The sequence below is a fragment of the Marinospirillum celere genome, assembly GCF_900112235.1.
In the GTDB taxonomy this organism is placed as follows: Bacteria; Pseudomonadota; Gammaproteobacteria; order Pseudomonadales; family Halomonadaceae; genus Marinospirillum; species Marinospirillum celere.
The window spans coordinates 628,963-686,633 of sequence record NZ_FOLH01000001.1 but is presented as its reverse complement, the minus strand read 5'-3'; the positions used below and the strand labels follow the sequence as shown (position 1 = coordinate 686,633).

General features: G+C 51.3%; 43 protein-coding genes (2 of these 43 only partly in view). 14 read left to right on the top strand and 29 right to left on the bottom strand.

Features of this window, described 5'->3' with window-relative positions; all coding sequences use genetic code 11:
• A protein-coding gene (locus tag BM185_RS03210; protein WP_143089472.1) for a tetratricopeptide repeat protein crosses the window boundary here: on the top strand, window positions 1-2,999 show its 3' portion. The gene continues 502 nt to the left of window position 1, outside the view; only the last 2,999 of its 3,501 coding nucleotides appear in the window; its start codon lies off the left edge, out of view; the stop codon is at window positions 2,997-2,999.
• On the opposite strand, the gene BM185_RS03205 is transcribed toward BM185_RS03210, so the two are convergent.
• From BM185_RS03205 to yccX, 9 genes are all read right to left on the bottom strand, one after another.
• Window positions 2,952-3,401 (bottom strand): hypothetical protein, encoded by a 450-nt coding sequence (locus BM185_RS03205; protein WP_091959162.1) that lies wholly within the window; start codon window positions 3,399-3,401, stop codon window positions 2,952-2,954. The genes BM185_RS03210 and BM185_RS03205 overlap by 48 nt on opposite strands.
• Window positions 3,398-3,913, bottom strand: a complete 516-nt coding sequence (locus BM185_RS03200) for a chemotaxis protein CheW (RefSeq protein WP_177203454.1) — start codon at window positions 3,911-3,913, stop codon at window positions 3,398-3,400. The genes BM185_RS03205 and BM185_RS03200 overlap by 4 nt, the downstream gene beginning before the upstream one ends.
• Window positions 3,906-5,603, bottom strand: coding sequence for a diguanylate cyclase (locus BM185_RS03195; protein WP_091959154.1), 1,698 nt, complete (start codon window positions 5,601-5,603; stop codon window positions 3,906-3,908). Before BM185_RS03195 ends, BM185_RS03200 begins: the two co-directional genes overlap by 8 nt.
• Before the next feature lie 26 nt (window positions 5,604-5,629).
• The gene (locus tag BM185_RS03190) at window positions 5,630-5,989 is read right to left on the bottom strand and encodes a response regulator (RefSeq protein ID WP_091959150.1); all 360 of its coding nucleotides are present in this window, start codon (window positions 5,987-5,989) and stop codon (window positions 5,630-5,632) included.
• A gap of 31 nt (window positions 5,990-6,020) precedes the next feature.
• Window positions 6,021-8,138 carry a hybrid sensor histidine kinase/response regulator gene (locus tag BM185_RS03185; RefSeq protein WP_091959147.1) on the bottom strand — a complete coding sequence of 706 codons (2,118 nt, stop codon included), beginning with the start codon at window positions 8,136-8,138 and terminating at the stop codon, window positions 6,021-6,023.
• Between the two features lie 3 nt (window positions 8,139-8,141).
• On the bottom strand, window positions 8,142-9,626 hold the full coding sequence (locus tag BM185_RS03180) for a CheR family methyltransferase (RefSeq protein ID WP_091959144.1): 1,485 nt from the start codon (window positions 9,624-9,626) through the stop codon (window positions 8,142-8,144).
• A complete protein-coding gene (cheB, locus tag BM185_RS03175; protein WP_091959141.1) occupies window positions 9,623-10,711 on the bottom strand; it encodes a chemotaxis-specific protein-glutamate methyltransferase CheB in 1,089 nt (362 codons plus the stop codon). The genes BM185_RS03180 and cheB overlap by 4 nt, the downstream gene beginning before the upstream one ends.
• A 64-nt stretch (window positions 10,712-10,775) precedes the next feature.
• Window positions 10,776-12,767, bottom strand: a complete 1,992-nt coding sequence (locus tag BM185_RS03170) for a methyl-accepting chemotaxis protein (RefSeq protein ID WP_091959138.1) — start codon at window positions 12,765-12,767, stop codon at window positions 10,776-10,778.
• 98 nt (window positions 12,768-12,865) lie between these two features.
• Window positions 12,866-13,141: an acylphosphatase gene (gene yccX / locus BM185_RS03165; RefSeq protein ID WP_091959134.1), complete on the bottom strand. Its 276-nt coding sequence runs from the start codon at window positions 13,139-13,141 to the stop codon at window positions 12,866-12,868.
• Between the two features lie 62 nt (window positions 13,142-13,203).
• On the opposite strand from yccX, the gene BM185_RS03160 reads away from it, so the two are divergent.
• On the top strand, window positions 13,204-13,950 hold the full coding sequence (locus BM185_RS03160) for an EAL domain-containing protein (protein ID WP_091959131.1): 747 nt from the start codon (window positions 13,204-13,206) through the stop codon (window positions 13,948-13,950).
• Here the strand turns inward: BM185_RS03160 and BM185_RS03155 are convergent.
• On the bottom strand, window positions 13,947-14,654 hold the full coding sequence (locus BM185_RS03155; protein ID WP_091959128.1) for an NAD-dependent deacylase: 708 nt from the start codon (window positions 14,652-14,654) through the stop codon (window positions 13,947-13,949). The genes BM185_RS03160 and BM185_RS03155 overlap by 4 nt on opposite strands.
• An 80-nt stretch (window positions 14,655-14,734) precedes the next feature.
• Between BM185_RS03155 and recC the strand changes: the two genes are divergently transcribed.
• The 5 genes from recC to BM185_RS03130 are packed head-to-tail and all read left to right on the top strand — an operon-like array spanning window position 14,735 to window position 25,718.
• Window positions 14,735-18,196, top strand: a complete 3,462-nt coding sequence (recC, locus tag BM185_RS03150) for an exodeoxyribonuclease V subunit gamma (RefSeq protein WP_091959125.1) — start codon at window positions 14,735-14,737, stop codon at window positions 18,194-18,196.
• Window positions 18,193-21,975: an exodeoxyribonuclease V subunit beta gene (gene recB / locus BM185_RS03145; RefSeq protein ID WP_091959122.1), complete on the top strand. Its 3,783-nt coding sequence runs from the start codon at window positions 18,193-18,195 to the stop codon at window positions 21,973-21,975. The genes recC and recB overlap by 4 nt, the downstream gene beginning before the upstream one ends.
• Complete coding sequence (gene recD / locus BM185_RS03140; RefSeq protein WP_091959120.1) at window positions 21,972-24,020, top strand: exodeoxyribonuclease V subunit alpha; 2,049 nt, start codon at window positions 21,972-21,974, stop codon at window positions 24,018-24,020. Before recB ends, recD begins: the two co-directional genes overlap by 4 nt.
• Window positions 24,017-24,385: a gamma-glutamylcyclotransferase family protein gene (locus BM185_RS03135; RefSeq protein WP_091959117.1), complete on the top strand. Its 369-nt coding sequence runs from the start codon at window positions 24,017-24,019 to the stop codon at window positions 24,383-24,385. The genes recD and BM185_RS03135 overlap by 4 nt, the downstream gene beginning before the upstream one ends.
• Window positions 24,386-24,392: 7 nt before the next feature.
• The gene (locus tag BM185_RS03130) at window positions 24,393-25,718 is read left to right on the top strand and encodes an MFS transporter (protein WP_091959115.1); all 1,326 of its coding nucleotides are present in this window, start codon (window positions 24,393-24,395) and stop codon (window positions 25,716-25,718) included.
• A gap of 13 nt (window positions 25,719-25,731) precedes the next feature.
• Here the strand turns inward: BM185_RS03130 and acuI are convergent, their stop codons facing one another.
• The 7 genes from acuI to BM185_RS03095 form a co-directional block, all read right to left on the bottom strand.
• A complete protein-coding gene (gene acuI, locus BM185_RS03125) occupies window positions 25,732-26,721 on the bottom strand; it encodes an acrylyl-CoA reductase (NADPH) (protein WP_091959112.1) in 990 nt (329 codons plus the stop codon).
• A gap of 38 nt (window positions 26,722-26,759) precedes the next feature.
• Window positions 26,760-27,395 (bottom strand): acrylate utilization transcriptional regulator AcuR, encoded by a 636-nt coding sequence (gene acuR / locus BM185_RS03120; RefSeq protein ID WP_245751661.1) that lies wholly within the window; start codon window positions 27,393-27,395, stop codon window positions 26,760-26,762.
• 89 nt (window positions 27,396-27,484) lie between these two features.
• Window positions 27,485-27,886: a hypothetical protein gene (locus BM185_RS03115; RefSeq protein ID WP_091959106.1), complete on the bottom strand. Its 402-nt coding sequence runs from the start codon at window positions 27,884-27,886 to the stop codon at window positions 27,485-27,487.
• Window positions 27,887-27,972: 86 nt separating this feature from the next.
• Window positions 27,973-30,207 (bottom strand): bifunctional diguanylate cyclase/phosphodiesterase, encoded by a 2,235-nt coding sequence (locus BM185_RS03110; protein ID WP_091959103.1) that lies wholly within the window; start codon window positions 30,205-30,207, stop codon window positions 27,973-27,975.
• On the bottom strand, window positions 30,204-31,700 hold the full coding sequence (locus BM185_RS03105) for a sensor histidine kinase (RefSeq protein WP_177203453.1): 1,497 nt from the start codon (window positions 31,698-31,700) through the stop codon (window positions 30,204-30,206). The genes BM185_RS03110 and BM185_RS03105 overlap by 4 nt, the downstream gene beginning before the upstream one ends.
• A 47-nt stretch (window positions 31,701-31,747) precedes the next feature.
• Window positions 31,748-32,566, bottom strand: coding sequence for a substrate-binding periplasmic protein (locus BM185_RS03100; protein WP_091959096.1), 819 nt, complete (start codon window positions 32,564-32,566; stop codon window positions 31,748-31,750).
• Between the two features lie 166 nt (window positions 32,567-32,732).
• Complete coding sequence (locus BM185_RS03095) at window positions 32,733-33,398, bottom strand: NADPH-dependent FMN reductase (protein WP_091959093.1); 666 nt, start codon at window positions 33,396-33,398, stop codon at window positions 32,733-32,735.
• Window positions 33,399-33,658: 260 nt separating this feature from the next.
• Between BM185_RS03095 and BM185_RS03090 the strand changes: the two genes are divergently transcribed.
• The 4 genes from BM185_RS03090 to BM185_RS03075 all read left to right on the top strand — a co-directional run bounded on the left by BM185_RS03090 (window position 33,659) and on the right by BM185_RS03075 (window position 41,428).
• The gene (locus BM185_RS03090; RefSeq protein WP_091959090.1) at window positions 33,659-34,927 is read left to right on the top strand and encodes a RidA family protein; all 1,269 of its coding nucleotides are present in this window, start codon (window positions 33,659-33,661) and stop codon (window positions 34,925-34,927) included.
• A gap of 851 nt (window positions 34,928-35,778) precedes the next feature.
• The gene (locus BM185_RS03085; RefSeq protein WP_091959087.1) at window positions 35,779-36,708 is read left to right on the top strand and encodes a hypothetical protein; all 930 of its coding nucleotides are present in this window, start codon (window positions 35,779-35,781) and stop codon (window positions 36,706-36,708) included.
• Window positions 36,705-38,858, top strand: coding sequence for a hypothetical protein (locus BM185_RS03080; protein WP_143089471.1), 2,154 nt, complete (start codon window positions 36,705-36,707; stop codon window positions 38,856-38,858). Before BM185_RS03085 ends, BM185_RS03080 begins: the two co-directional genes overlap by 4 nt.
• Window positions 38,855-41,428, top strand: a complete 2,574-nt coding sequence (locus tag BM185_RS03075) for a site-specific integrase (protein ID WP_091959081.1) — start codon at window positions 38,855-38,857, stop codon at window positions 41,426-41,428. The genes BM185_RS03080 and BM185_RS03075 overlap by 4 nt, the downstream gene beginning before the upstream one ends.
• Before the next feature lie 4 nt (window positions 41,429-41,432).
• On the opposite strand, the gene BM185_RS03070 is transcribed toward BM185_RS03075, so the two are convergent.
• Genes BM185_RS03070 through BM185_RS03060 form a run of 3 tightly spaced genes read right to left on the bottom strand, consistent with a single transcriptional unit; the run spans window position 41,433 to window position 43,795 of the window.
• Entirely contained in the window at window positions 41,433-42,392 is a 960-nt protein-coding gene (locus BM185_RS03070) for an HD domain-containing protein (protein WP_091959078.1), read from the bottom strand.
• Window positions 42,379-43,569, bottom strand: coding sequence for an Arm DNA-binding domain-containing protein (locus BM185_RS03065; RefSeq protein ID WP_091959075.1), 1,191 nt, complete (start codon window positions 43,567-43,569; stop codon window positions 42,379-42,381). Before BM185_RS03065 ends, BM185_RS03070 begins: the two co-directional genes overlap by 14 nt.
• A complete protein-coding gene (locus BM185_RS03060) occupies window positions 43,562-43,795 on the bottom strand; it encodes a hypothetical protein (protein ID WP_091959072.1) in 234 nt (77 codons plus the stop codon). The genes BM185_RS03065 and BM185_RS03060 overlap by 8 nt, the downstream gene beginning before the upstream one ends.
• A gap of 141 nt (window positions 43,796-43,936) precedes the next feature.
• On the opposite strand from BM185_RS03060, the gene BM185_RS03055 reads away from it, so the two are divergent.
• Window positions 43,937-44,176 (top strand): helix-turn-helix domain-containing protein, encoded by a 240-nt coding sequence (locus BM185_RS03055; RefSeq protein ID WP_091959069.1) that lies wholly within the window; start codon window positions 43,937-43,939, stop codon window positions 44,174-44,176.
• A 130-nt stretch (window positions 44,177-44,306) separates the two neighbouring features.
• Entirely contained in the window at window positions 44,307-45,260 is a 954-nt protein-coding gene (locus tag BM185_RS03050; protein ID WP_091959066.1) for a ParB/RepB/Spo0J family partition protein, read from the top strand.
• Between the two features lie 43 nt (window positions 45,261-45,303).
• Here the strand turns inward: BM185_RS03050 and BM185_RS03045 are convergent, their stop codons facing one another.
• Genes BM185_RS03045 through BM185_RS03005 form a run of 9 tightly spaced genes read right to left on the bottom strand, consistent with a single transcriptional unit; the run spans window position 45,304 to window position 56,124 of the window.
• On the bottom strand, window positions 45,304-45,648 hold the full coding sequence (locus tag BM185_RS03045) for a hypothetical protein (protein WP_091959062.1): 345 nt from the start codon (window positions 45,646-45,648) through the stop codon (window positions 45,304-45,306).
• Window positions 45,649-45,696: 48 nt separating this feature from the next.
• On the bottom strand, window positions 45,697-47,886 hold the full coding sequence (locus tag BM185_RS03040; RefSeq protein WP_177203452.1) for an ATP-binding protein: 2,190 nt from the start codon (window positions 47,884-47,886) through the stop codon (window positions 45,697-45,699).
• A 1-nt stretch (window position 47,887) separates the two neighbouring features.
• Window positions 47,888-49,117 carry a vWA domain-containing protein gene (locus tag BM185_RS03035; RefSeq protein WP_091959055.1) on the bottom strand — a complete coding sequence of 410 codons (1,230 nt, stop codon included), beginning with the start codon at window positions 49,115-49,117 and terminating at the stop codon, window positions 47,888-47,890.
• Window positions 49,117-50,304 (bottom strand): MoxR family ATPase, encoded by a 1,188-nt coding sequence (locus BM185_RS03030; RefSeq protein WP_177203451.1) that lies wholly within the window; start codon window positions 50,302-50,304, stop codon window positions 49,117-49,119. The genes BM185_RS03035 and BM185_RS03030 overlap by 1 nt, the downstream gene beginning before the upstream one ends.
• A 47-nt stretch (window positions 50,305-50,351) precedes the next feature.
• The gene (locus BM185_RS03025; protein ID WP_091959052.1) at window positions 50,352-52,193 is read right to left on the bottom strand and encodes a hypothetical protein; all 1,842 of its coding nucleotides are present in this window, start codon (window positions 52,191-52,193) and stop codon (window positions 50,352-50,354) included.
• Window positions 52,194-52,243: 50 nt separating this feature from the next.
• On the bottom strand, window positions 52,244-53,284 hold the full coding sequence (locus BM185_RS03020) for a WYL domain-containing protein (RefSeq protein ID WP_091959049.1): 1,041 nt from the start codon (window positions 53,282-53,284) through the stop codon (window positions 52,244-52,246).
• Window positions 53,285-53,292: 8 nt separating this feature from the next.
• Entirely contained in the window at window positions 53,293-54,255 is a 963-nt protein-coding gene (locus tag BM185_RS03015; protein WP_091959045.1) for an ADP-ribosylglycohydrolase family protein, read from the bottom strand.
• Window positions 54,221-55,228, bottom strand: a complete 1,008-nt coding sequence (locus BM185_RS03010; protein ID WP_091959042.1) for an ADP-ribosylglycohydrolase family protein — start codon at window positions 55,226-55,228, stop codon at window positions 54,221-54,223. The genes BM185_RS03015 and BM185_RS03010 overlap by 35 nt, the downstream gene beginning before the upstream one ends.
• The gene (locus tag BM185_RS03005) at window positions 55,225-56,124 is read right to left on the bottom strand and encodes a metallophosphoesterase (RefSeq protein ID WP_091959039.1); all 900 of its coding nucleotides are present in this window, start codon (window positions 56,122-56,124) and stop codon (window positions 55,225-55,227) included. Before BM185_RS03005 ends, BM185_RS03010 begins: the two co-directional genes overlap by 4 nt.
• A 144-nt stretch (window positions 56,125-56,268) precedes the next feature.
• Here BM185_RS03005 and BM185_RS03000 point away from each other — a divergent pair, with 144 nt between their 5' ends.
• A protein-coding gene (locus tag BM185_RS03000; RefSeq protein ID WP_177203450.1) for a nuclease-related domain-containing DEAD/DEAH box helicase crosses the window boundary here: on the top strand, window positions 56,269-57,671 show its 5' portion. Its footprint extends 259 nt past the window's final position; the window shows 1,403 of its 1,662 coding nt (coding positions 1-1,403); it begins with the start codon at window positions 56,269-56,271; the stop codon falls past the right edge of the window.

Sequence of the window (57,671 nt, the reverse complement as noted above, 5' to 3'; positions counted from 1 at the left end):
GTGTACAAGTCAAAGCCCGTGGACGTCTCTCAGCCCCTTCGGTGAGTGCTGATGGCCGCTACCTGGTTTACCAGCGCCATGAAGAAGCCAGCCAGGGCATGTATTTAGTGGATTTACAAACCGATGAATCCTGGGGGCCTCTACCTCTGGATTTACCGGGAATCAGTAGCTATGCAGTGATCAACCCGGATGATGGCTATTTGTATTTCAGCCACTACCTCAGTGATACCAGTGGTGACCAGCAAATTGATGCCGAAGACCATAGTGTTATTTTTCGCATTCGCCTGGACCGACTGCTAGCCAGTGACCAGGCTTTATTACCCGAACAACTGACTTCAGTGACCTACAACTGTAACTTCCCTTCTCTGGGCGGTGATCAGCTGTATGTCACCTGTGCCTATGAAGGCTCACTGGACACCTATCGCCTGCCGTTAACAGGCCAGTTGCCTGAACACTGGGGTGAAAAAGAAATCTGGCAGGCCCATGCTGTTGCCAGTCGTCCTGCTGAACGCCTGCTGCTCTTAAACCAATTGCGTTTTCGTGAAGGCAACAGCCGTCATTTTTTGGAACGCCTGCTTGCCAACCACCTGCAAATGGATGAATTGACTGCAGCCAGCTATTTTGCCGGACAATTACAAGACAAAGCCGCCAAAAAGCCGGAAGAAGCTGCCTTTTACGCCAATTTACAAACTCTTTTGCAGCTCAAAGGACAACGTCAGCTTCAGCCCAGAGGGCAACTCAGCCCGGCTTATCGCCGCAGCTTCAGAGAAGCTGCCCAGAATCTGGATTCCGGCCCTGATACCCCCTTATTCGCGGCCTGGATTGCCTTCTTGGGCCAGCAACCTGGTCAAGCCCGACAAGAGTTACAGGCATTCCAATCCAGCAGCCTGCCTCTGGCTGAATACCTGCGCATTGAGCTGTCTTTAGCCCTGGCAAGCTCCAACACCGAACACCTGGAAGCCTTGTTGGCCGCTGCCGGTAACTCTCTGGTCGCTCCCGATGCCCGCCTCTTTTATGCCTTCCAGCATTTACAGTTATTGAGTCGCACTCAGAGCGATGTTGAAACCCACCTGCAAGCCCTGGCGGCTGCCAGTGAACGTTTGGATGATGAGCGCCTCCTGGCCCTCTATGCCAATGAAAAAGACCTGCTACGCCTGGGTGCAGCCACTGAGCGTAGTGAAGAGCGCAGTCTCTATCAAACTATCAGCGGGCGGCTCAGGGAATATCGTGATGAACCCAAAATGCATAGGGCCAGCCATATTCGTGCCGTGCAATTGATGGGGCTTGCCGAAAAATATGATTTTATGGAGCTGATGTCACGGCATTGGCTGACTACCACAGATATCCGACATGTCGGCTTTGCTGCTTCTGCTGAGCAATATGCCACCATTAACCTCAATCGGGGTTATGGTTCCTGGGCACAAGGCCAGGAAATGACTGCTCTAAACACTTTTTACAGCGTTCTTCGCCAAACCAGTGATTTGGAAGCCCTGCACAATCTACTTGCCCTGGGTTTGAATCCTGAGGCCGACTCAGGCTTACAAGACAGAATGCAGCGCCTCTATGACCAGCTGATTGCTGAAGAACTGCTTGGCAACAATGCTCTCTATGCCGAAGCCCTTCGTCCTCTGCTGTACCGGGATTCACCATCTAAATCCCGGCTGGAAGCCGCTGCCGAAAAACTTCAGCAACTGGAAGTCAGTGGCCTGGATTCAGGCGTCCGCGACCTGCTTTTGGGCAGTATCTATCATCGCCTACTCCTTGCCACTCAGGATGGCTATAGCCAGGATCAGGACCTGGCCCAGAGAGCGCATTATCACTATATGCTCGGGTTGGATTTGGCTTATCGTAACCCCAGGGTTGAAGCGGCTTTGCTGGAAAACCTGGGCCAACTGCATTTCCAAAGAAACAATCCTGGACTGGCAGTTGAATTCTTCTCACAGCGCCTGCAATTACCCTGGCTGGATGCAGAACAGGAAATTTGGCTGCATTGGCGTTTGGCCAGAGCCTATTACTATAGCAACCGCTATCCAGCGGCTGCCCGACATGCTCAACGAGCCTGGGAGCTGGGTCAGGTACAGGAATCGGCACATCTTGTTCCCCTTCAGGAAAGAGCAGCCTTCTATGCGCTGCAAGCCAGGGAATATCGCCAGGCAGAAAAGCTTTATACCCAGCTATTGGAAGAGGAAAAGCTATCCGGCAACAATGCGATTAGGGCCATGTCAGGCCGCGCCTATGCGCTTTTCCAGCTACAGGAAACAACTGCCGCCCGCCAGGCCTACCAGGAGCTTTTGGATCACTTGCCTCAGGCAACCCCGGTTGCAGCACGCAATGACCGCCTGGCCCGCTTTGAACCCCGCCGTTTACAAGTCAAAGCCTATGGTTTTAAGGCACAACTGGCAGCAACCCCGGAAGAAGCCCTGGAGTGGTTAGACAGGCGTCTGGCTTTACTGGAACGTATGGGTAGCAAGGATAGACGCTATTCACTGGATGAACCGGGGCGCTTTACTTTGATCATACAAAGCCATCTACAGCAGGCTGCTTTGCAGGAAGAGCGCCAAGAGCCGGAAGCAGCCGCAGCGGCCATGCGGAGGGCTCTAAGCGCCAGTAGAAGCTATCAGGAGGCCGGTGGCCCTCTGGGCAGTCAGCCCGTTCTGCAAAGCCTCTACAACTACCTGACTCTGGGTGCCTGGTATCCTGAAGCCTTTGCCCAGGAGCCCCGTAATTTGGAACGTCTCTATGAAGCTACTCTGGATGAACTTCACTTAGAAATCTTCATGCCCCCGGTCAACCATGCCCAGCGCCTGAAATTACAGCTATTGAAGGCTTTTTATCAGTGGCGTAGAGCCGGTGATCTGCCTACCAGTCAACTGGAAAGCCAACTGGCTGAGCTAGAGGAATCTGAAGCCTGGCAAGGGCTGGCGTTGACACGTCCGGATTTGCAGGAAGAATTAAACCAACTGGCTGCGGGAATTCGCTTGCGAATAGCCCGCCTCTAGGGCCTGCTGCTGTAAAGTAGGCACATCCAGCAGTACCCGCAAGCAGCCCTGATGGGAAATCAGGGCTTTGACCGCAGGCCAGGTTTTACGGCGCTGCATCAAAGCCGGTAACGGATGCAGATCCTGGGCAGGTAACTGAATAAACTCCAGTTGACCATAAAAAGCCAGCTGCCAGCTACCACCCTCAGGAGTTTTCAGGGTTAAAAGACGCAGGCTCTCTCGGCTCTGCTCTCCAATAGGCCAAAGGGCCGCTGCAGGAACGGCTGTAGCTGGCAGATCCGAAGCTTGTTTCAAGGTTTGGCAACCAGCGACCCAGGTGGCATCCAGAACCAGGCTTAGATGGGCTAGATGCACCACCACCAGCGACAACTGAAGCCTGTCGAGTTCCGCTGGCGATTTCATCCCAGCCCTTCCTGGTAATCCTGGAAGACTTTTTCAATGTCCAGCAAGGCCACAGCCTTGCCTTTAAAGTCCAGCAAAGCGGCCACATAGGGCTTTAGTGATTCGGGCAGGCTGTCAGGCACAGGTTTTAACGAACTCATGGGTAAATCCATCACGTCCAGTAACTCATCAACCCGAATCCCGGTATGCATTCCGCTGGCATGACCCAGAAGAATAGGGCCCTGTTGGTTATCTCGGCTTGCCTGTAGTTGCAAAAGCTCCTGCAGGAGAATAACCGAGGCGATATCACCGCGAACATTGATGACACCCTGAATGGAAGCCGGCATTCCCGGAACATAAAACAGGGTTTCACTACCCGGTAGGATTTCCTGGATAAATTTTCCACGGAAGGCAAAGTAGCGCTCGCCCAATGCAAAAACCACCAGCTTGACGCCGGGTTCATCGACATCAACAATTTCATTGGCAGCTTCACGCTTTAGAGCCAGCAATTCATCAACGGGGCTATTACTCATTACCATCATCCAGTTTCACTTGATTGCGCCCTTCCTTTTTAGCCCGATAGAGGACCTTATCAGCAGCAATACGCAGCTCTTCAGCACGCAGATAGAAAGGAAAGCTACTAATTCCCGCACTGAAGGTACAATAGAATTCCTGCTGGCCCGAGCTAAATCGTATTTTTGAAAAGTCTTCACGCAGCTGGTCAACCAGCTCAAAAGCCACCTGAGGAGTGACATCCTTAAGCAGAATAGCAAACTCCTCTCCCCCATAGCGCCCAACGATGTCATTGGTACGCAGTCGGTGGCGAAGAATTCTGGATAGGGCCAAGAGCACCTGGTCACCAGCAACATGGCCATAGTTGTCATTCACCTCTTTAAAGCTGTCCAAATCCAGCATCACCATGGCCAGGCTTTCCTGTTTGCGCTTGGCCTGGGCCAGCGCTCCCTCGATTAGCTCGGTGGTGGTGGTATGGTTGTAGAGACCTGTCAGGCTATCTCTGACCATCAGCGCGCGCAGGGAGCGCATACGTTCAGCACGCAGGGCCACAGCGGCAACCAGCTCTTCAGGAATGACGGGCTTGGTAATAAACCCTTCCACCCCAACCTGCATGGCAGAAAACTGCTTTTGGCGATCAGTTTCACTGGATAGGTAAACAATCGGCAGGCTTAGGTATTCAGGAAACTGGCGAATCAGCGCGGAAAGCTCCTGCCCGGTGCAGTCGGGCATATAGACATCCAGCAAGACCAGATCAGGACGAAACTCCTGAAGGGTTGCCAGCAGATTAGCCGGTTGCGAGAGCTCATGAACCAACATGCCTGCTTCTTCCAGGATTAAGCTGTGATATTGCGCTACTTCCGGCTCATCATCGACAATCAGGATGCGATAGGGCTCAAAAACTTCTTCTTCCATGACTTCATCCAGGGCCGTTGCCAGCTCCAGCGGGCGGGCAGGCTTGGTGAAATAAGACTGACAACCCGCTCTGACTGCACTTAAACGGGCCTCAAAATCATCTCGACCAGACAAAACAATCGCTGGCAGCTGCTGGCCGGTCACCTTTTGGATATTAGCCAGGGCATCGGTACCCGCTGTGCCACCATGAGGGAAACGGACATCCATCACCACCGCATCAGGCCGCTTTTTCATGACTGCCCGATCAAACTCCTGAGTTTCGGTAAAGTGTTCGACCTGATAACCAAAGCAGCGCAGCTGATAGCTTAGATGGGTGACCTGATCAATTTCATCATCACAGATATATACCAAACGATTGCATGCACCGGGTTTACTATCCTTGTCCGAGGAAGAGTCATTCATTTCAAAAAATGGGGTTTCCAGCGGCTGATCCTTGCGCATGTCAGTATAGACCAGGATCTGCGCCTGAGATGCCAGCTCCTGGAGCAAACCAATCAAACGGTCAGGCCATTGCGGCGGCGTTCGCTCATCAGGCAGGTCGAGCAGTTGCTGGGTGTAGTCTTCAGCATCTCCGGCAATACCGGCCAGTTCGTGAAAACCAAAGGAGTAGCCTGTACCCTTCAGGCTGTGAAAGGTGCGATGCAGCTCAACGGCAGCGACCCGATTCATACAGGGATCAGCTTTTAGCAGGATGAGTTGATGTTGAGCCTCTTCCAGTCGCTTGGGAAGCTGGGAAATAAAACTGGCTCTCAGCCTGGCTATCTTTTCCTGTAGAGTGGGTTTGTTTGAGTTCATGGACTACTCCGTTCAGCCTGCATCGATTAACGTTTATTCAGAACTTCACTGACTAGGCCTGGCAGACTGGTATCCAGGTTGAAGTCTTTCAAGATACAAGCATCCAGACCCGCTTCTTGCTGCTGGGCCTGTTTCGGGTCATCTCCAGTTAAGAGTATAAAGGGCAGTTGATTGCCCTGCTCTCTCAACTCCCTAAAAAACTCAATTCCATTGATCAGGGGCATGTTCATATCACTAATCACCAGGCCAACATCCGGGTTGGCATTCAATTGCTCCATGCCTTCAATGGCGCTCTCTGCCAGAAGAGGCTGGTAACCTTCTGATTCCAAAACAGCACCGATCATTTCAGCGGCCAGGGCATCATCATCAACAACGAGGATCTGCATTTTATATTTCTCCTGCTTTTTTATTCAGTGTTTAGCCCAGCAGTGCTCTTAGGGTTTCCACCAGACTATTTTGATCAAAGCTACCCTTGACGATATAGGCATCAGCACCCACCTCAATACCTCGACGGCGATCACTTTCTTTTTCCCGCGAGGTAATAATGATGATGGGTTTATCCCGGTAGCTTTCCAATTCTCTTAAACGAGCGGTAAGAGTAAAACCATCCATAACCGGCATTTCCACATCGGTTAGAATGGCATCAAAGTCTTCTAATAAGGCTTTTTCCAGGCCTTCTTGACCATTTTCAGCCAAGGTGACCTGATAACCATAGGCTTCCAGCACATCCTTTTCGATTTCCCTGGTGTTCAGGGAGTCATCAACCACCAGAACCCGCTTCCCGGCTTGCTTGTCCTGCAAGCGCGAGGAAGAAACCAGGCGTGTTTTCCGCGACATTTCCAATAACTGGGGCACATGCAACAGGCTTACCAATTCATTGTGGCCGGTTGTCACCATTCCAGAAATCATTGGCTGATGGCGCAGGTGTTCCGGTAGTTGTTTGATAACCAGATCACGCTCATCCAAGAGCTCATCAACCACCAAAGCCAGTTTTTCATGCTGTACCTGGGTGATCAGCAGCAAGAGTTCCTTGCCCGCGGCCTTGGGGTCACCGGGTTTTTTGGGCAGATTGATCAACTCATGCAAATAAAGAACCGGCACAAATTCATTGCGCAGGATAATGGCATTGCGTTCTGCCACTTCCAGCAAAGCCTCTTTGGGCACCCTGACCAGCTCACTGACATACTGGGCTGTAAAACCCAGGGGCTGACCAGCAGCTTCTACCAAAAGCACACGCATCACTGCCAGAGACAAGGGCAAACGCAAGCTAAAACGGCTACCCTGCCCCGGCTTACTGTGTACCGCCAGAGTACCCTGAAGGTTGTCAACGACCGAGCTTTTAACGACATCCATACCCACGCCACGACCGGAAATTTCGGTAATCATCTGGCTGGTTGAAAAGCCGGGCAGAAAAATCAGATCCATGATCTCCTGATCGCTCATGGCATCCAATTGCTCCTCGGTCATCAACTCCTTACGCAAGGCCTTATCACGAATTGCTGCCAGTGAAATCCCCTGACCATCATCCCTGACTTCAATAACCACCCAACTGCCGTCCTGCCAGGCACTAAGGGTCACCTTGCCCTGAGTGGGCTTGCCCTTTTGCTCACGCTCTTGGGGGGGTTCTATACCATGATCCAGGGCATTTCTGAGTAGATGAATTACTGGGTCGGCGAGTTGGTCAATCATCTGGCGATCCAGCTCTATTTCCGAACCCATCACCCGGCATTCCACCTCTTTGCCCAGAGAACGCGCCATCTCCCGAACCAGGCGACCTGCTGAATCAAACAGGGTGCTCAAGGGCAGCATCCGCAGCTGAAGTGCCTTGTCATGCAGTTCCTGCATCAGTAACTCTTGTGATTGCACCCCATCGCGCAGTTCACGATTAAAAAGATCCAAATCAGCAACCGGAGCTTCTTTATACTGGGCCAGCTGACCGCGAATTTTTTGGGAATCCCGAACCAGTTCGCGCATATGGGCATGACTGGAAACCACCTCACCCATTAACTTGATCAGTTCATCCAGGCGATTTAATTTAATTCGGACAGTGTCACTGGTTTTTAGCTTGGCTTCAGGTGCGTTATCCAGCTCTTCGGCAAAGTCTTGAGCTGCTTCGGCAGCTAGAGGTGGATCAACTTTTTGCCCGGCTGCAGCCTGGGTCAGGGCTTCACAAAGCCAAGTATTTTTTTCAGGAAGACTGGCCCCTTCCTTGTGCTCAGCCAGGTGGTCAACCAATCCGGTCAAGCTATCCACGCCCTGGTAAAGCAGGTCCGCATGGTGACTTTCAAAAGTGATTTGGCCTTCCCTTAAAGCACTTAACAAGTCTTCCATGGCATGCGCCGTTTCGGTGATGCTGGTCAATTTCAGCATCCTTGAGGAACCCTTGAGCGTATGTGCCGCCCGAAACAGCTGGTTAACCTGTTCTTCACCGGCGTTCTGCTGCTCCAGAGTCGCAATACCTTCATTGAGCTGTTGGAGGTGCTCTTGGGCTTCATCGATAAAACGCAAAATAAACTTGGTGATGTCCAGTGCCATTTTTTATTCCCTTCCCTGATGACTGGTCGTTAAACCCTGCCGAAGACGCAACAACTGGTGTTCAGTCAAAAACAACAAGTCAGACCTGGGCACTTCCAGAGGTAGCAGTTTAAGCCCTGTCGCTACTTCAGAGGCTGAAGACAACAGGCGTTGAACACTCTTGTAGGCTCTGAAGGCCGAATCTTTTTGCTGATCATAGCGACAGGCTTCGGCCAGATAAAAATGTGCTGGCCAGGAATCGGGTTGGATATAAACCACTTTTCTAAAGGCGCTAATCGCCTCTTTCCATTTGTTTTGCCATTTAAATAGTAAACCTTTGAGGAAATTTGCATCCGCTGACCAGGGTTCTGCTTGTAGGTATTCCTCAACCAAGGCTTCAGCTTTAACAAATTCGCGCTTATTACCAAGAATCCAGGCTTTCAGCAGCAGCGCTTCCTGCTGCTTGGTATTTTTGGACAAAAGCAGATCCAACTGGCGGCTGGCCAAATCGGTTTCCTGCTGAATGATGAGTTGGCGAATTTCTTCCAGTTTAGGTGCCGGGTTAGCTGCCTGCTCAGAGCTTGCTGGCTGACTGCGAGGCACAACCTGGGGGGGCTTTTTGGATTCAGCTGGAATGGACGCCTGAATGGGCTTTACCCGTGTTTGCCGGGAAAGTTTTACGCTATCAGGGGGTAAAAGAGCTTCACCCTTCACAAAATAATAATAGCCTTTTTCTTCAACCAGCTTGAAGACACCCAGGTCATTGGCCAGGGTTTCAGAGCTACCCACCACCACAATGCCTTCAGGACGCAGCAGTGAATAGAGTTTTTGCAAAATTGTCTGGCGGGTTTCCATATCAAAATAAATCGAAACGTTCCTGAAAAAGATCACATCATAATCTTTTAAATGAGCCGGAAACTCGGGAGCCAAAAGATTGAGTTCATGAAAGCTGACACGACTGCGAATTGCTGGATTCAGTTGAAAATGTGAGCCTTCCGGCTGAAAATAAGCCTTGCGCAAGCTTTCAGGAACTCCTCGAAAAGAAAAAGGCGAATAGATTCCCCTTTGTGCTTTTTGCAGGATCCTACGATCCAGGTCCCCACCTTCTACCTGAAAAAGCCGTGAAGAGGCTTGCCCCCAGGTTTCCTGAAGAGCAATCACAAGGCTGTAGGGTTCTTCTCCTGAAGAACAGCCTGCGCTTAAAATCCTTAATGGACGCTTTTGACCATAGAGCCGGAAGAGGCGGGGCAACAGCTGTTCAACTAATAGCTCTATCTGACCATTTTCACGAAAAAAATAGGTTTCATTCACGGTTAAATGCGTAATCAGCTCTTTAACCAGGTCATCATCTTTTCGCAGTAAATTCAGAAAATCTTTGAGATGCTTCACTCCTGCCGTCGTTGCCGCTGCCAGCAAAGCTTTACGCAAGCGATCTTCAGCCAGGCCTTCCAGTTGCAAACCACAGTGCTCCTTGATGAGTTGCTTAAAGGAACCCAGATCTTCACTCATGCACTGCTCCGGGTAATTGCTGACAAATAAGCATCCGGGCCTAACTCAAGTATCTTATGCATTTCTGCAGCCAAATCTTGTACCGGCAGCTCACGATGAACCCCACCCAGCTTAACGGCTTCCTGATTCATACCATAAATCACGGAGCTGGCTTCATTTTGCGCCAAACCAATGCCACCCAGTTGACGTATTTTCAGCATTCCTTCAGCACCATCCCGCCCCATACCGGTGAGGATAAGACCTATAGCATCCTTGCCATAAACCTCAGCCAAGGAACTCAAGAGGTGATCACAGCTGGGACGGTAGATTTCGCCACTCACTCGTTCCTGAAGCGCAATACGATGGCTTTTGGTCACTGTCAGGTGCGTTTCTGAAGGTGAAACATAAATACATCCAGGCTTGATCAACTCACCCGCTTCAGCCACCTTGACCTTGAGCGGACACAGGGTTCTTAACCATTGAGCCATCCCTTCCACAAAACCATCGCACATGTGCTGGGCAATCAAAATCGGTGCAGGGAAAGCTGCATCCAACTGAGGCAGAATACGCGCCAGGGCTTGGGGGCCGCCCGTTGAAGAGGCAATCGCAAAAACCTGCTGATAGTTACGCGCCTTAAAGTCTCCAGATTCTTTCCAAGGGTAGTCAGAAGAAACACTGGCCGGTGCAACCACTTTACGGCGACGCAAACGAGTAATCACCGGAACACCCGCCAGCATGCGTACTTTACTGACAAAATCCTTGGCTTCCTGGGGGGTGTAATCCGGTTTTGGAATAACTTCCAAAGCACCCAGATCCAAAGCCTGACAAGCTTTTTCGGCATCGGATTGACTGGAAACCACCAGAATGGGAACTGCTTTTTCATGCATGATGGCTTCAATAGCTTCCATGCCATCCATCACTGGCATGACCAAATCCATAGTCACCAAATCGGGCCGGTATTGACGGACCAGTTCTACGGCTTCTTTGCCATTGCGAGCTTCTGCAACCACCTCCATGCCCGCATCTTCCAAAAAGGCTCTAAGCAGAGCACGTGCCATGGCGCTATCATCAGCAATCAAAACCCGCTGTGTAGTGGATTTATTCATGGTTTTTGTTCTCCACTACCACGGATCTTGAGGGCTTCATGCGCCTGACTTCCTCTAAAGCAAATTATTTAAAGGCCTTAACCAATTCATGCAAATGGTCAGACATGGCTATCATTTCTTCACTAATTTCAGTGATCTGGCGAACGGAGTGCGCATTATGACTACTGGCTGAAGCAATATCCCTTAATGCGACCACCACCTGACTGCTGGCTGTTTTCTGCTGGCGTGTCGACAGGGAGATCTGCTCCGCTGCGCTGCTGGTCTGACTGGCTGCTTGCAACAAGGCATTGAGATCCTCAGCAGTGGTTGCACTGACTTCAAGACCCGATTGGATAGAAGTTACGCCCTTCTCAGAATTAATCACCAAACGGCTGATGGAGTCCTGTATTTCCTGAATGCGCTCTTCAATTTCCCGCGTTGAATCCGTTACGCTATCAGCCAAACGACGAATTTCAGCAGCTACAACGGAAAAACGCTTGCCTGATTCACCTGCACTGGAAGCTTCCAAAGCGGCATTAAAAGCTATTAATTTGGTCTGATCGGCCAGATCATTGATCAAATCCATCACCCGACTGATCTGCTTGGATTTGGCACCCAACTCCATGATTTCGGTAAGGTTCTGTTGATTATCCTGGTGAATATCATGCATACGACCCTGCAGCTGCTGCATGGCATCCACGCCCTTACGACTGTTTTCCAGGGTCAGGTTGGCCACATCGACCACTGATTGGGAATGATCGGCAATTTGGGTTGAAGAAGCAGAAAGCTCTTCCATGGTTGAGGTGATCTCAGCAACCGATGAAGACATCTCCTCAACTGCTGCGGCCATCGACTGACTGACTTCATCTTGCAGGCTGGAATTACGACTGACCAGGCCAGCGGTATAAGCCAAGCGTTTCGCCGAATCTGACAGCTTGTCTGAATTACCAGCGACAGCCCCGATTATTTCATCCAGGCGCTGCAGCAAACCATTGGTTTGCTTGGCAAGCTTGCCTAACTCAGCGTCTTCAGGTACATGAATGCGCTTTCTGAGATCCAACGAATTGGTAATTTCTTCAAGCTCATCCTGGAATTGACGAATCGGTCTGATCAGAGTACCCGACAAAGGATAAAGCAGCAGCACACTGAGCAGTATCAACAAAGCACCAATCAACAAAGAAATCAGCAACTGCTGATTGATACCCGCCATAAACTCATCACGAGGTACTTCCATTATCAAAAAGCGCTGGAGATCATCCACCCAGATGGAACCCACAAAAAAGCGCTGTCCCTGGCGATCCTGAAGCTGCTGAACATTGACACCATCCTGGTTGAGCAAAGGGCCCAGATCACCATCACCTGCTAAAATATGGACCAGGGAATCCTCAGAACCCACTTCCAGTACACCATCTGCTGTAACCAGCGAGGCGCGCCCCTCAACTCCGAGGCGGTAGTCACTGATCATCTGGCCCATCTGCTGCATATCCAAAGCAGCACCGGCCACATTTCTTGGCCAACCTCGTTCAGCTTCCTGGGAGCTGCTGTAGTTGAAGAACATCAAAAAGTTTTCGCCGCTCAGATCGTTGACATCCAGGTTCAGCTCATAGGGAGCACCTGAGCGGATGTAATTGAAATACCAGGAATCGGAAGCCACTTCTTCGCGAATCAAGCGACTCTGCAGCACACCGTCGGCATAGTGCATATAGCGAATTTCATCACCCGTATTGCCGACGACAAAGACCGTATTGGCGCCTAACTGCTGATCGACCCTGGCCATTTCGCGCTTGACTGCCGGATACTCGTCTTCTGGCATCCCTCGCTCAATCCAATCAACAATGAAAGTATTCGAAGCCAGGGAACGTGAAAGCTGGATACTGGGCGCTAAGCGCAGGGCCACTTGATCGCCAAGTTTTTCCAATTGACTGGGTAGCTCCTCTTCAAGAAGCAATTCGACCCGGCTGGAAGTATAAAAACTCGACTGCAAGATTAATGAAAAGGCCAAAATTACAGCCAAAAGAGTACTAAAAGAAGCAAAAAGTCGCGAACGCAGGGATAACCTGTTCCATAGGGCACGCATAGGCCAGCCTTTCTCTTTAGTCGATACTGGGGACAAAATGAAGTTACAATATGTAAACCTAACCGCCAATGCCTAATCAATGCAAGAAAAAGTTAAGCTTAACCTGTAGTAAAACCCTTCACATGACAAGGATTAGGCACTTCCAACTCAATTACTTGATCAACCCTTGCTGCTTTAGGTCCTTGATGTAACCAAGCCGCCACCTTAGCAACCCCTTGAGTTGAACCACAGAGGCAGACTTCAACACCACCATCATCAAGATTGACCGCCCAGCCAGTCAAACCTTCTTGAAGGGCTTGTTGCTGGGTGGACTTACGATACCAAACACCTTGCACACGTCCCGTCACCTTGAAAAGACGACAATTTTTTTGCATAAAATCCCCCTAAAGGTCCATTTTCTTAATACACTTAATAACTTTGACTAAGGAGATAGAAGATGGCAACTGCTTTCCCCCAGGATGGCTGCAAACAGTGCGCAGAACCTTTAAACTTTGATTTTACCTTTGCATATCAGCCTATTGTTGATGTGCATGCAGAAACAATCTGGGGCTATGAAGCACTGGTTCGAGGCTTGGGTGGTGAGTCTGCCTGGTCAGTTCTGTCTCAAGTTAATGATGATAACCGCTATGCCTTTGACCAAGCTTGCCGGGTTAAAGCAATTTCCCTGGCTGCGCAACTTAAACTAGATAGCATTTTGAGTATCAATTTTCTGCCCAATGCCGTCTATGAGCCAGCTCACTGTATCCGCAGCACCTTGAAAGCAGCTGAAGAAGCCGGCTTTCCTATGGACAAAATCATGTTTGAAATCACCGAATCCGAACAAGTCCATGACCCTGCGCACCTAACCAATATTTTTCAATACTACAATCAACAGGGCTTTATCACCGCTCTGGATGATTTTGGTGCCGGTCACGCAGGTTTGAATCTTTTATCCCGTTTCATTCCTGACCTGATGAAAATCGACATGCACCTGGTTCGGGATGTGGATACCAATCGGACCAAACAAGTTATCACCCGGGGCCTGGTAGGTATTTGTAAAGAGCTGGGCATTAAGGTACTGGCTGAAGGCGTGGAAACGGCTGCTGAAGCCCATTTCTACCGAGGCCTGGGTGTTGAGCTAATGCAGGGCTACTATTTTGCCAAACCCGGCTTTGAAATACTTCCAGAAGTACGCTTTCGCTAAGCTAAAAGCTGCTTGAAAAAACGGGGCACCTCTTGTGAAGCCGGACCATAATAACCCTGCTCAAAGGTATCACTGGTTTTTTCCAGGTTGATCTCCACTGTCTGGGCTCCCACCTGCTGGGCCAGCTGCATAAAGCCTGCAGCAGGATACACCTGCCCCGAGGTGCCTATGGAAATAAACAGATCCGCCGCTTCCAAGGCCTGATAACAGGCTTCCAAGTGGTAGGGAACTTCCCCAAACCAAACAATATCCGGCCGCAAAAGCTGGGGCGGGTCACAGCATTCGCAAAGGTGCTCCTGGGTTAAATCACCCTGCCAGGGCAGCGCACGGCCAGAACGTGGGCAGAGCGCGCTCATCAATTGCCCGTGCATATTAACCAGACGCTGACTGCCCGCCCTTACATGCAGATTATCAACATTCTGGCTGATCAATAAAAACTGTCCGCCTTTCGCCAGCCATTTTTTCTCAAAGCTGGCCAGAGCCTTGTGCGCCGGGTTGGGTTTGATTTTTCTTTGCCGTAACTGAGCACGGCGCTGGTTATAGAAATTCAGCACTTTTTCTGGATCTCGGGCAAAGGCTTCAGGGGTGGCGACTTCTTCAATGGAATGCTTTTCCCAAAGGCCCTGCTGGTCACGAAAGGTACTGATTCCTGATTCCGCAGAAATCCCAGCTCCGGTTAAAACAACGAGATTACGCAAAGACATCAACTCTTCTGCCTGCAAGGTTTAAAGGCTTGATTGAAATAGCATAAGATACAGGTTGGATTTAATTTAAGGAAGCCGCCATGACCCCGCCTGTCTCTGAACCCCTGACCCCCGGCCTGATGATTCTCCAGGGCAATCAGCTGGAAGAATTACGTGACCTGATGGTTCAGTGGCTAAGCCGCAACCCCCTGAGCCCTTTGGAAGACGAATGTATTCTGGTTCAGAGTAATGGCATCGCTCAGTGGCTGAAAATGGCGATGGCTGCTGACCCAACGGACGGCGGCTGTGGCATTGCTGCCAGCATGCAGGTTCAGTTACCGGGGCGTTTTATCTGGAAAGCCTATCGCAGCCTTTTTCCCGAGCTGCCCGAAGCCTCCCCTTTCGACAAGCAGCCCTTAACCTGGCGTCTCTACCAATTATTGGCAAAACTGGATGTTATCAAGCAGCAGCTACCCAATTCAGAGCGCCTGAAACCCCTGGAAGATTTTCTTAATCAGGATAGTGACCCCAGGCGCCTACACCAGTTGGCAGCCAATCTGGCCGATCTCTTCGACCAATACCAGGTCTATCGCGCTGACTGGCTGGAAGCCTGGGAAGCAGGTCAGGATATTCTGATCAATGCCCGAGGCCAGCAACAACCCTTAGAGGCAGAAGCTGCTTGGCAACCCCTGGTCTGGCGGCTACTGCTGGACGTTATTGATAAAGATCAGCAGCTAGGCCAAGGCCAGTGGGATAAAGCCAGCCGCGCCAGCATTCATCAGGCTGTTATCACTGCCAGTAAACAATTCTCAGCGGATAAAAGGCCAGCCCAGCTGCCTCGAAGAGTGGTGGTTTTTGGTATTTCCTCGCTGCCTCGCCAAACCCTGGAACTCCTGGAAGCCCTGGCGCCTTTTACCCAGATACTGCTCTTTGTCAGCAATCCCTGCCAGCACTACTGGGGTGATTTGATTGAAGGCAAGGATCTGCTTAAACAGGAATATAGGCGAATTCAGGCGCGCAAACTACCCAGCGGTTTGCAACAAGAAGAGCTGCACCTCTATGGCCATCCACTATTGGCTTCTTGGGGCAAGCAAGGCCGGGATTACCTGCACCTACTGGACGCCAGCGATCAGCCCGAAAGCTACCAGCAGCATTTTACCAGTATTAACCTGTTTACTTCGCCCGGTCAGGACTGCCTGCTTCATCAGCTACAGGATGACCTGCTGGAATTACGCTCTCTACAAGAACGCCAGGCGTTGGAATCAACCATTGATCCCGAAAAGGATCTCAGCCTGAGTTTTCAAATTGCCCATTCACCGCAACGAGAAATTGAAATCCTTCAGGACCAGCTACTTCAGGAATTTGAACGCGCTCATCAAGCCGGTAAACCCTTACAGCCTCGTGATCTGCTGGTCATGGTTCCGGACATCAATGACTATGCCGCCGCCATTCAGGCAGTGTTTGGACGCATTTCCCGCCAGGATCCACGCTACCTGCCTTACCAAATTGCCGACCAAGGACAACGGGGCCAAAACACCCTGCTGATTGCCCTGGAAAAGCTCTTACACCTACCTGCATCACGCTTTAGCGTCAGTGAGCTGCTGGACCTCCTGGATATTCCATCACTGCGGGAAAACCTGGGCCTCAAAGAAGCTGATCTGCCACGCCTACGCCAATGGATTGAAGGGGCCAATATTCGCTGGGGTCTGGATGGGCAGCAAAGAGCCAGCCTGGATTTACCCGCTTCTGAGCATAATACCTGGATGCAGGGGCTCAAACGCATGCTTTTGGGCTATGCCAATGGCAGTAGTGGCGACTGGCAGGGCATTCAGCCCTATGCTGAAGTGGCAGGTTTGGAGGCGGAGTTAGTTGGCCCCCTGGTCTTGCTGCTGGACCAACTGGAAGCCACCCGCCAGGAACTTTCGCAACCCCAACTTCCTGAACACTGGTTGCAATTGATTCAAACTCTGCTGAATGACTTCTTTGTTGAAACCAGCCCTGCTGATACCTGGGCCTTAACCCAGGTTCAAAACCAGTTGGAAACCCTGGAAACCCACTGGCGACTGGGTGATTTAAGTCAACAGCCGTTGCCTTTGGAAGTGGTTCGAGAAGAACTTTTATCCGGTATTGATCAACCTAACCTGACCCAAAAATTTCTGGGCGGGTCGATCAACTTCGCAACGCTCATGCCCATGCGAGCCATTCCCTTTCGCCAAATCTGGCTCTTGGGTATGAATGATCAGGACTACCCCCGTTCTGTACATCCGGCTCACTATGACCTGATGGCCAAGGATTACCGCCCAGGTGACCGCTCCCGGCGTGAAGATGACCGCTACCTGTTTTTGGAAGCCCTGCTTTCGGCCCGTGAAAAGCTTGTCATCAGTTGGGTGGGCCGGGATATCCGCGATAATAGCGCCCGCCCACCTTCCGTTTTAGTCAGCCAACTACGCGACCATCTGGCTGCTGGCTGGAGTAGCTCCCAGGGTGAAGATCTGCTTTCTGGCCTGACTTGCGAGCATCCTTTGCAGGCTTTCAGTCGCAACTATTTTCTCCAAAACAGGGATCCGCGCCTGTTTACCTATGCCCATGAATGGCGCGTCATCCACCAGGAAAACTCACCTGATTCAGAGCAGCTGCCTGACTTTCAAAGTGAAGGGCGCATTAGCCTTCAGGAACTGAGTGCCTTTTTACGCTATCCAGTGCGCAGCTTCTATCAACAGCGACTGGGGGTGTACTGGCAGGAAGACGCCCAGCCCACCCTGGATGATGAACCTTTCCAGGTGCAAAGCCTGGATCGCTGGGCCTTACAAAAACAACTCCTCGATCAGGTCACCCAGGATTTGGCTGAAAAACGCTTCTTAAGCCTTCAGGAATGCCTGGAAGAACACGCCCAAGCGCTACAAAGAGCCGGTTACCTTCCATTGCCTCCTTTCCATGAAAGTGCCCGCAATCAGGTTTTGGAAGGCTTACAGGAGCCTCTGGAGACTTACCAGCAGCTCTTGGCAGAATTTAACCAGCTGCTGCCTGCCCAACATCAAAGCTGGCAGCTCAGCCCTCATCTGGAACTGGAAGCCAGTCTTCAGGATTTGCGCACCAATGGCCAGGGCCAGACGCTAAGACTCCTGCTTCAACCCAGCCGCTTACATGCCGGGGATAGCTACAAGTGGCATCACCTGATTCGCCTTTGGCCAGGACACTTGTTTGCCCAGCTTCATCAACCCGTTACCACCCGCATTCTGGGCCCGGCAACCGACTTGAGTTTGCACCCTCTGCATCCAAAGGTAGCTGAACGCCTGTTGCTGACTTTAGCTGAAAGCTGGCAACAGGGCATGCAAGAACCCCTACCCCTGCCCTGTCGAACCGGCTTTGCCTGGTTGATGGAAAAAGGCCAGCCACAAACCACCTATGAGGGCGGTTTTATGACTACTGGGGAATCTCAGGAACACCCGGCCTTTAAGCGTTTCTGGCCGGAATACTACCAGCTTGAAGCCAGGGGTCTGGCCCACTGGTGTGAAACCCTTTACCGCCCCTTGGTCGAGCATCTGGAGAAGCCAACATCATGAGTCAGCCGCTACAACTTCTTGCATTCCCTCTACGCGGTAGCCAGCTGATCGAAGCCAGTGCCGGCACAGGCAAAACCTTCACCCTGGCTTTGCTCTATACCCGCTTGATTTTGGGCCATGGTGATGAAAAGAGCGCCTTTTTACGCCCGCTCACCCCGCGTGAAATCCTGGTTGTTACCTTTACCGAAGCAGCAGCCGAAGAATTACGTGATCGTATTCGCAGCCGTCTGGTTGAAGCCGCAGCCTACTTCCGCAGCCAGAACGCTCCCCAAGCGACCAGCCAAGACCCGCTGGAACAATTGAAAAGCAGCTACCCCCCAGAGCTTTGGGCTGGCTGTGCCTGGCGCCTGCAACTGGCTGCAGAAAGCATGGATGAAGCCAGCATTTCCACCATTCATAGCTGGTGCAACCGCATGCTGGTCGAACATGCTTTTGACACCCGAGGGCTCTTTAACCGCGAGCTGGTTACCGATACCCAAGAACTTCTTACCGAAGTTGTTCAGGACTACTGGCGGGTTCATTTTTACCCGTTGAACACTGAACAAGCAGCCTTGATTCAAGACAGCTACAGCACACCAGCAGCTTTACAAAAAGACTTACGTGGCCTGCTCAAAACAGGTATTGAAGGTGTCAGCTTTCAGGGCCAGCCTTTAGAGGGTGAATCCTTGCGCTCCCTGTTAAATAAAGTCCTGCAAGAAGAACGCAAGCGTCAGGAAAAAGAAGCGCAAGCCGCCCAGTTGGAAGTTAATTTACGCCAGGCTTGGCTGACAGACTGGCCTGCCATTGAAAACTACCTGCACGAAATCAGGCCTTACTTGAAAACCCCGGCTCATGACAGCAAGACACCGGAAAGCTATCAAGCCTTACTGGATCAAATTCACAGCTGGGCTCAGGGTGAAGGCGCTACACCTGGAAAGCTGAAAAACTTTGCCTTGGGTGCTTTTCAGTTTTATGCCAAGTCACCGGTACAGGAAGCTGATCCCTGGCGTGCCTTTGAGCTTCAGGCTGAATACAATCAACTTCTGGAGGCCGCCAAGAAGCAACCTGACACTGAAAGCGAAGAGCCCCCTTTTAAAACCGCATTGCTGGCCCATGCGCACCAGTGGGTAGAAACCACTTTTAACCAACGCCTGCTGCAGCGTGCAGAAATGGGCTTTGATGACCTGCTGACTCAACTGGAAGCGGCCTTAAATCCTGAAAAAAGCACCAAATCCGCCCAACAGCTAGCAAAGTTATTGAAAAATCAGTTTCCAGTTGCCTTGATTGATGAATTTCAGGATACCGACCCGGTTCAATACCGAATCTTCAATCATATTTATCAGTTGGAAAGCGATGATCAAAGCACCGGCATTATCCTGATTGGTGACCCCAAACAGGCGATCTATAGTTTTCGCGGTGCGGATATCTATACCTACCTGCAAGCCAAACAGGCGACCCAGGGGCGGCATTTCACCCTAATGCGTAATTTTCGCTCAACTCAAGGGGTGGTTGAAGCAGCCAACTTTTTATTCGGCCATGCCGAGCAGCATCCATCCGGTGCCTTCCGCTTTCGTGAAGGTGATTACCATCCCCTGCCCTATATTCAGGTTGAAGCAGCCGGTCGTGATGAACAGCTCTATTTGGATGGACAGCCCGCCAATCCCCTTACCTTCTGGCAGTTTGCGCCTGAAGAAGGCAAGGAAGCTCTAGGAACAGGGCTTTACCTACAGGAAGCCGCCGCTTCAGCAGCCAGCCAACTGGCCTTTTGGCTGCAAGCCGCGCAAGAGGGTCGCGCGGGTTTTGGTCATCAGGGAGCCATCACCCGTAGTCTGCAACCTTCCGATATTGCCATCCTGGTCAGACGAGGCCAGGAAGCAGATGCCATTCGCAAAGAACTGGCAAACCGAGGTCTGGCTAGTGTTTATCTATCTGACCGCTCCTCCGTCTTTGCCACTGAAGAAGCCAGAGATTTGCTTCACTGGCTAGAAGCCGTGGCACAACCGGGTAAAGAGCGCCTAGTTAAAGCGGCCCTGGCCACCAATACCCTGGACCTGCCTCTTAGCCGTCTGGCGGCCTGGCAAGAGCAAGAGCTGGCCTGGGAAGCGCAAATGGAAACCTTCATGCAGCTTCACCAGACCTGGCGCTACCAGGGGGTGCTGGCCATGCTACGACAGCTGATGGATGCCTATGAACTTCCCGCTCGGCGCCTGCAACAAAATGGCGGAGAACGCAGTCTCACCAATTTACTGCATCTGGCTGAATGGCTTCAGGATGCCAGCCTGCAAGTAGACGGTGAAGAGGCCTTGATTCGCCATTTACAGGAACAACTGAATACCCCGGATGATCAGCAGCTGTTACGCCTGGAGAGTGATGCCCGCTTGATCAAGGTCATCACCATTCATAAATCCAAGGGTCTGGAATACCCTCTGGTCGTGCTGCCATTTATCTCCGGATGGCGGGAAATTGATGGCAAAACCCCTCAACTACCCTGGCGAACGGCTCAGGGTAAATATCTGGAAGTCTCTGGAAAGAACCACTTCCCGGAAGCCTGGAAAGCCGCTGCTGATGAACGTCTGAGTGAAGACATGCGGTTGCTCTATGTGGCGATTACCCGCGCGCGCCATGCTCTTTGGCTGGGTGTGGCTCCGTTGAAATCGGGAAATTCAAAAAGCCCTCAGTTGGAACGCTCTGCCTTGGGCTATCTGCTGACTGGTGGCGCCCGTTTTGCGGATGCCCAGGCACTGGATACCTGCCTAAGAGAACTGAGCAGCCAATGCCCAGCGATCAGCCTGGAACCTGCTCCGGCGATCACTTCTACCCGTTTAAATCTACAAACTTCAGAGGTCCTGGAGGCAGCACGCTCTCCAGAGCAGCTACCCCGCCTGCAACCCTGGTGGATCGGCAGCTATTCAGCGATCCGCTACCAAGGCATGGATTGGCGTTTGGATGAGCCCTTGACCGCCAGGGAAGCGACCGCCCAGGAAACCACCGATGAACCTCGAGAAATTCCAGCCAGGCCCACTCAAATCAATGCAGATAATTTAATGCAGCATTTTCCAGCAGGCAGCCGTTACGGCACCTTCCTGCACAGCCTAATGGAATGGGCTGCAGTTCATGAATATCAGGAATATCGGGGATTTGCTGCCGCTGCCGCTGACACCGCTGGACGCCTTCAGGCTGTTACCCAACGTTGTCAGCGCCTGGAGCTGGAAGTTTATGCTGAAGCTCTGAGTGCCTGGCTGGGGGATTTTCTTAAGCAGCCCTGGTCCCTTGAGGAACCGCTGGTACTGGCTGAGCTATCTCCAGAAGTCATTAGTGTTGAAATGGAGTTTCTCATCTCCTGTCATCACTTGAACAGCCGCCAACTGGATGAGCTGGTTACCCGCACCACCCTTGACGGTGCCCCTCGTCCTCCGGCTGAAGACAACCTAATGAATGGCCTTTTTAAGGGCTTTATCGACCTGGTTGTTTTGCACCAGGGGCGCTACTACGTGGTGGATTGGAAATCCAATCGCCTCGGCACAGATCTTGAAGCTTACCACCCGGATCAGCTAAGTCAGGCGATCCTGAAAAAACGCTATGACCTGCAATATGTTCTTTATCTGCTGGCCCTGCACCGTCACCTCAAGGTGAGGTTAGTCGATTATGACTATGACCGGCATCTGGGTGGAGCCATCTATGTCTTTATGCGTGGGCATGCCCATCCCAGCCAAGGCCTCTTCCATGACAAGCCACCGCGTGAATTAATAGAAACCCTGGATCGACTCTTTAGTGGGCAGCAAAAGGAAACCCAGTCATGAAAACCCCTTTACTGGAGCATTTGCAAAGCTGGATGGAAGCTGGAGCACTGCGAGCCCTGGACCTGGCGTTTGCCCGTTTTCTGGCCCAACAAATCCAACCCGTCGAAGAAAGCCTCCTGCTTGCGGCCGCTTTAGTCAGTGAACGCCAGGGGCACGGGCATGTCTGCCTGGATTTGAAGGCCTGCCTGCAACACCCGGAACAGCTTTTGTCCCTAACCAGAGCCCAGCATCCCGAAGAGATTCACCGGCAGCTGAGCGAATATCTAGACAACATGACCCTGGATACCTGGGTTCAAACCCTTCAGGCCAGTGAAGCCGTCGATTCAGCCTGGCAACCTGGAGCCGCTGAGCAGACGGCTCCTCTGGTATTGGCCGGATCTCCTGATCAGCCCCTGCTGTATCTGCGCCGCTACTGGCAGTATGAGCAGACTATTCAACAGGCCCTTCAACAACGCCTGAAGCGAGTAAGAAGCTTACCCCCTGAAGCCAAAAGACTGATTCAACAGCTCTTTCCAGAAACCAACCAGGCACCCCGCCCGGACTGGCAAAAACTGGCCTGTGTTCTAGCAGCACGCAGTGATTTTGCCATCATTACCGGTGGTCCAGGAACCGGAAAAACTACTACCGTAGTGCGCCTTCTGGCGCTCTTGCAAGGGTTACAACTGACGCGCGGTGAGGCCTTTTTACAAATCAAACTGGCCGCACCAACCGGCAAGGCTGCGGCCCGGCTTAATGAATCTCTACTCAAAAACTTGCAAGCCTTGAATCTACCCGGCGAACAAAGTGATGTCTGGCGGGCCAGCCTGCCCCGCGAAGTCACCACTCTGCATCGCTTACTGGGCAGCCAGCCGGGCACCCGGCAATTTCGTCACCAAGCCTCTAACCCCTTGGCTGCTGACTTGGTCGTGGTTGATGAAGCTTCTATGGTGGATGTGGAAATGATGGCCTGCCTTTTACAGGCTTTACGCCCTGACGCCCGGTTGATACTCCTGGGCGACAAGGACCAGCTGGCTTCAGTTGAAGCTGGTTCGATTTTGGGTGATCTTTGCCGGGATGCAGAAGCGGGACACTACAGCCAGACAACCCGCCAAGCCCTTTATCAACTCACCGGGGAAGAACCCCTGGACCCAGCGACCGGCAAAAGCCTAGTCGATGATCAAGGAAGCCCCTTACACCAGGCAACAGCCATGCTCAGGCATAGTTTTCGCTTCAGCCAATACCCAGGCATCGGTGAATTGGCTCAGTTGGTTAATCAGGGTTCAGCGGGAAGTGGGGCCTTCAAACAGGTTTTTGAGAAGGATGCCCAACGCAGTGAAAAATCCCTGCACTTTTTATCCATCCGTGATCAAAAGGACCCGGATTTCCTCAAGCTGGTTACTCAAGGCTATCGGCCCTATCTGGAACTGGTCGCTTCCAGGCCGGCAGGTGCTTTTGATGATCACCTCAGCCTCAATGCCTGGGCCAGTGAGGTGTTTAAACGCCATCAAAAATTTCAGCTGCTCACCGCTTTGCGTCAGGGTGATTGGGGCGTGGAAGGCTTGAATCAGACCCTTTACCAAGCACTCAGATCAACAGCTATCGGCCGCCAACTACTTCCAGAAGGCGAACCTCTTTGGTATCCCGGCAGACCGGTACTCATGACCCGCAATGATTATGGTCTGCAACTGATGAATGGCGATATCGGCATCTGTCTGGAGTTGCCTGCCGAGCAGCCTGGTCAGCCACCCCTATTGAGAGTTGCTTTTCCTGACCCTAACAAGGGTGTCCGCTGGGTACTGCCCAGTCGATTGCAAGACGTGGAAACAGTGTTTGCAATGACAGTCCACAAATCCCAGGGCTCGGAATTTCAACATACCGCTCTGGTGTTGCCCCCAGTTTCCAGCCCTATTTTGACCAAAGAACTGCTCTATACCGGAATTACCCGTTCCAGCCAGACCTTTACCCTGGTGGCTTCGGAAACCCGGGTACTCAATCAACTGCTGCACAAGCGTATTGACCGGGCCAGCGGTCTTGATCTTCAAACCCCAGCAGGAGCCAACGGATGAAAAATCGTGTTGCTGTTTATGGCACCTTAAAACAAGGGCTTGCCAACCATCATTATCTGGAAAAAGCCCGCTTTCTGGGCAAGGATAGCGTCACTAATCTGGTTCTCTATGATTTAGGGCCCTATCCTGGCGCTAAACTGGCTACTTCCAAAGGCATAGAAATAGAAATCTACGAAGTGGATAGCCTAACCCTGGCGCAATTGGATCAGCTTGAAGGCGTGAACCGTCAAAACAATGAGCAGGGGCTTTATTACCGAACGCAACTCAAAACCCGTCTAGGCCCAGCCTGGGTTTATATTTACAATCCCTCAGTCAATGACAGAACACCCATTCGCCAGGGCGGCTGGCCACTTGAAAAGATTTGAAGATTCGATGACATCACCCAATAATAAGCACCCCGACTGGGCCGAAAGCCTTTATGAACGTCTTGCCGAAGATGATGAAGGGCGTGTCTGCAAGGATATTTCAGACGAAGCCTGCCAGGAAACACCCGGCAACTTTCTCTATACACTCATTGCCAACACGCTAAGTAGCCTGGCGGACAAACTGGCCTCAGCAAAAACAACCTTGCCCTGGCTGCTTTTGCATCTGGGTGGACCTTCGTGGATGTTGAGTCTACTCGTCCCTATTCGAGAGTCCGGCTCCATGCTTCCTCAGATGCTAATCGGCGCCCTGGTAAGGCGTCAGGCAATTCGTAAGTGGGTTTGGGTCTGGGGAGGCGGACTCCAGGGCAGCTGCTTGCTATTAATGGGCTGGGTGGCTCTGGTGCTGGAAGGTGCCCTAGCGGGTTATAGCCTCTTGGGTTTACTCATCCTGTTTAGTCTGGCGCGTGGAGCCTGCTCAGTCGCTTTCAAGGATGTTCAGGGCAAAACCATCCCGAAAACCCGGCGGGGTCGCCTGGGTGGTTGGATCAGTGCTCTATCGGGCGGTGTGACTCTGGCCATCGGTCTACTTCTGGGCATGCTGCAAAACCAGGATTCCAGTTGGTTCTATGCGGGTCTTTTGCTTTTGGCTTCGGCCTGTTGGTTTCTGGCCGCACTCGTGTTCAGCCGAATTGTTGAATTCCCAGGCGCTACCGAGGGAGGTGCCAATGGGCTGACAGAAGCCTTCAAAAAACTCAACCTACTCAAAGATGACCGCCTCTTCCGGAAATTTGTGGTGGCACGAGCACTGGCGATGGGATCGGGATTGGCTGCACCCTTTTATCTGGCTCTGGCTCGGGATGATTTGGGAGGTGCACTGGTACTACTGGGTTTGTTTATTGCTGTGGAAGGGCTGGCCGGTTTGATCAGCTCACCCATTTGGGGACGCTGGGCCGATCAATCCAGTCGTAAGGTTTTCTCCAACGCTTCGGCTCTTGCTGGCGGCTTGTCGCTGTTAGTTGCTTTGGTTTCGCTCCTAAGCTTACCGAGCAGCCTGACCTGGGGGCTCTATTTGCTTTGCTTTTTGGGATTGGGCATAGCGCATGCTGGAGTACGACTGGGTCGCAAAACCTACATGGTCGATATGGCCGGAGGGAATAAGCGCACCGACTATGTTGCTGTCAGCAATAGTGTCATCGGTGCCCTACTCCTATTAACCGGCCTTTTGGGTGCCCTAACGGCGCTTTTCTCCGTTCAGGCCACCCTGATACTACTGGGCAGCGCAGGACTGGCCAGCGCTCTTATTAGCCGTAACTGGAAAGAAGTTTCCGGCTAACCAAGCAGGTCAATCAAGCCTGGTTTTTAACGGGAACGACCAGGCGCCCTCTCACTTTACCCGCCAAAATGGAAGGCGTGATATCGGCTACTTCTTCCAGGCTGACATCCTTGACCAACTGCTCCAGTTTGCTCAAATCCAGGTCACGGGCCAGACGATCCCAGGCTTCAATCCGGTCTTCACGGGGGGCCATAACACTATCAATACCGCAAAGAGTAACACCGCGCAGAATGAAAGGAGCCACAGTGGAAGGAAAGGACATGCCCGCTGCAAGACCACAGGCGGCAACCACACCCCGATACTTCATGCTGGCACAGACATTTGCCAGCACCTGACCACCAGCGACATCGATGGCACCGGCCCATTGTTCTTTAGCCAGAGGTTTACCTGCTTCACTGTATTCGGAACGATCAATAATCCGGCTGGCACCCAGAGAGGTTAAGAAGTCAGCCTCTTCCGCACGCCCAGTCATGGCAACCACCTGATAGCCCAGCTTGGCTAGAACGGCTATGGCAACACTGCCAACACCACCCGCAGCGCCAGTCACCAGAATTTCACCTTTATCAGGGGTCACGCCTTGTTTTTCCAGCGCCAGAACACAAAGCATGGCTGTATAGCCAGCGGTGCCTATACCCATGGCCTGACGGGGCGTAAAGGCCTTGTTTAATGGAATCAGCCAATCCCCTTTCAAGCGGGCTTTTTCGGCCAGGCCGCCCCAGTGTTTTTCACCCACACCCCAACCATTGAGTACCACAGCATCACCGGGTTTGAAGTCGGGATGGCTGGATTCTTCCACCTCACCTGCCAAATCTATGCCCGGCACCATTGGAAAACTACGGACAACCGGTCCCTTACCAGTAACTGCCAGGGCATCCTTATAATTCAGCGTTGAATAAGCCACCTTGACGGTTACATCGCCCTCGGGAAGCTGGGATTCATCCAGCTCTTTAATCGCTACCTTTTGCTTATCATCCTGCTTATCGATAACCAGTGCTCTAAACATAGTGTTTCTCCTCTTGGGACTCTTGCATCCCGTGATATTTAAGTGGCTTTAATCAAACGAAAAAAGCCCGCTGCGAATTGATTCAAGGGTTCCGTAGATTGATCCAGCTTGGCCCTGAGTACCGCTCCTTCCCAACCGATCCAGAAAAAAGCCGCCTGCTCATAAGCATCTAAACCGGTTTGCATTTCGCCGCTTTGCTGAGCTTCCTGGAGGCATTTACAGGTTCTTTGCTGCCAATCCTGAAGGACCGCTGTTAATTGGTTGCGAAAACTCTCCGGTAAAGCCGACATCTCCTGACCCAAATTGCCAATCAAGCAACCCCGTTTGAATTCATGGACAGCCATTCCTCTGCCGGCATCTTCAACAAAAGCCGCCAGACGCTGTAAAGGGGGCATGGAAGTATCTTCAAGCCAGCGCTCCAGCTTGCGGGCAAAATACTTGCCATAGGCATCAATCAGAATTTCTCCAAAAGCCTCTTTGTTTTTGAAGTAGTGATAAAAAGACCCCTTGGGAACTCCGGCTTTTTTCAGAATTTCATCAATGCCCGTATAGGAATAGCCCTTTTCAGTCAGCACCGCCAAACCAGTACGGATCAAACTGAGCCGTGTTTCACTGTAGGCGGGGTCGGAGCCCTTGGGAGGGCGACCACGGCGGGGTTTGTTACTTCTTGCCAAAGCGTCTCTCATAGCGACCCAAATTAATTAGACCAATCGTCTAATTAATCCTATAAAAAAATAGACCAGGTGTCTAGGGTAATTAAAAATCAGGGACAATCGCTGGCGAAGCTATCAAAACCAGGGTTGCCTTGGTACATCACATCCACTTCAGGATCACCGCCTTCGTCCAAGGCAGAAAGATAGAGGGCTGCAAAGTGCTTGTAACCACCATAGGAGCCAAAGCGGTTTTTGCCGTTCACTTCACCACAAAGCATGTAGCTGGTTGCATTAGAAATGAATTCTTTTACGAACTCGGAAGCATTGGGATCATAGGAAGCAATTTCCTGAACTCGAAAACGGGTTGCTTCAGGCTCCCGGTACTGCTGGGAAATTTGTGCCTTGATCGTCTCCCTGACTTCATCTTCGACATGGTGGACACGGTTGGGATCTGACTTACAAGCGGATAAAAAGAGCGCCAAAACAGCAACGCCAAACAAGGAAAAGCGCATGAGATCTCCTGAATTAACTGGGCTTAAAGTCAACAGCAACAGCTTTCTTCAAAGTTTACACAAAATGTAACTTAAAGAGAAACGATCTAACAGTTTAGTTGATTGACATATTCCAGCCAGGCATCGGCAGCCATGGGTTTTGCATAATAAAACCCCTGAACCTCATCACAACCCAATTTTTTAAGCTCAGCCAACTGCTCACTGGTTTCTACCCCTTCGGCCAAAACCTTAAAACCTAAAAGTTGGCCCATTTTGACGATCATGGCTGCTATCACTCGAGCTTCATCCTGCTCTGCAACCAGCTGTACAAAAGAGCGATCGATCTTTAAACGATCAACGGTAAGCTGCTGAAGGTAACTGAGCGATGAATAGCCAGTTCCAAAGTCATCGATAGCTATTTGTACCCCCAGGTCACGTACCTCGGCCAGCAGATCAACAACAGTTTCAGCGTTTTCCATCATCACCGTCTCGGTGATTTCCAGTTCCAGGTTTTTAGGGTTAATACCTGTTTTCTGAACCACTCCCGTGAGCATTTCCAAAAAATGCACATCCAGTAATTGGCGCATGGAAACATTAACTGCCACTGTCAGTTCTAAACCCGTTTCCTGCTGCCAATGCAGCTGTTGACGACAGGCCTCTTCAAGCACCCAAGCACCAATGCTGACAATATGGCCCGAACTTTCTGCAGCAGGAATAAAATCAACCGGCGAAACGAGTTCACCATTTCGCCGCCAACGTAACAGGGCCTCAGCACCAACTAAACGCGAGGTTTTCAGTGCAATTTGCGGCTGAAAATGCAGTTCCAGCTCACTTCTGGCAACACTATGCCGGAGTTCACTGGCAGTCTGCAGACGCTGCTGTAAAACCTGGTCAAAACCCTTGTTGAATAACCGCAAGCCACCTCTTTGGTTGGCCTTGGCATCTTTCATGGCAATGCTGGCATTTTGCAGCAAAGTGCCAGCCTTTTTGGCATGATCCGGATAGAGCGCAGCGCCCCAGGTAATACTCAAGGGGATTTCATACCCCCGCACAGTAAGGCCTTCATCCAGAGTCCATTGCAGCTTCTGCAATTGCTTGGTCAGCTCAGTAATATGTTTGCCTGGAATCAAAAGACAAAAGCTATCTGCTGACAACCTGGCCAACTCACAGTTTTGTCCGAAGGTCTGGCCCAAAAGCTCAGAGGTTAGCTGCAGGGTTTCATCCCCCACCTGATGGCCTAAACCATCATTCACTGCTTGAAAGTTATCCAAATCAGCCAGTAAGAGTGTAAAAGGCTGATTCACCGCTATGGTTTGTTCCAGCAGGCGAATAAAAGCACTACGGTTAGGTAAGCTGGTTAGCGGATCGATAAATGCCAGATGCTCAACCTGCTCAAAAAGCTGAGCATTATCAAAGCCCACGGCAACATTAACCGAGAACAGCTTGATCAAGCGAATATCCATTTCTGACAGGGGCCTACGGGTTTCAATCCGCACCACCAGCTCATCCTTGTGGGGTGAACGTATATAAAAAGTTATGTGGTCTTCTTCGATGCAGCTTTCCTGGTTTTGCAGCACCTTTTCGACTTCCTTCTGCAGGCCGGCATCACCTAATTTTTCTATGGGTTGGCCCACCCAGGGCGAATAGCGGCCTAATCCAGCCAAAATCTTAACCTGCTGATCTCGGACATCCTCATGACAACAAATAAAACCATTTTCATCAATTCCCAGCAGGCTACACAGCTGTATGAGCACCCCTTTAGCAAATTTTGAAGCCGAGCGCTCCAAAAACAAACGTGGAGCACTTTCAATAATCAAAGCCAAACCCTGCCTGCTGCGTTCTATCACCTGTATTTGCTGATATGAGCGCAAAGCTGAAGTTAGGCTGGTAATCAGGCGAGTGCGGGAAAGCTCATTTTTTTGCTTATAGTCATTGATATCGTAACGATTAACGACTTCCAGCTCGGGCGCATAACCCGGCTGTCCGGTACGCAAAATAATTCGCAGGCTGGAATACTCCAGGGTTTCACGAATATAGCTGATCAGCTCCAAGCCGGCTTGTTCAGACTCCATGACCACATCCAGCAGAATACAGGCAAAATCTGGGTGCTTTTTTAGGAGTTCGCAGGCTTCTACAGCAGAATAAGCGCTGTAACATTCCAAGGGGCGATCTAGAATATCCACGCCCTGAAGAGCAAAGCGTGTTGCCTCATGCACTTCCTCTTCATCATCAACAATCAGAATCGGCCAAGGGATTTCAGTTCCAGAATCTGTTTGCTGGGTTGCTAGACTCTCATCAGCAAAAGTAAAAAACTCATCACTTACAGAATTTTCGTTACTCACTCATCACCTCGGGCTGCTGATTTGAGAGGGGCCTTCAACGGCAGGTTCATCGCCAGAGCTACTCCTTGACCCGGCGTGCTGGTGATATGTACTTCACCACCCAAAATACCGCGCACTATGCTGTACACCAAATGCAAACCCAGCCCGGAACCACCCTGCCCCAACCGGGTTGTAAAAAAGGGTTCAAAGGCCTTTTGTAGATGCTCAGGCGACATCCCCTTACCATCATCCATCACTATTACTTGCACCTGATTTTCATGACGTAATTGCGCTTGTATCTTGATATTTCCAGGTTTTTCATCTTCAAAAGCATGTACCAGTGCATTATTAACGCAATTGGAGATCACCTGCCCCAAGGGACCGGGATAAGAGTCCATAGCTATCCCTTCAGGAATTTCCAGGAAAATCTGATGCGTTTGATGCTTAAATTGAGGACGCAGGGTATACACCACCTCATTCACCACCTGCTTTAAGTCGAACTTGCGGCGCTGGGAGCTGGTTTGATCCACCGCGACCTGTTTAAAATTGCTAACCAGCTCAGCGGTTCTGTGTAGGTTTCTATTCAACAAAGCTCCAGCATCTTCCACCTGAGCCACAAACTGATCCAACTGCGAACGCTTCAGGCTTCCTGCCTCTAAAACCTTTTTAAAATCAATGGTTAGGGCTTCAACCGAGGTAGCCACTGTCAGGCAGTTACCCACTGGGGTATTAATTTCATGCGCAACCCCCGCCACTAGGCCACCCAGAGAAGCCATCTTTTCGGCCTGAATCAGCCCATCTTGAGCCTGTTTAAGATTTTGCAGTGCTTCTTCGGCAAGAACCCTGGCTTCATGGGCCTTACGCTCAGATTCAGCCTGACGCTGAAGACTGGCGTTATACTCGCTAATCAAGTAACACAGTTCATCCTGAGTATGCCAATCCACTGTTTGACGCTCACCGGTTTGGTGGTAATGGCGCAAGGAATCAGCCACTCTTTCCAGCGGCCTTAAAATGATTTTCCGAAAGGCCTGAAAGGTTGCAATAGCCAATGCCAGGCACAACAAAATAACCAGCGCAGAAAGGTAGCCTATCTCCCGGTAAACAGCGCCCCAAACACTGGCTTCTTGAATATAAAGGGTAACTTCAGCCAGCTGCTCTTCTTCGCCTTGGTGTATGTACAAAACGGGGGCAGCAAAGCTTCTTAAGTGCTCACGAGTTACTTCCGAGCAATCGCCTATTTCACTGCCATTCATCAAGCCTCTTGCAAATTCCATACTCACGCAGCGAACTTCAGGCTCATCCTGTACCGATTCCAGCAAGGTATTCACAATGCCATCAGAAAATTGCCAGACGGGCTCACTCAGCAGGTGCGCCAACTGTGCCGCCTGGCCTTGATAATACTGCTGCTGGCTGCGCTTCTGACTGGTCAGTTCCTGGTAAATCAGAATCAAAATAAACACCAATGCAACCAATACCAGTACCGGAAGGACTAGTTGGAGGTACTTCTTAGTCAACGATGTTTTCTTATTGGCAGGCATTAGCTAAAAGTAGCAGAATCCTATTAGTATTCATATTTCTTGCGCAGTTCTTCACCGTAAATTTCGCGAATTTCGGCCAAACTGCGCCAGATCTTTTGGGCCAGCTCAGGATCACTTGCCACCAACCCATGTGAAAGCATCAGAAAATAGTCCTTATCCTCAACTGGAGGAAATTCTTTAAGAATACTCTGATAACGATCGTCGGCTTCAGAAAGGAAGGCATCTGCTGTCACATCCTGTAAAACCGCCCCTTCCAAACGGCCCAACAATAACATCAACATGGCATTGCTGGTTCCTGGAACCTCCTGAACACTCAAGCCACGCTGCTTAAGATCCTGAACGATGGAATAACCACGTGGCGCGCCCAAGGACTGCAAGGCTTCAGCAGAACCCTGAAAAGCCTCCCCGTCCCAACTCAAGGAAGAATCAGCCCTTCGATACAGAGAATAGCGAATCCCAGTAATGCGCTTGGAAGAATCGACCTCACCTGTATGGGTTCCATCCAGCGTTGGATACCAGCCGATCTCCAAGCGGTCACTCAGATAACTGGCGTTGAAAATACCATCGTACTGATTGCTGGCTAAACCAGAAAGACAGCGGCCCCAGGGCGCTCTGACAAGAGTAATGGAGATATTGGAAATCTTGGTTTCAAGAAGCTGAACCATTTCCACAGCCACACCAGGATACTCAGGCAAAACTTCATAAGTATCACCCATGTAATAAGGGGGCTGCTCTTTGTTCTCATAGGCAATAACCAGTTGCCGCGTTTCAGCCCAGAGCCAACCTGGCGCCAAAAGCCCAACAACCAGCAACACCACTAGCTTGCTTTGGCTGATCATCATTATTCTTCTTATCTGCCTGCTGTAAGCATTAGAGCCTTTTTTCAGGCTTCAGTTCTTATACCAGAATATTTTGAAAAGCGCTTGAAAAGCAATAGTTTGTTTAAGATCAGTATGGAACAGCCCAGCTCAAGCAGTAAGAGCTGCCCCTTTTCATTCAGAATCAAAATTACTCCTGCGGAGCGTTTCGCTGGGAAGGATCCGTTTTGAAATCTCCGACCAGGTTGTGAGGATTAATTTTTGCTCGATGCTCCCTCGCAGCCTGAGCCCACCAAACCAGTTGACTAAAGGTTCTGCCAAAATAATCAAACCAGGATGCTTGCCCTTCCCCTGATTGTAGCGAACCATCGGGTGCAAAGACTTCTTGTGCCTTAGGTACATGTATCATTGCAGAAACCGGCAGGCAGCCTAGCTCTGAAAGAAATGTACGCATACCAATTGCCGCACGCATTCCACCCCACTGGCCTGCTGAATAGGTCATGATGGCGCTAGGCTTGTAAGAAAATAAAGAACTACCAAAGTGGTTTAGCAGATTGGCAAGCGCAGGGCTCATTGAATGATTGTATTCAGGGCTAATCATAATAAACCCATCAGCAGCCTCTATCTTGTCGGCCAGCTGATTGAGCTCAGAAGGTGCCTTACTCCTTGGATAGGAAAAATGAGGTTTAAAAACAGTTTCAAGCGGATAGTCCAGAGCATCAACCAACTCGACTTCATGTTCTTTATAGCGAAGGTGCAGGCATTCGAGAGCCGCCTTTGCAACTCGAACACCAAGACGAGCAGGCTTCGGAGGTGTGCTATCGCGTAGAGTGCCCAAAAAAACTAAAAACTTCATTTACAACTCCTCTCATGCCTTATCAGACTAAAATATATACTGTTGCATTATGGACCACCGCCTAAACAAAATAGTGCCTGGAGCTACCAGAGGCCATCAGCCAGTTTACTTAAGATCGAAACTCTGTGCTCCTGGTACTGGCCTGAAGACTTGCGCCAGAAGCTGTGAGTTGAGTGACCACGGGGTTTTAAAATAGCTGCAAAGCGGTATAGTTAAGCCTCTCAATCGAGAAAAATACAAAAACAATAGAGGCTATTAACATGAGTGGTAACAATGCAGTTTTACCAAGAAACACCGAGCCGGTACCGGTCAACCCCTTCAGTTCACACACGGTCGCCTTCTCCCACTACAACAACCTTTCTGCTCAACTCCCCATCGATCCGAATACTGGCCAGCTGGTGGTCGGCGGTATAAAAGAACAAGCCCGGCAGTGCCTTGCAAACATCAAAACGATTCTGGAAAGCATTGATCACAGCCTGAGCGATGTGGTCCGAATCACCCTGTTCGTGACAGACATCAAGGACGTTGAGCAGGTGGATGAAGTCTATAAAACCTTCTTTACTCACTACCTGCCCACTCGCACAGTGGTTGCCGTTGCGGCCCTGCCGCTGGATGCGCAAGTACAGATCGAAGCCCTGGTTTCCAATGGCGTGGGCACCATCCCCAATGCGCCCCAGGCTGGCGATTTGATCAAGCAGGTTAACAACACCTCAGAAGCGCCGCTGGACCCCCTTTCCAGCCAGACAGTGGCTTTCTCCCACTACAACAACCTGTCGGCTCAGTTACCGCTGGATCCGAAATCCGGTCAATTGGTCGTGGGTGGTGTTGAAGAACAGGCCGCGCAGTGCCTGAAGAATATCAAGGCCATTCTGGAAAGCATTGATGTACCCCTGGATGACATCGTCAAAATCAACATTTTCCTTACCGACCTTGCCGATATCGAAGCCGTTAATCGTGTGTATTCGCGCTTCTTCCCCGACTCAGCCATTGCCAGAGCCACGGGTTACCTGCCAGCAAGAACCGTGATTCAGGCGGCTGCCCTGCCCATGCATGCTCAGGTGCAAATTGAAGCCGTAGTGTCCCATGGTGACGGCACCCCACCCCAGGCCGTTGAGGACAGACACAAGATCATTGTCGAGGCGAACACTACAGAACGCGCGCCCCTTTGCTCCCTGTCCACGCAAACTGTGGCTTTTTCTCATTACAACCATCTTTCCGCGCAGTTGCCCCTCGACCCCAAAACTGGCCAGCTAGTAGCGGGTAGCATTAAGGAGCAAACCCGGCAGTGTCTGGAGAACATAAAGGCCATCGTGGAAAGCATTGATCACGCGCTGGAGGATGTGGTCAAGGTTAATCTCTTTATTAAAGACCTTGCAGACATCGAAGCCATCAACTCTGTCTACGCCAGCTACTTTCCTGAAGGTACACCGGCACGAAGGCTTGTTGGTGTGTCCGCCTTGCCTGAAGGTGCATTGATTCAGGTTGATGCAGTCGTCTCCAACGCGGAAGGCACACCACCGCTTGTTTAAGAGAACGGCCCACCCCGGAAGCTTCAAGCGGGGTTGATTCAATAGCAATCACCAAGCCACTTCTCAGGAGTGGCTTTTTATCCTCCCCCTTAGCAGTGCTAAATGCCTGAAATCCACTCATAACAGCTTTTCTGAGGTTTTTGCATGGCTTTAGATTCTGGGTGAGTGAAGCCCTAAAACTGGTAGCAAGCTCGTCTTCGCGATTAGCCAAATATTTGTAGAAGTTCCAACCCGGCCACTGCGCCGGTTTTTTATTGCCTGGAAAAAGGTTTGACCAACACCCACTAAAAGCTGGACAACCTGCATGAAAGAGACCCCGCCTTCCCAAGAAAGATTTACTTCAGTCAAAGATCCTTCTTTCTTCGCAAGGATTCGATTGAGCGCTGGCTGGAGCAAAAAGAAAAAGGCACAGCATGATGGTCATTTTTCGGTCATTTCTACCTGCCAAAAAATACCAGACATAAAAAAAGCCGCTTAGAGTGTATCTAAGCGGCTTTTTTTTACTGCATTTTTTGGTAGGACTAAGCGGACTCGAACCGCTGACCTCTACCATGTCAATATTGAACACCTAACCCACTGTTTTTATTCAGAACTGAATTTTTCTTACCTTATCTGTACTTATCTGCAGAAACACCCTCCAAGACAAGTACGCACCGCCTTCATTTTCGTACATTTAGCTACATTTCTGGGCACATTTGTCGCTAAAATACTTTGACCTTCGCACCCTGCTATGGCAGGATTTTCTGACGAGGTAGCAGACTGGTTATGGACATATATTTTTTAATATTAATTGTAAAATTTTTATGCTAGACGCTAAGGATTTTACTCTAAAATCATCACTGGAGCGGCCTGTGAACAAGGCAAAAAACTCAACTTCAGTCTATTTCTCGCCTTTTTTTTCTGTCTCTGGTGTGCGGCGGGTGATCAAAACAGGAGAGATCGAAGAGCTAAGTGGCGGGCAGTTACATAGCCCCATTCTGGTCACTATGATTACACCACTGGTCACCAAAACATCCGGCGGCTACCGACTCTTGAACCATAGTGACGCCCGCCTGACCAAGCTCCTGAATGGGTTTGACTCAAAAACGCGAATCGAGGTACTGGAGGTCATTGAAAGCACCAAGCAGGAGCTTGAACGGATCGAGTACCTGGCTGGTCAAGTTTTTCCTCAAATCACCTCAGCTGTCCCTGCTAAGGATTTTTTGTCTTCATTAGCAGCATCACAGCAGAAACAGCAGTGGACTGCCGAAGCGTTCGACCTGCAGCCACAACGCAAAAACACTGACGCACCCCTGACAGTTGCCGGTTTAACAAGTTTGTTGGGGAGAAACGGGCCTTCTCATGTAACAGTTGGCAAGGCGCTCAACGGAAAGCAAAAAAGCCGCAACAACTCAGCACCCCCAACGCCTCCTGGCGAGATAAATATTTTAGCTGAAAAGGCTAACCAACCGATGGCTGATGGAACATTGGATATGCTTATAAAGCATTCAGCTGAACCTTTCCAAGCCACACAAAGCAAAGGAGACAACCCACCCAACCTGCTTCCTGATATTTTCCAGGATGACGCCTGGACAAAAGCAGCAGATACCTGGGGAAAATACTCCCTCGAAAATCACGGTGTCCCTAGCTTTAGTGAAACCTGCAAAAAAATAACACAAATAAACGAGAATGATTTAATTTTATTTATATCTCGCTGCAATCAATTAAATATAAGCAAGGACAACGATAAACTTGATCAATTCGTAAGCAACATAATATCGTTCATCCATAAACACTCATGAATAAATATTTCTTTCTATCACAACAGTATATGCAGACTTTGGAGTTGCTTAAACGCCATGAGTTGTGGGATTTTGAGTTAGGAATTGAGCTAAGGCCATTAATACAATACTGCCTCCCTCCCCCAACGCTTGAGAATATTTATTTGATTGTGCGCTGGTTAGAGGCAATGGATTTTAATGAGGACTGGGCAAACCTTGATCTCTTAAAAAGATTGAGCAGGAAGTTACGCTATCACCCAGAGCGAAATCCAGATGAATATATCAAGGAGTATGGAAGCAGCCACCCTGTAGCCGCTGCAATCAGAAAAGTTCACAACCTGGAATGGGATTCAGAAAGTAAAAGACAAGCAATAAGCAGCCTTCTCAGCACGGTATTTGAGCATACCGGCCCAGCAGAGTTATTAGACGACACAGACTATTATCTGGATGTGTACCAGCTTAGAGACACGATTCTAGCAAAGCTGGCTGCAGAAAAAGGACTTCCTTTACAGGGGAATACGACCAAGGGCCTTGAAGCAAAAAACCGTCACACAGCTCCGATCCTTGATGGCAGGCGCTGGCTGGGCTGCGCTTTTAATGAATTGGATAGCGACCAGAGTTTTTGGCGAAATCCGCCTCATCTTAATTTCACCCATACAGTTAGTGACTCCCAAAAACCCAAGACACCTAAAAAACCGGATAGTGATCAACAGGATCAGAACCCCAACCAAATTGAGCTGAATGACAGCACTCTGACTAACTCAGAGCAGTTTTACGAACTGCACAACTTCGTGCCCCACTGGGTCAGAAGTAATGTCCGAAGCCATGCCAACAGCTACCAGCTTAGCTGGTCGAGTATCATCCGATATTGGAGTTTTCTGCTCGATAAAAATCGCCTGCCACAACTGTATATTTCTGTTTTGGCGCTGGTAATCGGTCTGCCCAAGCGCCGCTGGAGTAAAGCCACAGTTGGAAAAGCACCAGAGCTCGAAGGCCAAGAGATCATTTTTGATCCTGTCAATCAGTGCCTGTTCTATCGAGTGCTGAATGGCGCTACGAATTTTGAACACCAAAACAGGCTACACACCTCTGAAATCGTGGGTCTTGCCCTGCCTAAAAGCCTCGGCAGATGCCTGGATGAGCATCGCAGTGTATTTGAGGAGGGGGTCAAAGAAGAAAGAGCCGTGCGTGATTTCAGCGCGAACCACCCTGGCCCTAGTACCGGTATAAATCAGATGGCTCGATCGGGACATTGCCTGCTGAGAAGCTGCCTCATGTCAGAAGTCAGCGCCTTTACATTGGCAGGCAACCTCCCAATCGAGTTTAGAGCCAGGGCCTGCTATGTCACCACGACCAATGCCACCATCAATCAAAACTTTAGATGCACTGTGTCCTTGCTGAAAACTGAAATCAATCAGCGACTTTCTTCCGATCACCCTCTGAGAAAGCAAATCAATACTCTGCTTGAAGAGTGCTACAAAGAGCCCGTCAATTTTCATGTCGGCTCACAGCTGGGTCATAAGCCCCCACTTTTCAGCGATATCCAGCCCCCCAGACTTTCAGGCGATCAAGTGCTTGAAAAAGCCAATGGTCTTGAGCTTCATTTTTACTGGATGCTGCAGTATGCCTACGCAAATCGACCTGTAGGCCCTGGTACGGAAACCTTTTTATTGGACAATTTTCGGCTCCATCGCGACAAGGACTCAGCTGATTTTTTTGAGTCCAAGCTGATTTTTGAGCACTCCCTCGTACAAGCCCAGTTTCAAGAACTGATGAAATGCCGCCAAGCTTTGTTCCAGCAAAATAGCCAGGCATTGACCGACGAAACCAGCAGACCAATTGCTCTGTACCACCAACAAGATCGAGCAAGCGGAATGATTGCCTCCTCCCCTTTGCAAAGCCAGCAAGCGTCCCAGCTTGCTAAAAATTATTGGTCGCTTGCGTTCAATCATGATCGCACCAACGCCTCTCGTCACCAGTGCGCGACCTTCGCACACAAGCTAATGAGCGAAAATCATGCTGATCTCTGGCTAGGGCACCACATTGACGGCTGGGATGCTCTGGCACCCTTTTCTACAGCCCATCCTGAACTTTTCAATGAGCTCGAAATGCTTCAGAGCCAGTGGCTTGAAAAGCTCGGTTTCAAGCTTAAAAAGAGTCCTTTGTCATGAGTGCAATTTTGACGATTGCCGACCTTGACCCTGCACTGGAAGAACCTGGGTTTTGGACACAAAAGCGTCTGATGTATCTCAAGGCGATCCTGAAAGTTTGTGGAAATAGCCAACGCATTACCCCTAAGCAGTTGCCCAGGCTGGCATCCAGCCTAAAAGAAACCTATGCAGAATTTGTTGATGTCCCGTTGAGTTCAGACAAGAAGCTGACTCAGGAAGAAAAGCGACTGTTTAACGAGATTCTTGAAAAGCTTCAGGATGCAGGTTGGCGTTGCCATTTTTTTACACTCAAACAAAAACACCCTCGCCCCTCCGTACTACCCTCTGATCCCAAGTGTCTGATGGCACTTCATCTTATACAAGGTTTCCTGAAACGCTTCTGGAAGGGAGAGATACCCCTAGACCAAAACAGCCTCAAAGCTGCCCTCGTTCTGCACTTTGCCGCTCATACTGGCCTGGCTCCAGCCCACCTAAAAGAGGCGATCAACACCTGGCTCCTTGAGGGCTGGAACCAGCGCGACACCAAAATCAAGCTAGCCACCTACCATGAGTTCTACGCATTTTATTCGATCCCCGTTCCCCTGGGATGCCTGCTTCTAGCGCCCTCGATTGAATTGAAACCCCAGCAGGAGATTTCCGCCTTTAATCAACTAACAGTCGGGCTTCTTGAAACGGATCACCTAGACCAGCAGGCTCTAGGTAAACTTAAAACAGAGGAGATCCTCTATGCGGCCAGCCAGCTTGCAGTGATCCAGGGCCTTGAGCCAGTTATTTTCAGTCAACTCCAGGCCAAAAACCTCCCTATCCCGCCTGACGCCACTGATGGTCTAGGTTTTACTAAAAACAGTTTCGATGGGGCCAAATGGCCAGCACTTATTCGAAGAGAGCTCAAGGAAGAGGAAGATCACCGCTATCTTGAAGCGGTAGCCAACCATGAAGCCTACATAACCTCCGGAGAGTCTTATGCCGAATACCACAACAACACGCGCCCTCTAGTAGTCGAGCCTTTCATTCATATCGAGGTGGCTCTGCCTCAAGCCGACACCCTGGATACTGATGACCTTGCCCTGATTGGTTGGCACCAGGAAGCTAAAGCCGTTTTACGACTTATCAGGCACCGATTGAGGTCTTTTCTGGTTGATGACAGCGGTCATTTTGAAAATGCCAAGCTTACAGAACACCAGGTAGACTCGGCCTTGAAGGGTGCCAAAGATACTCTTTATCAGAATCTTGTAGAAAAAGCCGTAGAAAGCAGTAGCACTCACTATGAAGCTGACCGACTCATGGAACTGATTGATGAACTCCATCAAAAGTTCACTGCCTTTGATCTGGCTCTAGCTTGGATCGAGTATTCCTTGAAAGAGAGGCGGCATACTTTCAGCACCTGCAGTCAAGCGATCAGCACGCTATTTCTGCATGGCTTCCTTAACTTTCCAGCTAGTAGCAACCTCAAAGACTGGGGGGATGAAGATGCTGAAATTTTTGTCACTGAGTACCTTCTGTCCAGACAGAAGCAAGAGCTGAGCAATCAGACTTCCTTGCAAATTCAACAGACCTTCTCTCGGTTGCTTCAGTTTGCAAAAGCCGAACTTAAATTATTTGAGGGCATTTCCTTTCCAGTATCCAGCTCATCAGAGCCACTTCAGAGAACTTGGCGCTACAACCCGCCCCGGATGAAAGAGTTTGATCTAGCACTCCAGAAAATCAATAAAAAAGATCGAACACAACTTCAGGTGGCTGCCATCTGGGTTTTGGCTTTTTATGGCGGTCTAAGGTCTGGAGAAATCACCAACCTAACCCTGGATCGCCTAGTGGTTAGCAAAGACGAGCTCGTCATCTACCTGCCCGCATTTAAAACACCCTCTGCAAGACGCTGCGTACCCCTTCACCTGCTTGCACCACCCAAAGCTGTGCAGGTGGTGCGTGATGCTTGGGAGTATCGCCAGATAGACTTTGATCGACATAAACGCAAGACGACGCTTGCTACTCGTCAACCCTTGAGCAAAATCCGTTTTTTGTCACTGGATCGATCCGTCACCCAGAGTAGCTCCTATAAAATTGTAGGCCTTGCACGTGAGCAGCTGCAGAAAGCGTTGGGCGAAAAGTCCGATCTGCACCTGCTTCGCCACGCTTTTGCGACACATCTCTTTATGCGCTGGTATGTCGCACGCTACCCTGAACTTATCCCCGAGCTTTTGGATCACAAGCACTGGGTATACAGCAGCAAAGGGCTAAAGGCTTTTCGGTCTCTTCTTGGGGCTAATCCTAACGACCCCCTCCCCGCCTCTCATGTTACCGGCATGGTTCACCTGATTAAGCTGATGGGGCATAAAACCACCACGACTTTTTTTGAGGTCTATGTCCATAGCTTTGAAAGCGTTGCTCAACATGCACTTAAACGTATCCAGGCTGAATCAGAAGATTTCCAACTGCATAGCAGGCTGATTACCGGATTACTACCTGACATGGCTTCCAAGGATTCCAGAGCAAAACTGCAGGATAAAAGTTTGCAGGCAGCTGTCCGGCACCTTGCCAAAAAAAAGGGGGTTGAGATTACCCCTCCCCCTTAAACACTCAGCAAACTTCAGTTATCAAACCGGGTTGCCAGTAGTGATTGCTACCCAGGTTCCTGAAGCCCGATTGCCATGGCTGATTACCAAAAGATTGCCTCTGGCCACTGACCATTGAACTTTGCCCATCGGCATCACGCACATAACGAGCGAGACTGATCATCGGCTTCACACCATAACGAGCACCGGGCGATGCTGATGTCCAGATATGACGCAAGGCATGGGCAGCATCAGGCTCCTGCATTTCCAGCCAGCTCAGGGAGCTGCTGCACAATTCCAGGGTCATGCTGGAATGATCGACCAGTTTACCCAGGGTTGTCTTGATCCCTCTCTGATTTAAGGTGACGGCTTTACCTATGTCGTGAAGCAAACCACCCACAAAGGCGATATCTCGCATTTTTTCAGACATGTCTGGCTCAAAGCATTCGATCATGCGTTGCGTCGCATGGGCTACTTCCAGTGAATGCCATAGCAAACCGGCAACATAACTATGATGAAAGCTATAGCTAGCTGGGTTCACTAGAAAACCTTCCAGGACACGCTTTTGCATCAAAGTACGCCAGACAAACTCCCGTAGGCAGGTTGTTTTTAGTCCCATGATGCTGTCTTTCAGGTAGTTTGAGGCATTGGCATCCGGGCAAAGTGTTTTTGGAAATCCTGCAGCTGCAGACATAAAAGGATAAACCCAGGGGTCTTGCTTTATCAGAGTTGAAACCTTGAAGTAGCTTTCTTGAGGCGTGCTCACCATGCAACCCACTGCATCGACAAAATCCAGACGTGATAAGCCACCTTGAACGCGGATGACATCGGCATCAACCCTTGCCAGCCAAGTTCCCATCATGAAGTCCAGGGTTACCTGGTATCCGGCCTGTTCATTAGCGGGGTCCAGGGGCTTTACATCAAGTACAGTAAACTTGCAGCGCAAGGAGCCTTCAGTGCGTTCAATTGTTTTATGAGTATTCATTGGCAAACCCTCGTGTCATCAATAACTGATCAATAGCCGAGCCATCTTGTCGCGTTAAATTAGGGACGTAGCGTGAGTAGATGGTGAATAGCATCTGAGTCGTGGTATGCCCCATCTGGCGCGCAATCCACTCTGGGTTTTCACCGGCTGCCAGCCATAGAGTGGCTGCCGTATGGCGAGTCTGGTAAGGTCGCCGCTTTTTAAGGCCAAGCTCTTTGAGAAGCGGGTACCAGACCCGCTGGGTCACATTCCGGTGCTCAAAAGGCTTCCCCTTGCTGTTGCAAAACACAAAGCGCGAGTTTTGCGGGGCCACCTCGCTCTGGCGTTTCAGAGCTTCGTACACGGGAGAAGACATCTCCACTTCACGGCGAGATTCAGGAGTTTTGGTGGTTTCAATTCGACCCTGCACCACCGTTTCCCTGACCAGAATCTGACGGTTATCAAAGTCGACATACTGCCATTGCAGTCCATCAACCTCTGCTGTCCTTAAGCCTGTGAAGAAGCGGACAGTGAAATAGTTTTTGTAATCCTCGCGCACGGCTTTCAAGATCTTCTGTACCTCAATGAGCGAGAAAGGATCAACATCCGTTCGCCCCACCTTGAGCGGTTTAATCCCAGTCATGGGTGTGATAAATTCAAAGCGGTCGGCAGCATTCTCAAGGATCATGCGCAAAGGCGTCATGATATGGTTGATCCGGTCATTGGACAGCTGGGTTTCTGTTGTTCCGCGAGTCACTTTGGCGAGGGATGCGCGAAATTTCAGAACCTGAGCCTTGTTGATGCTGGCGACCTCCTGATCCCCAAACTCTGGAATCAGATGTTTATCCAGCGTGCCTCGTACATTTTTCATGTATGAGCGCTTCCAGCAAATCTGGTTTTCCTCAAACCACTCCTCACAAAAGTCCTTGAAAAGGGGTGTTGCCGGTTCGCTTTCCACTGAAAAGCCCTGCTGACCAGGCAAGTCCAGCTTTTCGAGCATTTTGCTGTTAGGAAAATAGGCCCGGTAATCAAAGGTGCCTACCGAGATTTCAGCTTCAATCCGCTGCAGGAGCTTTTCCAGCTTGCGACGATTTTGAGTCGTATCAGGTAACAGTGTCTGCTCTCTGCACCGCATCCCCTGGTAGCGAAAGTCGATAAAAAGATTACCGCCCTTCCCTCTGCTGCGTACACTAGCCATGGCAGTAACCTCCATTACTCATAGGGATACCTGTCATGGGTTGTGTCGAATAGCGGCTCATTTCATCTTCAATGGCTTCCCAGACATAGAGGACTTTTCGACCACCAAAGGGGCGTACATAATGAACCCCTTCGAAAAGCACTCGGTCTTTCAGCGACTGGGTGATATACCTGGGGTTGTAGTGCAAACGCTCGGCCAATTGCTTGACGGTCAGGTAAGTAGACATCGTTATCGCTCCTCTTTTGTAGAAAGATATCTACAAATTAACACCGATAAACTACATGTCAAGCCACTTTTGTAGATAAATTGCATCATCCATAGCAAATAATGGATAATGGTCGAGCAATAAAATCAAAGTGAGATGAACATGATTCGATTCAGGCTAAAAGAGCTGATGGCCGACAAGGGCTTCAAAGAAAAGAGGCGCATTACCTACGACGAAGTAGCCGAAGCCACTGGCATCCATCGAACCACCCTGTCCAAGATTGCCAATCAGTATGGCTATAGCACCACCACTGACGTGCTGGACAAGCTATGCACTTATTTTGAGTGTGAGTTAGGGGAGTTAGCTGAGCACTTAGGGCCAAGCACTGGCGAAGGAGCCTAGTGCACTACTTAGCAGGGTTAGCTCTAAGTAATACACTTATTTTATGTTAACAAAGTCTCCCTTCCTTTTGGTGGAGTGACTGCTTGAGCTCAGATAGAATATCTAAAACTCATCAAAAGTGTGAAAACTCATGGACAATGTGCAAGCCCACCTCGAAGCAGTAAAGTCAGATCCAGCTACCCAGACAGAGACTCAAGCACCTCAGGTTCTTCAAATCGAGTTAAGCAAGGTGTTGGTCAGCAAACAAGTGAGGTCAACCTTCGATGAAGATGAGCTTGCCGACCTGGCCAAATCAATCCAGCAAGATGGTCAAAGGGCGCCCATTGAAGTCACTCGCTCTTGCGAGCCAGGCTTTTATGAGTTACTCACGGGAGAGCGTCGCTTTCGGGCTCTTGGCATGCTTAACGCATCTACCGTCATGGCCATCCTGGTTGACAAACCGAAAACAAATCACGATAAAACTGCTCTGCAGCTAGTCGAAAACATCCAGCGTGAAGAGCTCACACCATTAGAAATCGCCTCAGCAATCCACGCACTCAGTGAAAACGGACTCTCTGGTAAAGAGATAGCCCAAAAAACCGGCAAGAGCACAACTTGGGTCTCACGCTACACCTCCCTCAACAAGCTGCCCGACTTTATCGCTGAACTGCTGGAAAACAAGGCTACTGGAGATATTTCTCTGGTCCTGGCTCTTCACAAGGTTGCCAAACTGGATCAGGGTTCAGCCAAGAAGCTTGCTAGTGCGGTCAAAGCCAAACGCATTGGAAGAAAGCAGATCGAAGATACACTAGAAGAACTAAAGTCTGGTAAAAAGGTAGCGGACTCTGTTGAACAGCCCTCTTTGACTGCCCCGAACCCAGATGCAATTAAATACCGTCTAATCAAACCCGAGAAGTTTGCTGCACAAGTACAGGCAAAGCTGGAAAGCGGCGAAAAAGTAAAAGGGCGTTTGTTGATCGATCGTTTTGCTACGATCAACAATGAGGAAGTAGCTGAGGACTGGTGTTGGCTAGAGCTGAAAGATGGCACCAAGGCCTGTGTTAAAACCAGTAGCGTACAGCTTCTTAGACTCAACAGCTTGTAGAATTTCACATGTGAAATTCAATACAGCCTTTCGCTTTTCAAACTTATTGTCTGTTCTTCTTTGGCACCCTTGAAGCGAACAGCCATCGAAAAAAGCAATAAGCCAGCATCCAGCCATAAAAGGGCCAAACCATGACAACAAGTAGCCAGTCCTTCATAGTGTAGCTGCTCATTTTTTCCATAGGATTAGCCCTACTTAAAAGCCAGTAAATCATGTAAATGAAAGCAAGAGTGTCACCGTAGATAATTAAGGCTTGGAAGTGTTCCGCCACAAAAAACATAACCGGACTATAGCTGGCATCAAAAATACCAACCAGAAAATTTGTGAGCAGAAGCCAGAAAAACGATGCGGAAAACATCACTACCCAAAGCGTGAAAAAAGTCATCATTTATTAATATATACCTCGAACTCTTGTTGTTAGGATGCTGTCGCTAATTCAAGAATGAATAAAGCCCATGGGTGCTGCCTTGTCTTGGTGTTGGACACTTGCTTCATCTTCCAAAGCACTCAGCAACAGCTTCAAGCACAAGGGCTTACCCTGAAGATTCAAACGGCGCAGGGCTGTTTGCACGTTGCCGGGGCTGACTTGCAAGCGAGCCAGCCTATTAACACCCAGCTCCTTTAGGGCCTGCAAATCTTTAGGATGCTTATAAAACACCGCTTGGAGTAGCCCCTGCAGTTGCTGGGGCTGTAACCAATCAAAGGCCACTTTCAGATCAAAGCGGCGCATAGCTGCAGCATCCAGCTGCTCGAAGCGATTACTGGTAGCAATAACGACACCCTGAAACCGCTCCATTTGAATGAGCATCTCGTTAACCTTGCTCACCTCCCAACCCTTCAGGCTGGCATCCAGGCGTGACTGCAAAAAGGTTTCCGCCTCATCCAGCAAGAGTACGGCCTTTTTATGCTTGGCTTCAGCAAACATGGCCTCCAGCTGTTTCTCCGTTTCACCAACATATTTACCCAAAAGGCTACTGGCTGACTTAACAACCAGAGGTTGCTTTAGCTCTTTGGCCAGGTAGTCCGCAAAGGCTGTTTTACCCGTACCTGGGTGCCCATGCAGGCAAAGCCGCGCGTTACCTAGACGACCTATTTGCTGAACCACGGATTCCAGCCCTAGATCGGTGTTCAACCAATCCAGGCTGTAATCGGGCAGGCAGTATTGTGACGCTTTTGATTTTTGTACCGGCTCTTCTGCAAACCAGGGATCCGGCAAAGGCTGCCCCTCTGCTTTAAGTCTCTGCTCAAGCAGAGCCAGAAGCTTTTTCTGGTTTTGCAGTGGCTGACGCCCAGGCAGATGCTGCCCCAAACGCTTGAGCAGGCTTAGCAAGGCTGGCGTAACCCAGTCAGCAGCGGCCAGCCAGTCCCTGAAAGCGTTCGTTACCGGCAAAGGCGCAAGGGCAGCAGCGCGCTTTTTTTGATAACGCGCTGTTGCTGGCGTGGGCACCTCCAGAATCAAATCAAAACGGCGCAGGTAAGAAGAATCCAGCATTTCCAGACTATTACAAACCCAGATAGTGGGCAGTGGGTTGGTTTCCAGATAATGATTCATCCAGGCCTTGGCTAACCCCTTGGAGCCAAAGGATTGGATACCTTGAAACATGTCTTCCATTTCATCGAACAAAAAACAGGTATTGGCGTTGTTTTGCATAAACGCCTGCCCCATCGCCAGCAACTGAATGCGTCGATCCGGCGGCAAAGAAACACCCTCCTTGGCAAAAGGCACCTCATGCAAGCGCGCTTGCAACCAGTCAGCCAGACTAGCCGCCAGAAGTGTTTTGCCGACACCTGGCTTACCATACAGCAGAATATTCGCTGCCGGGCGCTGCTGCCGCAGGGCGTCCGCCAGGTAATCACGCAGGACCTGCAACTGAGGAACATAGCTAAAGTCCTCCGGCGGCAGCGAATCACCATGAAACCTTGGGCAAACATCATCCCAAATGGCCTCAAACTGCTGTTCCAGTGGCCTGGCCGTTGGGCTATCCAATTCCAGGGTATTATTAAAAACATCCAGGAAATCACTGCCTTTGAGGTAGGCATCCAGGCCTTGAAAACATGAAAAGCCATTAACAAAGTTAAAGCTTTTAAGAGGATGCTCTTTTGTTGCCACACCACTAAGGCTGGAAGGCTGAAGACTCAACAGCTCCTCAAGGAAACTGAGCGCCTGAGGCTCGTTATTGACCTCCACAGCATCGGCTGCCCGCACCAGTAGGGGATGGCGACGGGTTAGCCACATCAGCATCAATAGCTTCTGCTCGCCAGCATCCAGCTGCATCCGCTCTCCAAGCAGCTCAATTACTGCAATCAGGCCGCCGGTAAAACCCTGACCAGGCAATGCTTGTTGCTCCAGCCAGTGTTGCAGCAAAGCGGTCAGCTCTGAGTAATCTCCTTTTTCCTCGGCCTCCATGCCCTGCCTGCGCACCTCGCGGGTCGTGCCGACCACCCCCAGAAAAGCAAAAATTTCCGGCCAATCAATTCTCTTGCCCAGCAGTTGCCGTTTTTCTCCCAGAAGCAGCAAGCGAGCCACCAGTACTCGAGCCAACTGCTGCTCACTTGCCGAGTAGTTGCTACCCGAGTTACTAGCAGTAAAGGACAGCAGGTCTGACCAGGGTAGAAGCACTGTCATTTTAGGCCTCATCCGCTTGCAGATGGGTTGCCTGCCCCCAACTCACTGGTTGACGGCCATCCGCTGTAAGCACCCAAAGCACTGGGAAATCCGGGGCTGCTTCCGGTGCCGGGCCATAACCATCAGTCAGATACACCAGGCAATCTGGCTTATCGCTGGCCACCTCTTCAAAAGGCGGGATAAGCGAAGTGCCCCCAAAACCCTGGATTTCAGTTTTATCCAGGCTGGCGACCTGATCTTCACGCCATACCTGTATGGATTGTATTTCACTATCACACTGAATCAGCGTTAGTTCGACACGATCAAAACTGGTCAAGAGGCTGGTTAATTCACTTAAAAAAACCGGCATCTCCCGAGTTGTGCTGCCACTGGTGTCCAAAGCGACACAAATACGCAGGCTTTGACTGCGTGTAGAAGGCAAATAAAGCCCACGATAAAGATGCCGCCGAGCCGGAGGTGACCACTGGCGGCTGCCACCATAGCAGCGCTGCACAAACTGGCGCAGTAAATCCTGCCAGCGCACCTGTGGCTGGGTTCTTCCCTTCACCCACTTTTTGATGCCTGCTGACAGCTGCCCATATTGACGACAGGCTTGCGTGGCGGCGACCAGATTTTCCTGCCACTCCTGGCTTATCTGGGCATCAAACTGACCGGGGCTAAAATCCGCATCCACGACCAGATCCTGCGCATCATCCAGGCCTTCCAGAGAGATCTCCATCTGGTGCTGATCCAGACACTGCTGACTCCGATCACTCTTGTCCGCCTTATTGAGCAGCCAGTCATAGACCTGCTCGGCGCTATCGCCTTTTAAATCGGGGAAATAAACCGCTGAATCAGGCATTTCCAGACCGTCTTCCAGGAGCAGATTATTGACCTCATGATCAGTCGCCAGATTCCAGAGGTGCGGATTGCGCCCCTGAGTGCGTGGCAAATGCCCAGCAACGCAGTGCCAAACTTCATGCGCCAGCACAAAAACCCGCGCCCCAGCGCTCAGGCTTTGCAGAAACTGCGGGTTGAAGAACACCTTGCGGCCATCCGTGGCTGCGGTTTGCAGACGGCTATCAATCACCGGCACCAATTCCAGATGCAGGGCCAGACTGGCAGTAAAAGGCTGCTCCAGCAGCAGTTGTACACGATCCTGGTGCCAAAGCTCCAGCCACTGCGCCTTGATTAGCTGTTCCTCATCCGTAGGCGAGCGCACCACAGGTTTGAAAGGAAGCGCCTCTGTCATCAGGAAATCGCCCTTCTAATACACAGTGCATTATCTATATCCAGCTCAGCTGTCTCGATTGGCTCGGCCTCACGCGCTGAACGATCCAAAAAGCGTGACTGCATCTGCGCCAGAACTTCGCCGTGACGCGCCGACCAGGCCGAAAACTCAGAGCTACTCATCAGCAGCTCGGCTCGCTTGAGCTGATCTTCTTCATTGTCGGCTTCCATGGCATCCATCATCGCCAGGGTGGCAAAGTCACTCGTCAGCTGAGCACCCACCCGCAGGAAGAATTTACAGCGCCTGGCCTGGTTTTCTTCAGGTGTACGCCAGAGATAGTGCGCCAGCCCCGAACAAAGCGCGTATTTTTGATCCGCCCGCTGCGGAATTTTGCACTCAGCCTCACCATCCAGCACTGCAGGAATATCCGGCAAGGCAGTCGCCCAGCGTCGAAAACCCAGGAATTCCAGGCCTGCGCCCTCCCCAACCAGACCCTGAACCATCAGCGCCAGGCCGGTTTCGCTCAGCCCCTCACTGTGTTCCAGCAAGGTTGCTACCCGCGCCCAGGTTCTGGGGCTGGGCCAGCCGCGCTCCAAATTGCCCTTCATATCAAAGAAGCATTGGGGGCGAAAACGCAAAAAACTCACCACCTGGGGATGCAGCCCCTCCTGGCGCGCCCAGCGTGCCCACTGCTCCAGCTCTGGTTGCAACTCCAGATGGCAGAAGCGATTGGCCAAGGCACTGGAAAGCGTCATGGCAACAGCACGATCTTCACTCCGATTCCCTGCGGCGCAAATCAGCCAGCCATCCGGCACGCTGTAAAGATCCCCCAGCCGGCGATCGAGAATAAACTCATAGGCCGCTACCTGCAGGGTACGATCCGCGGCAGTCAACTCATCAAACAAAATGATCCCCCTGCTTTGAGGGTCACGCGGCCATTCAGATGACAGCAACCAACGCACCTGATCGCCATCAGGCACCGGTAGCCCGCGCAGGTCCACAGGTTCGCGCTGCGCCAGGCGCACATCGACAAAACCTATGCCCTGGGCGCGGCAGATTTCACGAATCACGCTACTCTTGCCCACACCGGGCGCACCCCAGAGCATCAAGGGTGGCAAATACGCGGCCAGTTGCGGCTGATTCCATAGCAGCTCCAGCTGGTGGCTGAGCATTTCCTGAACCTGGTCAATCGTTGCTGTTTTAGTCATCGTCTCTCCTCATCTGTTGATCCAGTATAAGCCCTGTATGCGACACATCATGTCGCAACAGCTTCACTGGCTTGCGGCAACTGACCAGTTAACGCCAATACCCGCAACTGGCGCGGCAAGGAGCGCAACTGCATTTCGCTGGCCCGCCCTTGCCAGAATTCAGCTGGCTTGACCGCCAGGCGCAGTATCTGAACGCGCGTTTGCTCTGGCTGTCGCTTGAGCTGCTCCTGCAGATAAATCAAAACCTCCCGAACGGGCATGGAATGCACCTGGTAGTCATGCAATTCCAGCAACAGCTCAGGCTCCTCATCCAGCGTTGCCAAAAAACGCTGCGCCTGGTTGAGAAGCCGACTCTCGAGCAAGGGCTTGACTGGCTCGGCAATGCCAAAATTCCATACGCTATTCATGGGCTTGTTAATCGCCATCAGCGACTTTAATACCCTGGAGCACAACTGCTGCACTTCGGGATAAGCCAGGTCACCCGTGTTAAGCCAATGCAGCAACCATTGATTAAAATGCGGCCCGCTACCTGCTTGTCGGTGGCGGTCTTCGCTGGCCAGGGTGGAATTCACCATGACCTCACTAAACAGCCGAGCATACTTGCGCACACCCTGAACTTCGCGACAGGCCAGCCAGATTTTCCAGTCCAGAAGCCAGGCGTCATCACCCAGATCCCTGGGCAGATGCCAGCGCCAGTTTTGTTTGGCCGTGACTAACCAGTTAGGCTTTATAGCCTCGCGCAGAGAGTCTTTTTTACTTTTTTTCGAGCGCGACTCGCCCAGATGCCTGGCCGAGATTTTCATCCGTAAATCCCAAACCCACTGGGGGGAGGCCCCGGCCAGCAAAAGCTCATGGAGTAAACGCAAGGCGGAAGGAAGCTGCTCACTGGAAGACATAAACGGCAGCAAGGATTCCAGATCTTCAACCACTGAAGAATCGCCGCCTGCGTACTCGTCCAACAGCTGGCGAACAGTGGCTTCATTAACGTGCACCCGCGCTGTTTTGCGCAGGCTGGCTGGCACCCGCCCCTGACAGGTCACTTCACAGCCGGTTGGCAAATCCACCTGCTTAAGGCCATCACTCAGGCTGAAATCGGCTTTTAATACCTTCTCAACCGCTAACTGCTGACAACTTGGTTGTAGCACGAACAACTGCTCAACACGGCCTTGAATCTGCAAAGACTTTGCACCCACCTGATGTAAATTCAGGCTATCCACCGCGACATGAAGCTGGCTTAACGCAGGGCAGGCCTCCAGGCGCAGCTCTTTCATAGAGCCTTCTAGCTGGCAATGCTGTAAATCCTCAGCGCCCTGAATAACCACCTGCTGCAGTTTTTCTCCGACCTGCAACAGCAGGCGCTGCAAACCCTGGGGGTGAACCCAGTGCACTTGAGACAAGCTGTGACCAGGCAGCTCAATTTCTGCAGCCGGCACCTTGCCCTTGAGAAGCAACAAATCCGGCGCAGCCTCTTCCAGGGCTGAGGGGGCAGCCAGCTCCTTACTGCTCGCTACCCAGGCACCCTGCCAAGGCTGGTCCTCCGGTGCCTGAGCCATAAAAGTGGCATTCTGCCAGCGCACATCCAGGTGTTCGATACCGCCCTGAATCAACAAAGGCAGCTCCTGGCCTGGCTTAACATCCGAAGCATCCAGATGCAGCACACAGGGCTCGCCCTGGGGAAGAAGGATTTTCTGCAACCTGGGGCAGCCCACCAGCGTCAGATGCAAGCCACCATGCAGCCAGCTTAAATCCAACTCTTTTAACAGCGGTGCCCGCCAGATATCGAGGTTTCTAATGGAAGGATCAGGACATTGCCAGGTTTCCAGCGTCATATCTTCCAGACGCACACCACCCAGGCTGTCACACAGACTGACTTGAAATTCACGGCTCATTCATACCCCCTTGGTCTTGTATAACCATTAAACCTCAGGGGTGCGACAATCTAAGTCGCAATAAGGCCGTAACGCTGAATCCAGCGCCTGGGAGCCAGCACCCGCACGCTTTCCTGGCGCTGGCGAACCCAGGCAGCCAGTTGAGAAGATAAAGTAATCCAGGTCGTCACCCGAAAAGCCAGGCCGTGACTAGAAGCAGCATCCAGCTTTTCCAGCTTCATGCCACTGCCCAGCGGACGATCCAATAACTCTTCGGCCACTTCTACAGAAACATGCATTTCCAGCTTCTGGGCCGAGCGGGTTCCCAGCCAGCTTTGTAACACTGAATCAGGATCAAAGCTCATAGCCAGGCAAACAGGGCCGGGTTCCAGGGCCAGAATACGATGCAGCGCCAGCAAACGTGGCTGGGGGTCTGTATCCGGCTGCTCCAAAAGCAGTAGATGCAAATGATCCTGATGCACCACCAGTTTGACGGGAACCACCTGTTCCAGGCGTTCTTCACCGCCTGGCACCTGAAAAGTCAGACTGAGGCTGCGCTCTTCACGCAACACCTCTAAAAGCTGCGTATGCACCTGCGGGCAGACTTCCGGTGCCTCAAAAAACAAGGGGTCGGCAAGAATCTTCAGGTGCTTATTCAGCAAACCAACCAACTGAGGAAACTCCCGCTGCAACAAATTTTGCCCAGCACTACCCAACCCCTGCAGTTTTTCCTGCTGGGAGGCTGGCAACAGCTGCCGGGTGCGCACTTCATGCAGATAAAAATACAGGGCCAGTTGGCTGTCACCCTTCAAAAAGCGCGGCAACAAGCCTTCCTGCCCAATAACTCGCCAGCGATAAGGCTTGCAGGAATCATCCCGCTCCAGCCGCTCGCCAAAGGTTTCGCACAACTGAGCCAGGTTGCGCTCCACCCGCCTTTTTAAACTGTCATTGCTGGCCTGCAGTAGCTTATCCAGGCCCCGCTCGCTGGCCTTTTCCTGAACTTTCACGCGGATTTGCGGGGTCGTCAGCCCCTGAGGGTGAGCATCCAGAATTTCCAGCAGTAATAACTGAAAGTTCAGGTTTTCAGCCTCCGCACTCTTCTGTTGGGGCATAGCTATCCTCAGGTTAGTGAATTCCCGGCAAGCAGTTGCCGAGCCGTGGTACGCAGACGCTCAGCCTGTAAAAGCTGATCTCGCCACTCCCGGGGCAGAGCCTCCACCCCATAAAAAGCTCCACCCAGAGCACCGGTAATCGCAGCGACTGTATCGCAATCGCCCCCCAGGTTAACGGCTTTCAGCAAGGCTGTTTTCAAATCCGGGCTATTAGCCAAGGACCAGAGCGCCGCTTCCAGCGTGTGGGCCACAAACCCGCCGGAAGGCACCAGATCACGGGGCTTTTCCAGATAAAGTCCTTCAGCCAGATCAGCAATCGCCTCCTCCGCCCAGATTTCATCCGCCTGGCTGGTTAACTGCTCAGCCAGGGAAGAGTCATCAGGCGCGGCCTGAAATAAATGCAGCAATAAAAAAACCAGCAGACGGCTGGCTTCCAGACAAAGCGGGCTGGCATGGGTAGTCCGGGTTGCATCGACAATCCAGGTTTCCAGCAGGTCGCTGGATGGCTGGGAGAGGCTCCAGAGCGCCAGCGCAGGCATACGCATCAAGGCACCATTGCCTGAAGCCAGGGCTGAAGTCGAACCAGCAAACACCTCATCCGTGCGTTTGAAGGCATCCAGCGCCTGATTCATGGTATTGCCCAAAGGCGGCGGCAGACCGGCATCCGGCCAGCCCTCCCCCTGATCGCGATAAGCTAGATAACGCTGCATCTGATCCCGAGGATCAAAACCTTGAGCTACCAGACTGTCTGCCAGGCATAAAAGCAGGCCGGTATCATCTGTCCAGTAACCTGTAGGTAAAAAACGCTCCGGCATATCCAGGCCATCAATGCGTGGCAGCCGCTCCCTCGGCCAGGATTCATACCCATTACCCAGGGCATTGCCGCAGGCATGAGCCAGAAGACAACCCTCAGCAGCCTGGGCCGGAGACTTGCCTTCAGATGTGAAAGGCTGGTCGATAATCTGCATCATGTGATCCGCTTGAGTGAGAAGAAGCAGCCGGCAGTTTATCGAAAGTCCAAGGCAGTTGTCTCAGCTTCTGGTTCAAATCCAGCAGGTCGTCCGCAACCACCTGGAGTTTTTCGCACCAGGCCAGCTCCTGCTTCCAGGAATCAGGCAAAAGCGCTTCCCCCTTAACCACGCCCACCAATTGGCCGGCAATGGCCGCCACGGTATCCGCATCACCACCCAGATTAGCGGCCCGCAACAGAGTTTGCTTCAGGCTGCCGCCCTTCCAGCAGGCCCAGAAGGCATTTTCCAGCGCCTCTATCACATAAAACCCCTCACCCAACTCACTGCGATCCAGGTGGCGGTAATTACCCTCCAGCACCCGTTCAATGGCCTGGCCCCGCGTCTGCCCACCCAGAATCTGCGGTGACGCCAGCACTTCTTGCAAGGCTTCACCCTCCAGCACCCGGCTCACTGCATCAGCAAACACCAGGCTGGCATCCAGACAATCCGGGCTGGCGTGCGTCGTCATGGTGGCCGCTTCGACCCAGGATTTCAGGCGCAAAGGGTTATCCCAGGTCGCCAGAATGACCGGCAGCAGGCGCATCAGGCCGCCATTACCGCTGGCTTGAGGATTGGGGTCACCCGCAGGCACGATGCCATAACGCTTATAACGCTGTAGCGAACTCAGGGTGGTCGTGCCGATATCAAAGCAGTTACCGGAGACACTCATATAACCTTCCTGGTACCAGCGCAGGTAACGCTGCATTTGATCATGTAAATCCAAACCGCCCGATTCCACCAGGCTGGTCGCCAGGCACAGGGCCATACTGGTGTCATCTGTCCACTCACCAGGGTTAAGCTTCCAGGGCCCACCCTTGCTGAAACCATACACCGGAATAAAGGCATTGCGCCGACTAAACTCCAGCGGTGCGCCCAAAGCATCGCCTGCTGCCAGGCCCAAAAGACCACCACGAAAAGCCTGTTGTAAACTCATAGGCACACCTCCTGAAAATGTTGGGGTTCGGGGCGTCTGCCCGGACGATAATTAAAGGCCACCAAAGGCCCGCCATAAGCCACACCAAAATCTACACAAACCTGCTGCGCACTAATCGGCATCGGCTGAATCTGGAGGCTGTAATGCCCGAAAAACACCGGGGCCGACAAACCTGCCGGAGCCTGCCAGCCTTCCTTAAGCGGAAGTCGAAAACGCTCATAATCCGGCAAAACCTCCTGCCACCAGCGCACTCGATAGCGCCGCGTAGCAAAACCCGCCGGGCTACGCTCTGCCAAAGTCTGATGCTCACAACCCGCAACCAGCAGATCCAACGCATAATAAAGATCATTCTCCCTGGCCATACAGGCATCCAGCGCCCGATCATCCAGGCTAAACACCTGCTCCTGGCGCAAATAATCCATGGCTGCCTCATCCCAGCAGGCATGCACCACCTTCAAATGCGGCTCATCAATCCATAACGGCTGACGCTTCAACCACTGAAAATGCGCCGCCAAAGCCTCAGCATCCCCAGCAAAATCCTCCGCCAGCTGGTAATAGTCAGACTGGCTGCTTTGCAACATGGCCGCCATCAACTCCTCGGCATACTCAGGCGCATCGGCTTCCAGCGGCAAGTCATGAAAAGTGCGCAGCCAGTTCAACTCATGATTGCCCACCACCATCCGCGCTGCACCCCGCTCCACCATCTTGCGCACCTGCTGCAAAACCAAGCCAGACTGCGGCCCCTTATCGATCAAGTCACCAACAAAAATCGCCTGGCGCTCAGGATGCACCCGCACCCCCTGATCCAGGGTGTAACCCAACTGAGCCAGCAGCTTATCCAACAGCCGAGCTTCACCATGCAAATCACCGATTACATCAAATTCTTTTGGGCTCATTTAGCCTCCCCCGTTTCATTGGTTACCAGTATGCCCCAGCCTTGCGACAAATTGAGTCGCATTAGATTTTTTATAAGCCAGCTATGGCCTTTAAAGTCTTTTTTCAGGTAAGTTATGCCCAACTCAGGAATTAAGGAGTGCTGGATGGCACAGATATACCCAAGGTTAAGTGAAAGCGAACTGGACCAACTGCAATCACGGGCTGAAGCCAAGGTTTATCGCTGGCTGCGTGAACTGGAATTTGATGGACTGGAAGTGTATTTCAGCCTCGCCACCCAAACCCGCAACCCAGCGGGCACCTGGATTGGGGAAATCGACTTTCTGCTGTTTCACCCCCAGTACGGCATACAAATCTGGGAAGTCAAAGGTGGTGGCATTCAGATGGATGGCCAGGGCAACTGGTTATCCAAGGGCAACCAGGGCACGCATAAAATCGGCACCACCCCCCTGGCCCAGTTGAAAAAATGCACCAACAGCCTGGTTCAAGGTGTGGAGAAAGCGCTGGGCACTGCCATCAAACTACCCATTGCGCCAGTTCTGGTGTTTCCTGACACCCACCGCTGGGAAGGTGATTTCCCTGAAGTCAGCATCAACCACAATCACTTTTTGCTGGCACCGGACTTCAACCCCCTTCAAGCCGAGCAGATTATTCACCGCTTCAAGAACACGGCCTTTGCTGGCCCGAGAGCTGATAACTGCCTGCCTTTAACCAGCCAACAAGCCGCCCTGATTCGCAATCGCCTGCTGCGCCCTTCCTGTGCGCTGGTCAGCAATGCCGCCGATGATGCCCTGGCACTGGAAGCCGAACTTTTCCGGCTGAGCCATGAGCAACAATGGGTGCTACGCCTGTTGGAACACATCCCGCGCATGGCCATCTATGGGGGTGCTGGCACCGGCAAAAGTGTTTTGGCCCGCCTGCGCGCTCAGGAACAAGCCCGCGAAGGCAAGAAGGTACTACTGCTTTGCTTTAACATTCTACTGGCAGAAGCCCACCGCAAGGAATTGGGCTCCGACCCTGCTGATGAAAACATTGAAGTGGCCACCTTCCACCAGCTTTGCCAAAGCCGCGCTGAACAGGCTGGCCTTAACTGGGCGCTACCGGAAAACCCCAAGGAAGTGGCAAGCTTTTACAATGAAACCGCTCCCAACCTGCTCAGCGAAGCCCTGGAGAAAAACCCGGAAAACTGGGATGCCCTGGTGGTGGATGAAGCCCAGGACTATGAACCCTACTGGTGGCTGGTCGTCAGTGAACTACTGAAAGAAGATGCCAGCATTACCCTGGTCGCTGACCCGGAACAAAACCTCTTTGGGCGTGACTTTGCCCTGCCCCTGGATGTTTTTGACGGCCTGGTGCCCTACCCTTTCAAACTGCACCAGAACTACCGCAATGCCTTTGAAATAGCTACCTGGCTAAAAGACAAACACAAACAGGCCGCAGAACCGGGCAACCACCTGCCCAGCAGCAACCGACCTGTGCAAATCTTCACCTGGAAAAAGCCCGAACAACAACTGGAACACCTTAAAGAGCAAATCCAGAAACTTGAAGA

Coding starts and splice junctions, on each gene's coding strand:
- BM185_RS03130 (WP_091959115.1), top strand. CDS start 24,393: ATGACATCACCCAATAATAAGCACCCCGACTGGGCCGAAAGCCTTTAT.
- recC (WP_091959125.1), top strand. CDS start 14,735: ATGACCCCGCCTGTCTCTGAACCCCTGACCCCCGGCCTGATGATTCTC.
- BM185_RS03055 (WP_091959069.1), top strand. CDS start 43,937: ATGATTCGATTCAGGCTAAAAGAGCTGATGGCCGACAAGGGCTTCAAA.
- BM185_RS03135 (WP_091959117.1), top strand. CDS start 24,017: ATGAAAAATCGTGTTGCTGTTTATGGCACCTTAAAACAAGGGCTTGCC.
- recD (WP_091959120.1), top strand. CDS start 21,972: ATGAAAACCCCTTTACTGGAGCATTTGCAAAGCTGGATGGAAGCTGGA.
- BM185_RS03075 (WP_091959081.1), top strand. CDS start 38,855: ATGAGTGCAATTTTGACGATTGCCGACCTTGACCCTGCACTGGAAGAA.
- yccX (WP_091959134.1), bottom strand. CDS start 13,141: ATGCAAAAAAATTGTCGTCTTTTCAAGGTGACGGGACGTGTGCAAGGT.
- BM185_RS03015 (WP_091959045.1), bottom strand. CDS start 54,255: ATGATGCAGATTATCGACCAGCCTTTCACATCTGAAGGCAAGTCTCCG.
- BM185_RS03005 (WP_091959039.1), bottom strand. CDS start 56,124: ATGAGCCCAAAAGAATTTGATGTAATCGGTGATTTGCATGGTGAAGCT.
- BM185_RS03155 (WP_091959128.1), bottom strand. CDS start 14,654: ATGTCTTTGCGTAATCTCGTTGTTTTAACCGGAGCTGGGATTTCTGCG.
- BM185_RS03100 (WP_091959096.1), bottom strand. CDS start 32,566: ATGATGATCAGCCAAAGCAAGCTAGTGGTGTTGCTGGTTGTTGGGCTT.
- BM185_RS03205 (WP_091959162.1), bottom strand. CDS start 3,401: ATGAAATCGCCAGCGGAACTCGACAGGCTTCAGTTGTCGCTGGTGGTG.
- BM185_RS03065 (WP_091959075.1), bottom strand. CDS start 43,569: ATGGCTAGTGTACGCAGCAGAGGGAAGGGCGGTAATCTTTTTATCGAC.
- BM185_RS03070 (WP_091959078.1), bottom strand. CDS start 42,392: ATGAATACTCATAAAACAATTGAACGCACTGAAGGCTCCTTGCGCTGC.
- BM185_RS03090 (WP_091959090.1), top strand. CDS start 33,659: ATGAGTGGTAACAATGCAGTTTTACCAAGAAACACCGAGCCGGTACCG.
- BM185_RS03025 (WP_091959052.1), bottom strand. CDS start 52,193: ATGAGCCGTGAATTTCAAGTCAGTCTGTGTGACAGCCTGGGTGGTGTG.
- BM185_RS03045 (WP_091959062.1), bottom strand. CDS start 45,648: ATGATGACTTTTTTCACGCTTTGGGTAGTGATGTTTTCCGCATCGTTT.
- BM185_RS03200 (WP_177203454.1), bottom strand. CDS start 3,913: ATGAGTAATAGCCCCGTTGATGAATTGCTGGCTCTAAAGCGTGAAGCT.
- acuI (WP_091959112.1), bottom strand. CDS start 26,721: ATGTTTAGAGCACTGGTTATCGATAAGCAGGATGATAAGCAAAAGGTA.
- BM185_RS03115 (WP_091959106.1), bottom strand. CDS start 27,886: ATGCGCTTTTCCTTGTTTGGCGTTGCTGTTTTGGCGCTCTTTTTATCC.
- BM185_RS03030 (WP_177203451.1), bottom strand. CDS start 50,304: ATGACTAAAACAGCAACGATTGACCAGGTTCAGGAAATGCTCAGCCAC.
- BM185_RS03195 (WP_091959154.1), bottom strand. CDS start 5,603: ATGAACTCAAACAAACCCACTCTACAGGAAAAGATAGCCAGGCTGAGA.
- BM185_RS03035 (WP_091959055.1), bottom strand. CDS start 49,117: ATGACAGAGGCGCTTCCTTTCAAACCTGTGGTGCGCTCGCCTACGGAT.
- BM185_RS03010 (WP_091959042.1), bottom strand. CDS start 55,228: ATGAGTTTACAACAGGCTTTTCGTGGTGGTCTTTTGGGCCTGGCAGCA.
- BM185_RS03190 (WP_091959150.1), bottom strand. CDS start 5,989: ATGCAGATCCTCGTTGTTGATGATGATGCCCTGGCCGCTGAAATGATC.
- BM185_RS03160 (WP_091959131.1), top strand. CDS start 13,204: ATGGCAACTGCTTTCCCCCAGGATGGCTGCAAACAGTGCGCAGAACCT.
- BM185_RS03040 (WP_177203452.1), bottom strand. CDS start 47,886: ATGACAGTGCTTCTACCCTGGTCAGACCTGCTGTCCTTTACTGCTAGT.
- BM185_RS03170 (WP_091959138.1), bottom strand. CDS start 12,767: ATGCGTGCCCTATGGAACAGGTTATCCCTGCGTTCGCGACTTTTTGCT.
- cheB (WP_091959141.1), bottom strand. CDS start 10,711: ATGAATAAATCCACTACACAGCGGGTTTTGATTGCTGATGATAGCGCC.
- BM185_RS03050 (WP_091959066.1), top strand. CDS start 44,307: ATGGACAATGTGCAAGCCCACCTCGAAGCAGTAAAGTCAGATCCAGCT.
- BM185_RS03180 (WP_091959144.1), bottom strand. CDS start 9,626: ATGAGTGAAGATCTGGGTTCCTTTAAGCAACTCATCAAGGAGCACTGT.
- BM185_RS03095 (WP_091959093.1), bottom strand. CDS start 33,398: ATGAAGTTTTTAGTTTTTTTGGGCACTCTACGCGATAGCACACCTCCG.
- BM185_RS03080 (WP_143089471.1), top strand. CDS start 36,705: ATGAATAAATATTTCTTTCTATCACAACAGTATATGCAGACTTTGGAG.
- BM185_RS03185 (WP_091959147.1), bottom strand. CDS start 8,138: ATGGCACTGGACATCACCAAGTTTATTTTGCGTTTTATCGATGAAGCC.
- recB (WP_091959122.1), top strand. CDS start 18,193: ATGAGTCAGCCGCTACAACTTCTTGCATTCCCTCTACGCGGTAGCCAG.
- BM185_RS03020 (WP_091959049.1), bottom strand. CDS start 53,284: ATGCCCCAACAGAAGAGTGCGGAGGCTGAAAACCTGAACTTTCAGTTA.
- BM185_RS03060 (WP_091959072.1), bottom strand. CDS start 43,795: ATGTCTACTTACCTGACCGTCAAGCAATTGGCCGAGCGTTTGCACTAC.